This is a genomic window from Canibacter oris (assembly GCF_014197205.1).
GTDB lineage: Bacteria > Actinomycetota > Actinomycetes > Actinomycetales > Microbacteriaceae > Canibacter > Canibacter oris.
Genome location: NZ_JACIFD010000002.1, coordinates 1 through 56,545 on the forward strand (window position 1 = coordinate 1; position 56,545 = coordinate 56,545).

Genomic DNA, 56,545 nt, shown 5'->3' on the forward strand with positions numbered 1-56,545 from the left:
GGTGACGCGAGTTCAACCGCATCAGACACGGCGAAAGTGCCGCTGCTATGCGCTGGAGCCATCCGGTTTAGGCACCTGCAGCAGCGAATGCTTCGTCAAGCACACCCAGCACGTCAGCAATCAGTTCATCAGTGAATGCCAGTGATGGCAGGAAGCGTAGCACGTTGTAGTCGAGGCCAGCGTTCAGCAGCAGCACACCGTGCTCGCCTGCGTACTTGATAACCGCGTCAACGATATCTTTGCGAGGCTCCTTGGTTTCAGGGTCAAGCAGTTCTACCGCCAGCATTGCGCCCAAGCCACGCACTTCAGCGATAACTGGGTACTTCTGCTGCAGCTTACGCAGGCCAGCACCGAAGTTCTGCTCAATGCGCTTTGCCTCTTCCATTGGTTTGCCGGTGGCAATCTGTTCGAACACAGCTTCAGCAGCAGCGCAAGAAACTGGGTTACCAGCGAAGGTTCCGCCGAGGGTGCCAGGGCCCGTGCAGTCCATGATTTCCGCGCGGCCGGTAACCGCAGAGATAGGCATGCCGCCAGCAATACCCTTTGCGGTAAGGATGATGTCTGGCTCAAGACCCAGCTGCTCTGAAGCGTAAACGGTGCCGGTGCGGGCGATGCCGGACTGCACCTCATCGGCGATAAACACTACGCCGTTTTCGCGGCACCACTCTGCAATTGTTGGCAGGTAGCCTTCTGCTGGTACCACGAAGCCGCCTTCACCCTGAATTGGCTCAGCGATGAAGCAAGCCAGATCAGATGCGGTGATGGTCTTTTCGATGTATTTGATGGTGCGCTTGGCTGCCTCTTCGCCGCTCAGACCGTCGTGTAGTGGGTAGGAGTTTGGCACGCGGAAGATATCAGTTGCGCGTGGACCAAAGCCCTGTGAGTAAGGAACAGCCTTGTGAGTCATAGTTGAGGTTAGTGAGGTGCGGCCGTGGTAAGCACAGTCAAGCACGGCAACGGCGTTACGGCCGGTGTACTTGCGGGCAATCTTTACCGCGTTCTCAACTGCTTCGGCACCTGAGTTAATCAGCAGTGACTTTACCGGGCCAGAAATTGGTGCGTACTTTGCTAGCTGCTCGCACACCGCAACGTAGCTCTCGTAAGGAGAAACGGTGATCAGGGTGTGGGTGAATTTGTCAAGCTGTGCTTTTGCAGCAGCTACTACCTCAGGGTTAGAGTGGCCGATGGTGGTCACACCGATACCAGAGCCCATGTCAACAATGTGGTTGCCATCAACGTCTACCAGGATTGCGCCCTCTGCGCGTTCAATGAAAGCTGGCAGAGCACACCCGATACCGGTTGACAGTGCCGCAGCACGGCGTTCCATCAACGCCTGTGACTTCGGGCCTGGAATTGCTGTTACTACTCGTCGCTCCTGCGCGACCGCTACTTTTTCGTTCATGATTCTGATGATACTCGTCTGCAGCAAAAAATTCTAAGTCCCAGCAGCTAAAAACGCGGGTTTTAAAAGAAAAATTTTAGATTTTTTTATTCCTGTAACAATTGAAAATATTAAGCCGCAACATCGTAGAATAGTATGTATGTCTAAGCCAAGCACAAGCTATTTCACAACCCCAATTTTCTATGTAAATGATGCGCCGCACATCGGTCACGCTTACACCGAAGTTGCCGCAGATGTGCTGTCCAGGTGGCAGCGTGCAAAGCAGGTAGACACATGGTTTTTGACCGGCACCGACGAGCACGGTCAAAAAATTCTACGCACCGCAACTGCTAATGGAGTAACCCCGCAGCAGTGGGCAGACAAACTCGTTGCCGAAGCATGGTATCCGCTGCTTGACCGGATCAACATTGCGAACGATGATTTTATCCGCACAACCGACGAGCGACATGAGAACGGAGTGGCAAAGTTCCTGCAGCGCCTTTACGATGCGGGTTACATTTACGATGGTGAATTTGAAGCACTGTACTGTGTCGGCTGTGAGGAATTTAAACCAAAAGCGGAGATTACTGACGGCACCGGCGAGTATGCAGGGGAGAAAGTTTGCACAACCCACTCCAAACCGCTAGAGCTGCTGCAGGAGCGTAACTACTTCTTCAAGCTTTCAGCTTTCCGCGACAGGCTGCTGCAACTTTATACCGAGCGTCCGGATTTTATCCAGCCGGTTAGCGCCCGCAACGAAGTTGTGTCTTTTGTGCAGCAAAACCTCGATGATCTGTCGATTTCACGCACCAGTTTTGACTGGGGGGTGCCGATTCCATGGGATGATAAACATGTTACCTACGTGTGGTTTGATGCGCTGCTCAACTACATAACAGCTCTCGGTTTCGGCAGCGACGATGAGAGCAAGCTAGAGCGGTACTGGCCGGGCACCCATCTGGTAGGAAAAGATATTTTGCGGTTCCACGCGGTAATCTGGCCCGCAATGCTGATGGCAGCCGGGATGGAGGTGCCGCGGCATATTTATGGTCATGGCTGGTTACTGGTGGGCGGTGAGAAAATGTCGAAGTCGAAACTGACCGGCATTGCTCCGCAGGAAATCACCGACACCTTCGGAGTTGACGCTTTCCGCTATTACTTCATGCGAGCCATTAGCTTTGGTAAAGATGGTTCATTCAGCTGGGAAGACATCGCCGAACGGTATCAGGCGGAGCTCGCGAACGGCTTTGGTAACCTGGCCAGCCGCGTGCTCGCCATGAATGCCAAGTATTTCGACGCGGTGCAGCCCGACGCTGACGAGCTGAGCACTGCAGACACCGCAATCGTAGAGCTGGTCGCAGATGTGGTGCAGCGCGCAGACCAGAAGATGACAGAGTTTCAAATTCATGAGGCGCTCGCCGCAGTGTGGGAGATCGTCGACGGCCTGAACGGTTACATCACCGAGCAAGAACCATGGGTTTTGGCGAAGGATCCGGCACAGCAACCACGTTTGGCAACCGTGCTCGCCACCGCTACCGAGGGTTTGCGGGCGCTGGCGCAGCTGTTGCACCCGGTAATTCCGGTGGCTGCGGAGAAACTGTGGCGGGCCCTCGGCGCGGACATCGCGATAGGGAAACTGGAGCAGCAGCAGCTGTTGCAGACTGGCGAGTGGCACCAGCTGCCTGCTGGTACTCCGCAACAGAAGTTAGAGGCGCTGTTCCCGCGAGTGGAACTAGAAACCACAAAATAGAGCGCAGCTAAGGATACGATTCACGAAATGTGCGACAAAGAGCCGCTAGCCGGAGGTATTCGCGCCCGTAAAGACAGCGCGGGTAAGCGTGATACTACGCTACCGCCGCTGCCCGAGCCGCTGCCGGTGCCGGTTATTGATAACCACACTCACCTCGAAATCGCCGACGGAATGCATTCGCTGAGTCCGACACAGTCGCTGCGGCGCGCCGCGGAAGTCGGGGTCACTCGCATCGTGCAGGTCGGCACTGATTTGCGCACCAGCGAGTGGTCAGCGGAGTTTGCGGCGCGTGATAAGCGGGTTTTAGCGGCGGTGGCGATCCACCCTAATGATGCCCCCGAGGTGAAAGCAGCAGGCAAGCTAGAATTTCAGCTGGGAGAGTTGGATCGCCTGGCCGCGCTGCCGCGAGTGCGTGCGATTGGAGAAACCGGGTTAGATTATTTCCGCACGGCAGAGGCAGGCCGCGCTGCCCAGGCAGAGTCGTTTGAGGCGCACATCGCGCTTGCTAAAAAACACGGAGTGGCGCTGCAGATTCACGACCGCGATGCACACGACGACGTGGTTGCGACCCTGTTGCGAGTGGGAGCGCCTGAACGCACGGTTTTCCACTGTTTCTCAGGCGATGTCGAGCTCGCTAAAATTTGCAACGACCACGGCTGGTATATGAGCTTTGCAGGCACCGTGACATTCAAAAACGCCCCGCAGCTGCGTGAAGCTCTGGCTGTTGCTGACCGCAACCTGGTGCTCGTCGAAACTGATGCGCCATTTTTGACTCCTGATCCTTTCCGTGGCCGCCCCAACGCTCCTTATCTGCTGCCATACACGGTGCGTCGAATTGCGGCGGAGCTGGAAATGGAAGTTGCACAGCTAGCGGAGCAGGTGACTGCTAACGCCCTAGGTGTTTATGGTAGCTGGGATGCAAACGAGCAAGAGTAACCGCGGAGTGGCAGGAGTAACTATGACACCAGCGCAGCAGCAAGGGCTGAGCTCAGCAGGCTTGCTCGGCCCCGCTCAGGTGCGGGAACTAGCAGCTGAATTTGGAGTGACGCCAACTAAAAAACTCGGGCAAAATTTTGTGCACGATCCGAACACGGTGCGTAAGATTGTGCGGCAGGCGGGGGTTACCGCAGCGGATACGGTGCTGGAGGTGGGGCCGGGGCTCGGTTCGCTAACACTCGGCCTGACAGAAACCGGCGCCGCAGTCACGGCAATCGAAATAGACCCGGCGCTGGCGGCGCGACTGCTGCAAACTGTGGCAAGTTTGCAGCCCGAGGCGCGACTGCAGTTAATTGAATCTGACGCGCTGGCGGTGACTGCCACGCAGCTTACAAAGCCGTACAACACCCTGGTTGCAAATCTGCCCTACAATGTTTCCGTGCCGATTTTGATGCACTTGTTGGAACTCGTGCCGACGCTCACTAGAGTGTTGGTGATGGTGCAGCTTGAAGTGGGCGAGCGCATTGCTGCAGCGCCCGGCTCCAAGGCTTACGGTGCGCCTAGTGCAAAAGCTGCCTGGTACGGGCAATGGGAGCTGGAGGGGCACATCAGCCGCCAGGTTTTTTGGCCGGTTCCGGGCGTAGATTCGGTGCTGGTGGGCTGTAAAACCCGCACCACACCGCTCGGCTCTGAAACTGAGCGGCGCCTCACCTTTGATTTGATTAACGCAGCTTTCGGGCAGCGCCGCAAGATGCTGCGTCAATCTTTGCAAGCGGTGGATCACCCCGCCCTGCACAGTGCGATGAGTATTACTGAGGTGCTTGCCAGAGTCGGGCTCAGTGCTACTGAGCGTGCCGAAGCGCTCGACGTGCATCAGTGGCTTGCGATAGCACGTGAATTGCTAGCACCAGCAGAAACTCCAGCGCCATAACCGCTGCGATTCCGGCACTGGTGGGGAGATTGTAGAGCAGGCTGATTCCGAACCCGCTCGCGGCAGCAAGTGCCGAAAACAGCATCGCCAACGGCAACATAGTTGATAGTCGGTGTGTCAGCAGGCGAGCCGCTGCGCCCGGCAGAATCATGAAGGCGAGCACCAGCACCGCGCCGGTGGCTGCGAACACCGCGGTGATCGTAAGCGCAGTCAAAAACAATAGGATGCCGTGCAGCAGTTTTGTTTTAACGCCGGACAGTTGCGCGAACTCGCGGTCGAAAATAATCGCGCTGAGTTGGCGCCGCCACCCGATGCCGAAAATTAAGTTTACAGTGAGCAGGGCGAGCAACAGGTAGAGATGCTTGGGGCCGTAGCAACCGCTTGGCAAACACAGCTCGTCAAAGGCGATAAGGTTGAGGTCACCCAGTAAAACGGTGTGGGTGTCAAGGTGCAGGTCGCTGGCTTTAAGAGTAACTACGATTACTGCTAACGCCAACAGTGGCGGCAGTGAGAGCCCGAGGGTGCTGTGTTTTGCTACCAGTTTACTCTGCACCAATGCGTTGATTGCCCAAATAGTGAAGAGCCCGCAGAGCACCGCAGCGGCAATTAGAAGCGGGGAAGTGAGGCTCTGTGTGAGCAGAAACCCGAACACTATCCCGGGGAGCATCGCATGACTGATGGCGTCAACAGTGATTGCCCGTTTAGCGGCCACCAGATAGGTGCCCGGAACGCTGCAGCTCACTGCGGTAACCACGCACAGCAGCAAAATCATGATGACAAAGCTCATTGTCTGCCTCCTGTCCCGGCAGATGTCACGCTGGCGACGGTTAAAGTGCTAGCGGCGGCCGCATAGCGTTTACTGAGATGCCGGTGCTGCAGCGCGCGGTAAATCATGCCGCGGTTTGGCGCTGCGATGAGTGACAGCAGGAAGATACTGAAAAGCAGCAGGATAATCACCGCTCCTGTGGGTGCTGGCAGAATCGTGGTTGAGAGCACGGTGCCGGCAATAGCGGTGCCACTGCCAAGCAGAGTCGCACCCAGGGCGGTGGTGCTGAATCGGGTTGTCCACTGGCGGGCTGTGGCGGCAGGCATAATTAGGAATCCTACGATCAAAAGCAGCCCGATGGTACGCATTCCGGTTACGATCACCGCAGCCAGCAGTATGAACAGTAGACGCTCCATGCGGCGGGTTTTAACCCCCTGAGTTTTAGCGAACTCAATGTCGAAAACTGTGAGTTTCAGTTTGCGATAGTTTAGTAGCAGCATCGCGATAACAAAAGATGTAATGCTGACGCTGAAAATGGTGTCGCTGGTTGTGAGGTGAGTGGCGTTACCGAGCAGGTATTCGCTGATCCCGCCTTTACCTGGCAGTGCTGAGCTCTGGATAACCGCTAACAGCAGCATACCACAGCTGAAGTAAAGCGAGATTGTGGCGACCATGGAAACTTCAGTTCCCAGTGGGGTCTTGCGTTCAATCAGGTTGGCGGTGAAAGCACCGGCTGCTCCGGTGCCTAGTGCTAGAACCGTGAGCATGGTTAAATCGCGGCCGTTGCCCAGTAACGCCAACCCTATGAAGAAGGCTAGCATCGCGCCGGGGAAGGATGCGTGGGAGATGACATCTCCCATGGTGCCCTGCTGTTTAAAGTAGATGAAAGTGCCCACAAGCGCAGCTCCGGCACCACAAAAACTGCTTCCGAGTAGCAGGGTAATGAAGGTGTGGGTGAAGAAAATATCTGTCATTGGATGCCCTGCAGATTGATGCCATAGGTGCGTGACAGGTTGTCCTGGGTGAAGGTGGTTACGGTTGAACCCTGTGCGACGACAGAGCGATTAACCAAAACCACATCGGTGAAGTAGGAAGTGACCGTGCTCAGGTCATGGTGCACGATGATAATTGTGGTACCGGCCTGTTGCAGCTGTTTCAGGGCAGTGATAATGGCGTTTTCGCTAGGGGCATCTACTCCTGCAAAGGGCTCATCGAGAATCAGTAGCCGTGGTTGCTTTACGAGCGCTCGCGCTAAGAAAGTGCGCTGTTTTTGCCCGCCGGAGAGCCTGCCGATGGCCTGTGCAGCAAACGGCTCTGCGCCGACCAATGCGAGGGCGCGATCCACCGCCGTATGCCGCGCAGTGCGATGCTGCAATTCGGGACTGCCGACCGTGCCCATCGCGACGACATCTCGTACAGTTGCAGGGAAGTCCCAATCTACTGAGGCATGCTGTGGTACATAACCAATCTGGCTGTAGCTTTCGCTCAGCGGGCGCCCCCCGAAAGTCACTCTTCCTTGCTGCGGCTTTAGAAGACCCAAAACCGCGCGCACCAGGGTGCTTTTGCCTGCCCCGTTCGGGCCAATGATGCCGGTGAGGCTCCCGCTGCGAAAGTCAATATTGACATTGTGCAGCGCTAGAAATGAGCCGTAACTGACGCTGAGACCGGTAATTTCTAGTGCTTTTTGCATATCTTCTTATTTTAGAGCTTCAGCGATGGTCTGGGTGTTGTGTGACAGCACCTCGAGGTAGGTGTCAACTTCTGGTTCTGCTCCGAGAGTGTCAGCGTACAGTTCTTTTTCAACCACACGTACCTGCCAGCCGCGGGCAGCAACGGCCTCGCTGAGGCTGGTGATTGCCTGCGGATTTGCCTGGGTGTCTTGGAAAATCGCAGGGATTTTCTTGTCGCTGATAAGCTTGGCAAGTTCTTCAATCTCAGTGGCGCTGCGTGCGGCGGTGGTGGAAATGAAGTCGGTGGCATGTACCTCAAGGCCGTAGTACTTGCCAAAGTAGTTAAAAGCGTCGTGTCCGGTGACCAGGGTGCGTGGTGCAGGTACCTGGCTCAGTAGGGCCTGGGCTTGCTGATCCGCAGCAGCGATTTCAGCCTTATATTTTGCGGCGTTTGCCTTGTAAGTATCGGCGTTAGCAGTGTCAGTGGTGGCGAGTTTGTCAGCCATCAGGTCAACCACATCCTGCCAGATTTCAGGATCGTTCCAGATGTGTGGATCAAAGTGCATTTCCGGGGCTTCGGGGTCGCTGACAGGAATCAGTTTGCTCTCGTCAACGTGTTCGCCAACAGCAAGCTGCTTATCGCCCAGGCTCGTTAGCGGGGTAACCATCTGCGCCTCCAGGTGCAGGCCGTTCCAGAAAATCAGGTCGGATTCGCGCATGGTGTTGATGTCGCTAGTGGTTGGCTGGTAGGTGTGTGGGTCAGAGCCCGGGCCCACGAGGGTGATGATTTCTGCATCAGGCGCGATGTTATGCAGTGCGTCGGCGAGATAGCCGGTGGTTGCGAAAAGCTGCAGTTTATCGTCGGTCTGGGGTGCTGCGGGGGTTGCCGCTGTGTCTTCTTGCGGGGCGGTGGCGCATGCCGTGAGCAGGCCGGTTACAAGCGTTGCTGCGCAGAAGGTTTTCAGCATCCGTGAGAGTTTCATTCAAGCTCCTTTATAAGTTTTATTGAACTTAAAAGTTAGCCTAGCCTAATAATTTTTTTGCCGCAATAAAAAATACCCGCTTAGGCGGGTAAAATTTAGCTAATTTTTACAGCAGCTGAAAGCAGTGAAAAACTATTGGATAGCCACTAAACAAGCGAAACCCAGATGCTGTGAATCACGCCACTGCCCAGCGTTAACTTCTTACCTGCCGCATTGCGGGCGATTAAAGAGTCGGAAAACGGCGGGCCAGGGGCGAGACGCAGCTGATCGCCAATTGCGATACCAAGTTCTGCCAGGTGCACCAGTAGTTCCGGGTTGGAGTCAGCGATACGCTCCACGATAACAGTGCTATCGGGGGCTACTGTGTGCAGTGGCACTGCATCTGGCATTTCAATGGTGCCGTCTGCTGCGGGAATGGGATCACCGTGTGGATCACGGCTGGGGTTGCCAAGTTTGTCGCAGATTCGCGCAATCATCAAGTCGCTGCAGGCATGCTCTAGGTGCTCTGCCTCCTCGTGGACCTCATCCCAGCTGTAGCCCAGCTCGTTAACTAGATAGGTTTCAATCAGACGGTGCCGTCGCACCATCTCTAGCGCTGCCTGGCGGCCAGCTGCTGTTAACTCGATGGCACCGTAACGCACATTCGCAACCAGCCCCTCGGCAGCAAGTTTTTTGACTGCGTCGGTGACAGTTGGAGGGCGTACCCCGACGTGCGCAGCTAGCGCCGAGGGGGCCACCGGGTCGGTGCTCCACTCCTGTAAAGCCCAAATTGCTTTCAGATAGTTTTGGGCGCTGGTTGAAAGATGGTTGACAGACACCATTTTAGTTTAGCTCTTGAACCTGAAAACACGCGCTTGTGACCAGCCGATTTGGTAGTCGATGGCGCTTGTGTGAGATAAATTAAGTTCTGGATGTAAACACTAAAGCAGAGGTGAAATGCACAAGCGTATTGTTATTTTTGAGGTTGAGGGTGGAGCCGACAAGAACTTCACCGGACACCGCGCTGACACTATGCCGATTGCTGAGGCAATCAACGCTGCCGGGTGGCAAGCTGAAGTCATCTTCTACCGGCAGGAATGGGTCGAGCAGATTCTTGACTATGTCGTCGGAAAATTCGACGGTTATATTTCACGAGTTAACCCCGGAACCGTTCCCGGCGGTGAAGCTGGCTACTTTAATATGCTGCGAAGCCTCTCTGACAGTGGACTTATTGGTTTGCAGCATCCTGATGAGATGATTAAATTTGGCTCGAAGGATGTGCTGGTAAACCTCTCCGACACTGAGCTGGTGCCAAGCGACACCTACGCTTACTACACAATCCCTGAAATGCAACAGACTCTGCCGTTGTCACTGTCGCACGGAGAACGCGTGCTGAAGCAGAACCGCGGCTCTACTGGTTCTGGTATTTGGCGGGTGCGGTTGTTGCATGAGGAGGATCAGCAAAAGCTGGTGCCCGGCGTGGCAGTACCGTTGGATACCATGCTGCACTGCACTGAAGCATTTGACAATCACGTGGAGCATCACACTCTCGCTGATTTCATGCAGATGTGTGAGCAGTATATTGTGGGCGATAACGGTATGCTCGTGGATATGCGCTTTATGCCACGCATCAAAGAAGGCGAAATTCGGGTACTGATGGTGGGTTCGGAGCCGTTCTGCGTGGTTCACAAAAAACCGGCAGAAAATGCCGACGCTTTCTCTGCAACGCTGTTTTCCGGTGCTCAATATCAGTATCAAACCCCTGCTGAATGGCAGGAGCTGTTGCAGATGTTTCTGCCGCAGTTACCACAGTTGCGCGAAAAACTAGACGCACCGTATGTGCCTTTGGTGTGGACAGCTGACTTCATGCTTGACACTGCACCTGACGGCAGCGATAAATACGTGCTTGGGGAGATTAACTGTTCCTGTGTGGGCTTCACCTCCCAATTGGACATGGGAATCCAGGAGCAAATCGCGGCGGAAGCCATTAAACAGATTACCGCGCGCTTGGCCAACTAGCTCATGCTCGGCTAACCGAGTTGCTCGGAAATTTCGAGCCAGCGTTCCTCAAGTTGCTGCACTTCATCCCGCAGCGCTAGGGCTTCTTGGTTCGCCTGAGCCAATCGCTCATAGTCAGTGTGGGGAATCTGGGCCATGGCGTTGTCTGCCTGTGCGATCCGGGACTCTAGCTTTTCGAGTTTCCGGGTGATTGCAGTGAGCTCTTTTTCCGCAGCACGGCGTTCCGCACCACTCAACCCGGTGGCAGCCAGCTTTCCCGAGTTAGCAGCATTTTGAGAGGTGGATCCACCGTCCGCATGCTCGCCCGCTGTCGCCTGTGCTGGCGCGCTTTGTTTGGTCGCTTCGCGCTGCTGTGCGGTGCGCAGCTCGAGGTATTCGTCAACGCCGCGCGGCAGATGCCGCAGGGTGCCGTCAAGCACTGCGTACTGTTGGTCGGTGACCCGCTCCAGGAGGTAGCGGTCATGGCTCACTACCAGCAGAGTGCCTGGCCAAGAGTCAAGCAGGTCTTCCATCGCGGCCAGCATGTCGGCGTCAACGTCGTTGGTAGGCTCGTCGAGAATCAGCACGTTGGGTTGCGACAGCAAAATCAGCAAGAGTTGGAGGCGGCGCTTCTGGCCACCAGAAAGTTCTCCAACAGGAGTAGATAGTTGCTCGCGGCGGAAGCCGAGGCGTTCCAGTAGCTGAGCCGGGGAGAGCTCTTTGCCGTCTACCTCAAACACGGTTTTGGTGCGCGCTAGAACCTCTCGCACTCGATCGCGGGCGATTTCGGTAAGCTGGCTAAAACGCTGATCGAGCACCGCAATCTGCACGGTTTTGCCATGCTTTACCCGCCCGCTGGTGGGGGTGATTGTGCCCGCGATGAGATTTAGCAGGGTTGATTTTCCGGCGCCGTTGGGGCCCAAAATGCCGGTGCGCTCGCCCGGCGCGAGATCCCAGGTGATGTCACGCAGCACCTCTTTGACCGGTCCTGTCGAGCTCGTGGCTACCGCGGCGGTGTCGGTGGTGGTAGTCGTGCCCGTTGTCACGGCTGTGGCAGCAGCGGCGCTGGGTGCCACCGGAAAACTCACTCCGGCGTGGCTCAGACGCACCACATCTTTACCGAGCCGGGCCACTGCGAGCCGCTGCAGCGCCACGGTGTCACGCAGCGGTGGTACATCGGCGATGAGAGCATTTGCGGCATCAACCCGGAACTTCGGTTTCGAGGTGCGCGCTGGCGCGCCGCGCCGTAACCACGCAAGCTCCTTGCGTAGCAAATTTTGGCGTTTTTGTTCAGCCTGCGCCGCAATGCGGTTGCGCTCTAAGCGCTGTAGCACATACGCAGCGTAACCGCCCTCGAACGGCTCTACAATGCCGTCGTGCACCTCCCAGGTGGTAGTGCAAACTGTATCTAGGAACCATCGGTCGTGGGTGATTACCAGCAGCGCTCCCTGCTGCTTTTGCCACCTCCGCTGCAGATGTGAGGCGAGCCAGGAAATACCCTCTACGTCGAGGTGGTTCGTGGGCTCGTCAAGCGCCAAAATATCCCAGTCTTGCACCAGCAGCTTAGCCAGGGCGACTCGGCGCCGCTGCCCGCCCGACAGCATAGATACTGTGCCCTCCCAAGGCAGGTCTCGTACCAGGCCATCGATTATGTCGCGGGTGCGCGGATTGCCAGCCCATTGATGTTCCGGGGTGTCGCCCACGATGTTAGTGCCAACTGAGGCGGCTTCGTCGAGCTGATCTTGCTGACTTAAAACCCCGAAGGTAACACCGCCGCGGCGGGTTACTTTGCCGGAGTTTGGGGTCAGCTCCCCGGTGAGCATTGCCAGCAGAGAGGATTTACCGTCGCCGTTGCGACCAACAATGCCAATGCGGTCGCCCTCAGAGATGCCCACAGAGACTCCACTAAAAACCGTGCGGGTGGGGTATTCTAGACTGAGATTTTCTGCGCCGAGTAAGTGAGCCATAGGAGTAATTTTAGCGATATTGTAGGGGATAGCGGCGGGCAAGTAGCAGGAAATTTAACATCATCGTGGTGGCTGCTGGCGCTTTATGGCGGCAGTATATATACTAGCTATATCACACAAGGAGGATGTGGCGAATGTTCACGCTCAAACAAATGCAAGTGCTTGAAAAAGTAGCGCAAACAGGAAGTCTAAATGGGGCTGCGATTGCGCTCGGCTACGGGATGCCGACAATTTCGCATCACCTGCGGTCACTGGAGCAGGAGTGCCAGTCTAAGCTGATTGAACGCAGTAGCCGTGGCACTCGCCTCACCCTTGCTGGAGAGGTTGTGCTGCGCGAAGCAAAAGTAATGCTGGCGCGCGCTGAATCGCTTGAGAAACAGCTCGCTAAGCTGCGCGAAGCGGACAGCATTTCACTGCGCATTGGCACGTTTGCGTCAATTGGCTCCAAACTGGTGCCCTATACCATGCGCGAGCTGGCGGCACAGTACCGGGTGCGAGTGGAACTTACAGAAGCAGAAACCTCTGAGATTTTGCAGCAACTGGCGGACGGGAACATCGATGTCGGGCTGGTGTGCGATTACGATAGCGATCCATTACAGCTGGACAGCACCAAGGTGCATGCAGTTGAGCTGTTTAGCGAACCGTTCCAGGTGCTGGTGGGCGCCGGCACTGCGCTCGCGCAAAAACGTGAGGTGGACTTTGCAGAATTACTCGAAGAGCCTTGGATCATGAGCCGCGTCCCGGATGAGGTCAGCGACCGCGTGCTAATTCGCTCCTGTGCGCAGTATGGAGCAACTCCACGACGTTTGGTTGCCACCGATGATCTTGGTATGATTCACGCCCTCGTCAGCAGTGGTCAGGGTATCTCCCTGACAACCCGCGCAGCATTCGAGGGGTATAACGGGGTGCGGTTGCTGCCGATTAAACAGCGTCTTGGTAATCGGCGGGTGTGGTTTGTGCGCAACAAGCAGGAAAGCGCCGCGGCAGCGCTCAGCTGTGAAACTCTGATGAGCGACTATGTGAAGCAGCGGAAATTCCAGCAGCTATAAAATCGCACAGCAAAATCCAGAAGCTTAGATCGACGGAGAACTATGACTCAGGCAACCATCAACCTCTACGAAATTACTATCACGGAACTATTGCTGGCTTACCGTACGCGGCAGCTCAGTCCGATTACGGTGACAGCCCGGTACCTGGAGCGCATTGCTGCGTTTGATCGCGCCGGAAAACATTTAAACTCGGTGATTGTGATGAACGACGCAGCCCTTGCAGCTGCGGCGGAGTCAGAGCGGCGGTGGCGTGACGGCACTGCGCGACCGCTTGAAGGGGTGCCGTTTACGGTTAAAGATTCCTATATGGTTAAGGGTTTGACGGTTGCCAGCGGTTCACCTGCGTTCGCAGGCCTGATTGCTAACTGGGATGCATTCACGGTGCAGCAATTGCTGCAGGCCGGGGCGGTGCTGCTCGGTAAAACTAATATGCCGCCGATGGCTGACGGAGGGATGCAGCGGGGTGTTTATGGCCGCGCCGAAAATCCTTATAACACTGATTATTTAGCGGCGGCATACGCCTCCGGTTCCTCCAACGGTTCAGGTGCTGCAACTGCGGCTAACTTAGCAGTTTTTGGTATGGGCGAAGAAACCGTCTCATCCGGTCGCAGCCCTGCGTCGAACAACGGCCTGTGTGCCTACACACCGAGCTGGGGGTTGATTTCTATTCGTGGCAACTGGCCGCTGTTCCCGGCGCGCGATGTGGTTGTGCCGCACACCCGCACCATGGTTGACATGTTGCAACTACTCAATGTGCTGGTAGTTGACGATCCCGAAACCCGTGGCGATTTCTGGCGCCATCAGCAAGTAGTGGAGCTGCCACCGGCTAGCGCTGTGCGCCCGGCAGATTACACCGAGCTCAGTGATCCACACGCGCTGCAAGGCAAAGTGCTCGCTGTGCCGCGAATGTATCTCGGGAAGGATCCAAAATTTCCGATGCCGGTGCGGCCGAGTGTGTTAGCGCTATGGGAGCAAACAAAAGCCCGGCTGGAGGCGCTTGGAGCCACCGTGGTGGAGAGCGACTTCCCGGTTGTGGAGCAGTATGAGCGTGACAAGCCAGCTGGTGAGCAAATCGCCGAGCTTGGAGTGCTGCCTGAGGGTTGGATGGCAACCGAGTTTAACCACTTCCTAGCTTTTGGATGGGATGATTTCCTGCGGGCAAATAACGATCCTGAGATTCCAAACCTCGCGGTTGTCGACCCAGATGCTATTTTCCCGCTCGCGCCGGGCACTCTGCCTGACCGCTATGAAGAGGTTCCTGATTATGAGAACCGCTATCGCGCGGTTGTGAAATATGCTCAGGAGGGAATTGCGGATCCGCGCGACCGCGCCGATTTTGCAGCCGGGCTGCGCGCGCTGGTGCAGCTACGCACCGAGCTTTTCGAAAATTGGCTTGCTGCTCACGGCTACGACGCTGTGGTTTTCCCTGCGAACGCTGACATAGGCACCGAGGACGCAGAGCGGCTGCCTGCGGCAAACGATCACGCCTGGCTTAACGGGGTGCTGTTTTCAAATGGTAATTATGCGCTGCGGCACTTTGGGATTCCAACCGTGACAGTGTCAATGGGGGCAACCAGTGATATTCAAGTCCCTGTTGGTGTCACTTTCGCGGGTGCCGCCTACAGCGACAGCGACCTGCTGCGCTATGCGGCTGCGCTTGACGGCGACGGTTTCATCCGGCCAACCCCGCGGCACGCTCCGGGAGTTGCGGCTGATTTGTTGCCGGTGCAGCAGGAAGAGACGGCGGATCTAGCCGTCGTAGTCACCGCCACCCAGGCTGTGGCTGTGGCCGAAGGCCTGGAGGTTGAGATAAGCGGTGCTGTGACACTTGCGGGTCACACTGCCGGACTCGCTGAAGTGCCACTCGGGGTCACCGTGAACGAGCAGACAGTCGCGGTTAACACCGGGGAAACCGGGCATTTCATGGCGCGATTGATAGTGGCGCGCCCAGAGTTTGGTTTGAATCCGGATCCGGGGAGTCTGTTGGCGGTTGTTAGAGTTGCCGATAGTTCACTGTATCGCGGTGCGGTTAGCTGTGAAATCGCTTACGTCTGATAGTCGCTGCGGAGCTTTGAGTGGTGACATATCATGGCCGATATATGGTTAAAGGTACTTTGCATCGAGTGCTGCTTCGTGGCCGGTTTATTGTAGCTTGATGGTGGTGCCGAGCTTACTGAGGAGATTTGCGAGGCGTTGCTGTTCTGCTGCAGTGAGACCCTTTAAGGCCTGAGTTTCGGCGCTGAGCAGAGCTGTGAATGCCTGATCCACCCGCGCGATTCCAGCAGCGGTAATCTGCACGAGTACCCCGCGACCATCGTTGGGGTCTTGGGTGCGGGCAACTAGGCCGCGACCGCACAGACGGTCCAGGCGATTGGTCATGGTGCCGCTGGTAACCATGGTTTCTTGCACCAGGGTTTTGACGCTAACCTTGGTTTCGGCTCCCGCGCGGCGCAGCACAGCGAGCACATCAAACTCCCAAATTTCGAGATCTGCAGCCTCAAAAGCGGCGGCGCGGAGCTTGTTAAGGTGCTTTGTGAGTCGCGCGAGACGCGAAAAAACAGCGAGCGGAGCCATGTTTAGTTCGGGCTTAGCAGTTTGCCAGCGGCTGATGATTTCCGAAACTTCGTCGCGGTGCTCCATGCTAAATATTTTGCCAGAAATTAGCGGCGTGTATCAGTTAGAAAAAAACTGCAGTTTCTGGCAAGATAGAAGAAGTGTTTTTGACACATTCCGCCTTGGTGTAATTGGCAACACTCCTGGTTTTGGTCCAGGCATTCTAGGTTCGAGTCCTAGGGGCGGAGCTGGTAGCCCTCGCGTTACCCTCCTGGGCGTTGCCCAGGGCGCGCCAATGCAGTTTTGGATGCGTGTCAGCCAGTTCCGAAGGAGCAGCACCTATGACAAATCAGCAAGCTCAAGCTCTCGCGGTTGTCATCTTGGCTGCGGGGCAAGGCACTCGCATGAAGAGTAAACTACCGAAGGTGCTGCATGAGATTGGCGGCTTGGCGCTAATTGAGCATGTCCTCACCACCGCGTACCAGCTGCAGCCAGAGCACGTTGTAGCGGTTGTGCGACACGAAAAAGAAATGGTCTCGGAGCGGATTTTGAAATTTGCGCCGCAGACCATTTTGTGTGAACAGGATGAAATTCCAGGCACCGGGCGTGCGGTTGAGCAGGCGTTAGCCGCGTTGCCAGCAGCGTTCAACGGTGATGTGGTGGTGCTTTCTGGTGATGTGCCGCTAATTGGGGTTGAAACGCTGCAGCAGCTGTTCACCGCGCATCGTGCGGGTGCTTACCAAATGTCTATTATGTCTGCAGTGGTGCAACAGCCAACCGGGCTGGGACGGATTTTGCGCGATGGGCAGGGCGAAGTTTCTGGCATCGTAGAAGAAAAAGATGCTTCGCCTGAGCAGCGTCGTATTACTGAAATAAATGGCGGAGTTTATGTCTTCGAGCGCGCCGCGGTGACTGCAGCGCTTGCTCATATCGACACTAATAACGCGCAGGGGGAGAAGTACCTCACCGATGCTGCGGCTGAGATTCTCGCTGCCGGTGGCAAAGTTACCGCAGCAGTCACCACAGACAATTGGGCGCTCGCCGGCGTCAACGACCGGGTGCAGCTTACCGCTGCAGCAACTGAGCTGAATCGCCGCGTGCTGGAACAGCATCAACGGGCAGGAGTTACTATTGTGGCTCCAGAAACCACATTTATTGATGTCACCGTGCGCATTTCCCAGGATGTTACAATCGAGCCTGGCACTCTGCTAAGGGGTGCTACGCAGATTGCGGCTGATTGTGTGATTGGGCCCGATACAACGTTATGTGACTCGGTGGTGGGCGCAGGTGCCACGGTGCTGCGCAGCGAAGTGCACGGCGCAACCATTGGTGCTGGAGCCACAGTTGGGCCGTTTAGCTATTTGCGGCCAGAAACCAACCTCGGAGAGCATGGCAAGATTGGCGCTTTTGTGGAGGTTAAAAAGTCACAGCTCGGTGCCGGCACCAAAGTGCCACACTTAAGTTATGTAGGAGATGCGACAGTGGGTGCTGACGTCAATCTCGGGGCGGGCACAATTGTTGCCAATTATGACGGTGTGAAGAAGCATCAGACTGTTATCGGAGACAGCGTGCGCGTGGGGTCGAAGAGCGTGCTGGTGGCGCCGGTTGAGATTGGCGCCGGAGCTTATACTGGTGCTGGGGCCGTGGTGCGCAAAGATGTGCCGGCTGGTGCCCTCGCACTGTCGGTTGCGGCGCAGCGAAACTTAGCAGGGTGGGTTGCAGCAAACCGCCCCGATTCAAACTCAGCAAAAGCAGCAAACGCTACAGATGGAGAATCCCAAAAATGAGCGCTATTGAAAAGGCAACTCAGAAGAAGCTGGTTTTGATCAGCGGCCGCGCTTACCCGGAACTGGCAGAAAATGTCGGTAAAGAGCTAGGCGCTGAGGTGCTATCGACTGATACTCGCACGTTCGCAAGCGGCGAAATCTATACTCGCTTTAACGAGAGCGTGCGCGGCGCAGACGCCTTCGTGATACAGAGCCACCTTGATCCAATCAATGAGAGCCTGATGGAGCAACTGATTATGGTGGATGCTCTGAAGCGTGCTTCCGCGAAGCGCATTACCGTGGTTGCGCCTTTTTACCCATACTCTCGTCAGGATAAAAAAGGCCGTGGCCGCGAGCCAATTTCAGCTCGTTTGGTTGCAGACCTGTTTAAGGCTGCTGGTGCGCACCGAATTATGTCGGTGGATTTGCATGCTTCGCAGATTCAGGGCTTCTTCGATGGTCCGGTAGACCACCTCTTCGCGATGCCAGTGCTGTTGGAGCACTTCCGCCAGAGTTTTAAAGATCGCGATGATCTCACCATCGTGTCACCTGACATGGGTAGGGTGCGAGTTGCAGACGTGTGGAGTGACCAACTTGGTGCGCCACTAGCGATTATCCATAAGCGGCGTGATCCGAAGGTGGCAAACCAGGTTAGCGTGCACGAAATTGTCGGTGACGTGAAAGACCGCTGGTGCTTGATGGTGGACGACATGATTGACACCGGCGGTACCATTGCTAAAGCGGCGGAAGCGCTGGTAAAGAACGGTGCTCGTGGTGTGACAATCGCCGCAACCCACCCGATTTTCTCTGGTAAAGCCCCAGAGGTGCTGAATGCTCCGCACATTGATCAGGTGGTTGTGACTGACACTGTGCCGGTGAACGCAGAGAAGCGCTTTGACAAGCTCACGGTGCTGTCAATTGCACCACTCTTGGCAAAGGCAATTCGTGAGGTGTTTGAGGATGGCTCTGTTACCAGCATGTTCGAGGGCGCAGCTTAAGGTACAGAGTAGCGTAACTGTATGAGGTGAAGCGGCAGCTGCGGCTGCCGCTTCACCCTTTTACTGATACCCGTGCGGCGAGCATTCTCATTGCCGCCGCCGCGTTTGATGTGCCGCCCCGTGCACAGTAGCCTGCGCTGTTCCGCCCTGTTGCAGCGCTGAGCTGCTGCGGATGATCCCGTTAATCGAGCACCTGATTTCTAGCATCCGAGTGATTGGTCAGAAACTCGTACATCTCGGTTTCATCAACACCAGGGAAGGTGCCTGTTGGCAGAGGGGCCAAAATATTTTGGTGCATTTTGGCGCTTGCCCAGCTCTTACCCTCCCAGCGCTGCAGCAGTTCCTCGGTGGGGTGTTTGCAGCAGCTCAAATCAGGGCAGCCGGAGGCGCGCCGCACCGGTGTTTCCCGCCCGCGGAACCACTTGGCATCATCAAAACCCACGCCACAGGTAATCGAAAAACCTCCATCTGCGGTGTCGCCGGTTTGCACGGTAGACCAAAAAGTGCCAACCGGAGTGTCGGTATATTGGTAAAACTCATTGGTGCGGTTGCGACGGTGGAAAGCAACTCGACCCGGCCAGTTCTTACACACCATCTGCCCCTCAATGTTGCCGCCGGAGTCGGTTGGGAAGGGCAGTCCGTCGTTGGAGTAGCCACGAATCATGCCGCCTGCCGCATCGGTGCGATAGAAATGTGTGCGCAGCCCCAGGTGTGTGGTTGCAAGGTTAGTAAAACGGTGAGCTGCGGTCTCGTGGGTTACTCCGAAAGCGTCGCGCAGATCCTCAATCGCAAGATTGCGTGAACGCTTCGCGCTTTGTAAAAACTGTACCGCTGCTTTTTCGGGCATTAGACAGGCTGAAGCGAAGTAGTTAATCTCCAGTCGCTGCTGTAAAAACTCTTTGTAATTACCGGGTTGTTCGTGACCCAGCACGCGGTGCGCCAGCGCTTGCAGGGCGAGGGCGCGGAGCCCGTGCCCGCCGGGGATGGACGCTGGCGGAAGATAAATACGGCCGTTCTCAAAATCGGTGATACTGCGCGTATTTGGGGGTAAATCATCAACGAATATCAGCGAGAACCCCAGCTTCTGTGCCAGTACGTCAACGGTGCGGTGCGTCAGCGCCCCGCCGGTGTGCCCCACGGAACGCATTAAATCAGCGGCCAGTGCTTCGATTTCGGGCAGATAAAAATCACGCTGCCGCATCTCGGAGCGAATATCGGTGTTGGCGCGTCGCGCGCCCTCCGGGGTGGCAGCTTGCTGCTGCGCCTGACGCTGCACCTCTCGGGCGAGGCCAACTAAGGCTTCTAGCGCTTCGTCGCTAACCTTCTTGAGAGAGCGTACCTTCGGCAGCTGTAACTGCTGATAGCTGTTGCCCTGCTGCAGCTGTGCGAAGGCGATTTCCAGGGCGCTGCGTTTGCTCGGCGGCTCCAGCGTAAAAAATTCACTAACACTGACCTGCAACTCTGCGGCGAGCTGCTGCAGCAGGGTGATTTTAGGCTCGCGTTTGCCGTTTTCGAAGTTTGATAGCTGGCTGATGCTGAGCCCAACACGGCTGCTTAGCTGCTCCAGGGTTAGACCCGCTTCTTTGCGGAAATGCTTCAAGCGTTTGCCAAGCAAAAGCGAACGGCTGCTGTCTGATAGTGAACCGTTGTTATCAAGTTGGTTAAAATCTGGCATAGTTTGATTATATGTCAAAAAATCAGATTTTTTACAGGAGTGCCTGTCGTGAAATTTGAAAATAAGTAAAATAATTGAATTAAAGAGAGCCTGTAACCGGCAGGCCGCAATACCCGGGCAGGGGAGAAGTAACAATGCCTACAGCAGAATTTACACCGCTGGTGCACGCAGTAGCAGATATCGAGACCGCCGCACCAACAGCTGACACCGCAGTAATCTCATGGGTCAAAGGGATTGCAGAACTCGTAAAACCAGAAAAGATCTTTTGGTGTGACGGCAGCGAAGCTGAGTGGCAGCTGCTGACCAGTGAAATGGTTGCTGCGGGCTCGCTGATCCAACTCAATAAAAGCATCCGCCCAAACAGCTTCTTAGCGCGCTCATCTGCCGACGATGTGGCACGCGTTGAAGACCGCACCTTCATCTGCTCAACTAAAGAAGAAGACGCTGGCCCAACCAACAACTGGTGCGCACCTGAGGAGATGATTGCCAAGCTGGAGCCGCTGTTTAACGGCGCGATGCAGGGCCGCACCCTCTACGTGATTCCATTCGCGATGGGTCCAGTTGGAGGCGCTATTACCCAGTATGGCTTGCAGATTACTGACTCACCTTACGCGGTGCTTAACATGCACATTATGGCGCGTGTTACCCCGGATGTGTTGCGCGAGATTGAAGCTGGTAAGCAGTGGGTGCGCACTGTGCACTCGGTTGGCGCACCACTAGCGCCGGGCGAGGCAGACAGCACCTGGCCATGTAACTCAGAGAAATACATCTGCCACTTCCCAGAAACCCTCGAAGTGTGGTCATTCGGCTCCGGCTATGGCGGTAACGCGCTGCTGTCTAAGAAGTGCTTCGCGCTGCGGATCGCCAGCGTCATGGGCCGCAACGAAGGGTGGCTCGCCGAGCATATGTTGCTCATCAAGGTGACCAACACCGACACTAACAAGACTTACAACGTTGCAGCTGCCTTCCCTTCAGCCTGCGGCAAAACCAACCTGGCGATGTTGCACCCAACAATTCCGGGTTGGAAGGTGGAAACCCTCGGTGACGATATCGTGTGGTTGCGCCAGGGCGAAGACGGTCGCGTTTACGCTATCAACCCAGAGCACGGTTTCTTCGGGGTAGCGCCGGGTACTGGGGAGGAAACCAATCCCACCGCGATGGAAACCATGTGGGGCAATACTATCTTCACTAACGTTGCGCTGACTGATGATGGTGATGTGTGGTGGGAGGGTAAAACTGCAGAAACCCCTGCGCACCTCATCGACTGGCAAGGCAAAGACTGGACACCAGATTCTGGCCGCGTTGCAGCGCACCCGAACTCTCGCTTCACAGTTGCTGCGATTCAGGCTCCAACAATCGCTGCCGAATACACCACCGCCCCAAGCGGGGTGCCGCTGGATGCAATCCTGTTTGGTGGCCGCCGCGCCACTAATGTGCCGCTGGTAGCTAAGGCTTACGACTGGCAGCATGGCGTTTTCATTGGTGCTACCATCTCCAGTGAGAAAACCGCTGCGCAGGAGGGCAACGTCGGTGAGCTGCGCCGTGATCCGTTCGCAATGCTGCCGTTCTGCGGTTACAACATGGCAGACTACTGGTCACACTGGCTGGAAATGGGAGCCAAGCTCGGCGAGCACGCGCCACAAATTTTCCAGGTCAACTGGTTCCGCAAGGACGCTGATGGTCGTTTCCTGTGGCCAGGTTTCGGCGAAAATTCACGGGTGATTGACTGGATTCTGCGTGCTGTATCTGGCGAAGTTGCCGGGGTTGAGAAGGCCAACGGTATTGTGCCAGCACCTGGAGAGCTAAACCTTGATGGGCTGGAAATCAGTGACACAGATCTGGAACAGCTGTTTGCTGTTGACAAAGATTCTTGGCTGGCTGAGTGCGAGATGACTGAGGAATACTTCGCGCAGTTCGGCGATAAACTGCCAGCGCAGCTAGGCGCAGAGTTGCAAAACCTGCGTTCACGCCTGCAGACCGCATAGTCTGCACGCCCGCTGCACCCAACCTGCGGCGCCGGCGACCTTGTGCGCTTCGAGTTCTGCCCAACTCGGAGCGCACAACTTTTTTCGCGGCTAGCTGGAGGGATAGGTCCGTCGCCGCATGAAATTGTAACAGCCTTGCGGTATGCGAGTCTGTCGGAAGCTGCGAAAACACCCCGGAAGCTGCTAAAGTTATTTATTGTTGCTGCAGCAACAAGCCCCTATAGCCCAACTGGCAGAGGCAGTAGACTTAAAATCTATTCAGTCAGGGTTCGAATCCCTGTGGGGGCACAATGTGATGTCCCAAGACATATGTCCGTATTTGTCTTGGGACGTTTGCCTTGCCAGGACTGGTTTAGCTGGTTTAAGTTTGCGAAGCACTATCTATCGCTTGCGAGCTTTGCGTAAACAAGAGTTTTCACTGCGGCGTCGCAAAAGCATTGCAAGAGCCAATTCTAACAGTCAGATAACCGTCTCGTAGGCAGCTAAATCTCCAGAAAGTTAGCAGTGAAAAAGCAATAGACTTGAACTATGAATACAGGAACGATTGTGTTGCTAGCCGCCGTTGGGCTGGTGCTAATTCTAGGGCTCTATATCTGGCTCACCTACAACGGTTTGGTGCGCCTGCGTAATCGGGTAGATGAAGCCTGGAGCGACATCACGGTGCAGCTGAAACGCCGCGCTGATTTGATTCCGCAGCTGGTGGAGACTGTAAAGGGTTACGCGGCGCACGAGAGCGGAGTGTTTGAGGCAGTTACCCGCGCGCGGGCGGAGACCATCAGCGCGCAGAGTCCTGCAGAGGCATCAGTTGCTGAAAACCATATGCAGACCGCGCTGAAGTCAATTTTCGCGGTAGCTGAGGCCTACCCACAGTTGCAGGCAAGTAAAAACTTCCTCGATTTGCAGGCTTCGCTAGTAGACACAGAAAACAAAATTCAAGCTTCACGGCGCTTTTACAACGGCGGTGTGCGCGAATACAACACCAAGATTCAGCTTTTCCCGAATACTTTATTCGTGCGGGCAATGGGCTTTAAAGAGCGGGATTTCTTTGAGGTTGAGGATCTTGCGGCTATCTCTGAGCCACCACGTATTGATTTCGGCTCATAGCGAGTAAGGCAGAGCGATGTACAGTGCGATCCGCAAAAATAAAATCAATACCGTGCTGATCATGCTGCTTTTTGTGGTTATCATTGGGGCGCTCGGATTGCTTGCCGGGTATATTTACGATAATCCCAGCATCACCATTTTTGCTGTCGGTGGTGCCACTATCTATGCACTGATTCAGTATTTCATGGCCTCGCGAATGGCGTTGTCTATGGCTGGGGCACGCGAGATTACTGCGGCAGAAAATCCGCGGCTGTATCACACCGTGGAAAATCTGGCGATAACCACCGGCATGCCGATGCCGCGAGTTTACATTATTGACGATCCGGCCCCGAACGCTTTTGCGACGGGGCGTAACCCCGAAAACGCGGTTGTTGCAGCGACCACCGGGCTGCTTGAGATTATGTCTGACCGGGAGCTTGAGGGCGTGATGGCACACGAACTCGGACACGTTAAAAACTATGATATCCGGGTTAACATGATTGTCTACGGTTTGGTGGTTGCAATCGGAATGCTGGCGGATATGCTGATGCGGATGGCGTTCTTCGCGCGTGGTAACCGCAACAATAACCCCGCAGTGATGATTTTAGGGCTGATTGCTATGTTTGTTGCGCCGGTGATTGCGACTGTGGTGCAGCTGGCCATTTCCCGCCAGCGCGAGTATCTTGCTGATGCCACGGGCGCGCATGTCACTCGCGATGCCCCAGGCCTCGCCAGTGCGCTGCACAAGTTGCAAGAATACGGGCGGCCGCTGCAGCAGCAGAACAGCTCTATGGCCCATATGTGGATGGCGGATCCGCAACGCCCGGGTATGATGCAGAAGCTGTTTGCGACGCATCCGCCTTTGCCTGACCGGATTCGCCGGCTGTTGGAGATGCAGGATAAGTTCTAAGCAGATACAAGTGGATAGCGATTGTTCAGTCAGTGACGGGCTATCCTGTAGCGTCCGAGTTTTATTATTTGTGCACAAAAATTACGGTATCGCACGAATCTCCCTGCAAACCTCGGCTGCTGTCAAAAACGCGGTTTTTTATGGTTGCAAAAATGCGCAAAAGTACTAATGTTTAAGGTAACCAACCAAGCGGATTTTACCGCTGTTAACTACATTGGAGTGAAACAAAAGTGACTGAGTTTTATGCGTCTGGCACTCGAACCGAAACCGATTCGCTGGGCAGTGTAGAAGTTCCGGCGAGTGTGTACTGGGGTGTGCATACTGCCCGAGCTATCGAAAACTTCCCAATCTCGCGCCGTCCGATCTCTGTTTATCCTGATTTTGTAAGGGCTTTTGCATGCGTCAAGCAGGCTGCTGCTCGCGCTAACCTGGAAATCGGGGCGCTGGAAGAGCAGCGTGCAACCCTGATTGACCGCGCCTGCGAAGATGTTAAAACTGGCATGCTGCACGATCAGTTTGTTGTGGGCGTGGTGCAGGGTGGCGCTGGTACCTCAACTAACATGAACGCCAACGAGGTTATCACTAACCGCGCACTGGAGCTGGCTGGCCGCAAGAAGGGTGATTACGCCTTCATTAATCCAAACGACCACACTAACCGCAGCCAGTCAACCAACGACACCTACCCAACCGCAATCAAAATTGCTTTGGTGTTCTCAATCAAGTCACTGCTAGAAGAGCTCGCGCTTTTGGCAGACAGCTTTGAAGCTAAGGGTAAAGAGTTTGCTGGCATTTTGAAGGTTGGGCGCACCCAGCTCCAGGATGCGGTGCCGATGACCCTGGGGCAGGAGTTCAACGCATTCGCTGTGACCCTGCGCGAGGATGTTGACCGCCTCAATGAAGCAATGCGACTGCTTTACGAAGTGAACATGGGTGCAACCGCAATCGGCACCGGCATTAACGCTCCTAAGGGTTACAAAGAGGCTGTTATTAAACACCTGCGTGAGGTTACCGGTATTCCGCTAGAGACTGCAGGTGACCTGATTGAGGCAACCACAGACACCGGCGTTTTTGTGACCTTCTCAGGTGCCTTGAAGCGAGCGGGCCTGAAGCTTTCGAAGATTTCAAACGACTTACGTTTGCTGTCATCAGGCCCACAGGCTGGTCTCGGCGAGATTAACCTGCCGGCCCGCCAGGCAGGGTCTTCAATCATGCCGGGTAAGGTAAACCCGGTAATTCCAGAGTCTGTAACCCAGGTTGCTTACGCGGTTGCCGGCGCAGACGTGACAGTTTCTATGGCGGTTGAAGCAGGCCAGCTGCAGCTTAACGCTTTCGAGCCAGTAATTGCCCACTCGCTGTTCCAGTCAATCACCTGGTTGGAGCGCGCATGCTACACCCTGCGCGTAAACTGTGTTGATGGCATTACCGCAAACACCGAGAAACTCGAAGACACTGTGGCACGCTCAGTTACCGTGATTACCGCGTTGGCGCCGGTTATCGGCTATGCCGCTGCAGCGAAATTGGCTAAGGAAGCGCTCGCTACCAATGGCAATGTGCGTGAGATGGTTGTTTCTCAGGGTCTGCTGGGTGAGGCAGAACTTGATGAGCTGCTGCAGCCAGCAAAGCTGGCTGGTCTAACTCCGGACAGTGAGGATGCGCGCCAGGCGGGTAAAGTAACTCCGGCAACCGAGGTCGACTCAACGAGCGTCATGGGCGAAGCTTAACGACGATAGAGTCAGGGGCTCTCGGGTTTAGATCCGAGAGCCCCTTTTTGTTTGCTACGGCCGCCGGCTCGTCTTGGGTTTTTAGCGCACGGCTAGCAGCTGTGGCGCGATGAGACAGCGCTTGCTGTGGCGTACCGAGCGCAATCGCACTGGTGGCTATGGTTGAATGTTAGATTTCGACCGCGTGGGTGGTGAGCGCGCCAATCTTTTCAATGGTGACGGTCGCCACGGTTCCCTGTTTCAAATAAAGCGGAGGTTTTCGGCTGCGGCCGGCACCTCCGGGAGAACCGGTGGAAATCAGGGTTCCAGGCAGCAGAGTTAGAGAGCGAGAAAGTGACACAATCAGCTCCGCAACGGAGCGAATCATGTGTCCTGTGGTGTCATCCTGCACCCGTAAGCCATCAATATCGGTTGTGATGCGTAGGTTTTGTGGATCCAGAATTTCATCAGCGGTGACCACAACCGGGCCAACCGGTGTGAAACCATCGAAAGACTTGCAGCGAGACCACTGCGGCTCGGTAAACTGAATGTTGCGCGCGGTTAAATCGTTAACCACGGTGTAGCCGAAAACATAGTCGAGCGCATCAGCAAGCTGTACATTTTTTGCAGGTTTGCCTATAATCACGCCGAGTTCACCCTCATAGTCAACCTCGGTAGACTGGTCAGTTGGCAGTTCTACGGTGCCATTGTGCGGCGCCAGAGAGTTCGGGAACAGCGAAAACAACACCGGGCCCGAATCATTATCAAGTTTTAGCTCACTGGCATGCTCGCTGTAGTTAAGACCGACAGCCAGCGTAATTGGCGGAGTGGTCACAGCCGGTGCGTACCGCAGTTCGGTCAAAGGAGTAGCGATGCTGTCGGGTGCCGTTGCAAGGGCTTCGTGCAGCTGCTGCAACCCTGTTTCGCCGGCGGTGATAAGCTCCTGGAGAGTGGTGAAGCCCAGCCCCAAATCGGAAGTGAAAATAGCGCTACCGTCTAGCACCACAGCCAGGGAATAAGAATCAGAATCATTTCGAGATAATTGCGCCAACTTCACATAACAATTTTAGCGAAGAAAATTGTGTGGAGCTTGAAAGATTGTGCGTGGGTGCAGTCCTTCTCTGATGAAGCTCTTCTGCGTGGAGCTTCTGGTGAATGGCGCTCACCGGTAGTGACAGTATTCAAAGTGGGGTGTCGCACGAAAGTGTGAGAAAATTTTAAGTATGACTAATTTAGAGCGTCCAGAAGTTCCGTTTCCAGAAGGTCCAGCCCCAACCGAGCTGGTTATCGAAGATATCGTGGTGGGTGAGGGAGCCGAAGCCGTAGCTGCTTCAACCGTTGACGTGCACTACCTCGGCGTAGACTACGACAGCGGTGAAGAATTTGACTCATCCTGGTCACGCGGTGAGAGCATCAAGTTCCCGCTGCGTAACCTAATTCCAGGGTGGCAGCAGGGCATTCCGGGCATGAAGGTTGGCGGCCGGCGCAAGCTGATTGTGCCACCGCGCCTGGCTTATGGTGTCGCTCCTGGACACCCGCTTGCCAAGAGCACCCTGGTCTTTATCATCGACTTGGTAGACGTCGCCTAAGTTCGGCAGCGGTTATCACCACGCGCGGCAGTTGCTGCTGCTCGGTACAACAGTTTGCGCTGGGCAGCATCGTCTGCCTGGTTGCATGGTGTCACTGAAAATGCTGGGGCGTGGCGGGTTTTAGTATGCTAGAATTAACAAGTTGCCGTTAAACCGGCCGCGGATAAAGAGAGCTGGCACAGTGGGTGACCAGCGCCGCGCAACTACCAAGAGGAGAACAAATGTCACTTGACGCAAAAGTGAAGCAGGAAATCATTGCAGAGTACGCAACAAAACCAGGTGACACCGGTTCACCTGAGGTACAGGTTGCTATTCTCTCTCGCCGCATCAAAGACCTCACCGAGCACCTGAAGCAGCACAAGCACGACCACCACTCACGTCGCGGTCTGCTGCTGCTGGTTGGTCAGCGTCGTCGTCTGCTCGGCTACCTACAGAAGGTAGACATTGAGCGCTACCGTAGCCTTATTGAGCGCCTGGGTCTGCGTCGATAATCTGGCAAAAATTTTAAGAGGGCTAAAGCTTTTTGCTTTAGCCCTCTTGCTTTTGCGATTACGATTTATCGTGCCCGCGTAGCTGATCGCGTAGCTCCGAGATTTCCTGTAGTAGCGCGGGAACTGACTGTTTAGCCGCTGCAGAAAGTCGGGTGCGCGCTTGCTCTGCAAACTCCGCGGTAGCTGCCGCGCTGTTGTGCTGCTTGGAAGACCCTGCGGTGCCTGGAGTTTCGTCATGCTCGGCGGCGATAGTTGGTGCATTCGCAGGAGCTTCCTGGAAGCTGGCTGCGGCCTGCGCCTGCAGCAGGGAAGAGCGAATCTCATCTCCCATAGTACCGACGGAGCCTGGGTTTGACGGCAGGAACAGCACATTAGAGCGGCCGTTGCGGGCAATGTCCTGCATAGCGTCAAAGTACTGTGTCATTAACAGCAGCTGTTCGGCCGTGCCTTCGATACCGACCTTGCGGAGCATCTCATACTGCTCAGCGATGCCAAGCGCAATAGCTTTGCGCTGTGCTGCAACGCCCTCACCTTGCAAGCGCTTTGACTCCGCCTCTGCTTGGGCTTGGGTGACGCGCTTAATCTTGTCTGCCTCGGCGAGTGACTGTGCCGCAACCCGGTCACGCTGCGCGGCGTTAATTGAGTTCATTGAATCCCGTACTTTCTGGTCAGGGGAGATATCCTGTACCAGGGTGTTCACGATGTTAAAACCGAACTCCTGCATTCTAGTGGAGAGTGTTGCCTCGACTGAGCGGGCAATATCGTCTTTAGACTCGAAGGCAGCGTCCAGTTCCAATCCGGAGAGCGCGGAGCGCACAGTGTCAAAGACATAAGAGCGAATCTGTGCTTCAGGGTTTGAAAGGCGATAGTATGCATCCTGCACTGATTCTTCCCGAATCACATACTGTACCGCAACCGGCACTGTCACAAAGACGTTGTCTTTAGTTTTAGACTCGATATTCACCTCAAGCTGTTGAATGCGTAGCGAAATCGGCTTGGTGAGGCTGTCGATGAAAGGCATCTTGGTGTTGAGACCAGGTTTTGCGACGCGCAGGAACTTACCAAAGCGTTCCACTATGATATTTTCTTGGGTTTTGACGGTGAAGAAGAATGAACTTCGCAGGCCGCCAAAAAATAGAAATCCAATACCCGCCACGAGCACCAGAACCAGGCCGACAAGCAAAGCGAGAGACATTATGGTTTCAAAATCGGGGCCACTGCTGGAGTAGCTAGCGGGTTGTAGGGTGAGTGAGAAAACTGCTGGTTGAAGCACTGTGTCCTCCTATTTGACGTTGAAAAAAGTTCTGGGTGGATAGTTTGCACTATACACCCAGAACTGCGTTATAAAAGTTGTTACACTGTTAGCGCTTAACAACCGGGAAAATCCCGGTCACTGGGTTTTCTCCCTGATCGTAAACCTCAGCTGGGCTGCCGATGATGTTGCTATCAGGAGTGCCAACAACGCTGTGGTCTTTGCCAGTGTACTCGAACTGGTTCAGCACCCAGCGAATCGCCTCTAGGCGGGCGCGTTTCTTGTCGTTTGATTTTACGACAGTCCACGGTGCCTGCGGGGTGTCAGTGTAGAAAAACATAGCCTCTTTCGCCTCGGTGTATGCTTCCCACTTATCGAGGCTGGCGAGGTCGGTTGGGCTCAGCTTCCACTGCTTCACGGGATCAGTTGAGCGTGACAGGAAGCGGGCACGTTGCTCTGCTTTACCCACTGAGAACCAGAATTTAATCAGGTGGATGCCTGACTGGGTCAGCATCCGCTCAAACTCTGGGGCGGAGCGGGTGAATTCGAGGTATTCCTCCGGAGTGCAGTAGCCCATCACGCGCTCAACACCGGCACGGTTGTACCAGGAACGGTCAAACAGCACAATCTCGCCCCCGGTCGGTAGGTGCTGCACATAACGCTGGAAGAACCACTGCTTCTGTTCGCGTTCTGTTGGTTTCTCCAGCGCCACAGTACGCGCACCACGCGGATTCATATGCTCCATAAACCGCTTAATCGCACCACCCTTGCCGGCAGCATCACGGCCTTCGAAGATGATGACAACTTTTTCGTTGCTCTCCTTCACCCAGGCCTGGAACTTCAGTAGCTCAATTTGCAGTTTCCGCTTGGTTTTTTCGTACTCTTTGCGACTGATTTTCTCGCTGTAAGGGTAGCCTTGCTTCCATGCTTCCGGGTCTGGAGATGCTGACTCCGGATCAAGCAGCTGCTCCAGCTCGGAGATTTCATCAATCTCCGGAGTGACATCAACCTGACCTGGCTCCGCCATCTCGAATGTGAAATCGGTGCTGTCAGCGCCGTTGGTTCCCTGGTTTGAATCGTTGATGTTTTCGCTCATAAGCCCTCGTTTCAGTCGCTACTATTAGCAATATAATTCTACCTCAAAAAGCTCTCAGGAAAAACTCAGGGTACGCTAATTTTTAGCACTGACGTGGCCAAGTAAGGGCGAGAGCTGCGGGTGGATCAGGTTACGCCTGGCCCTTGGCATCTGGGTCTTCCGGTGAAGTGATAGTAGCCAAATCGATAATCGGAATGCTGCCTGTGGCCGCAAACACTAGCATCTGCTCAGCGTCATCGTTTTGTAGGTGCAGGGTCTCGGTGCCATCTGCCGAGCCCTGCTCAGCTGCTGTAGCCCCGTCACCGGTAGTCACGGCTGCAGGCTCCTGCTTCCGGGACGACCGCTTCTTAAGCGCGGTTACGGTGCCGCCGATGACGATAATCAAAACTGCCACCCACACTGCCAGATATAGCGGCAGCTCGGCTGGCGCTACTGCCTCGCCTAGCAATAGAGAAACCAACATTAGCAAGCCAGGTTCGAGGTAAGAGAGCAGCCCAAACAGGCTCATTGGGAGGTATTTGGCGGAGAGGATCCACACAATCAAAATGCAGGTGCCGAAGGCACTGATGGCAAGCGCTAACAGCCACATTTCGGTGCCGATGTGCTGTAGTCGGGTTGCCTGCCAGATGAACAGCGCAGCGGCAAAGGGGCTGACGAATGTGAGCTCCCAAAACATACCGCCTAAGTGTGAGGTGCCGATGGCGCGCCGAATCACGAAGTATAGCGGGTACAGCAGTGCCACCCACAGCGCCTCCCAGGCGAAGCCGCCAACCCGGATAACCTCGTAGGCAATTCCTCCCGAAGCGATGATAACGGCTAGCCAATGCCACCATGCAAGCACATCACGATATAAAAATCGCCCGATGATAACCAGCACTAGCGGCATCAGGAAATATCCGAGGGAAACTTGCAGCGCCCGCCCCGAGATTGGGCCGTAGGCGAATAGCCAAAGTTGGCTGGCGACCATAGCGCCGCACAAAAGCACCACCGGAATCCGCCACGGTGCCGCACGCAGATGCCGCCAAGTTTCAGCGATGAGGCCTAAACTTTTGGAAGCAGCGAAGAAAACTAGGAGCGCAAAAGTTCCCAATACGATTCGTAATGCCGCTATAGTTTCCGCGTTTAGCGGAGTGAGCAGCGGAGTTAAATAGTAAAGAACAGCGAAGCCGAAGGTGCTCAACAGCAACAGAGCCGTGCCACGGCCAGTGGTGTTTTGGGCCGGCGTCATTGCTGTCGCAGGGTGTGTGCGCCAATTACCTCGCCGTATTCGGTTTCACCGATTGGCTCAAAGCCCATTCGCAAGAAGAACTCCTCCGGGCCGCTTTCGCCGCGTTCCCACAGCACGGTGAGCTTTTCTACGCCGCGCGCCGCAGCCTCCTCCAGCAGGGCGTTTACAAGCTGTTTACCAACGCCTTGGCCCTGGCTATCAGCATCAACGTTAATACGCCAAAGCGCCGCGCGAAATTCTTCTTTGTTCGCGGTTGGATCAAAATTTGCGTGGATGAAACCTACAACTTTATCACCCAGTAACGCGACTCGCTGCCACGCCGACTCCACCGGAGTTACCGCAGCTGCAGCAGCATAGCTAACAGGGGTGATGAACTGCTCTTGACCCGGTTTCAGACCAAGTGAGTTTACCGCGACGATAGTAGCGGCAGATAATTCTTCGATTCTTACTTGTTCTGTCATGCCATAAGATTACTTGACTTCAAGACGCAGTGCAAAAACTGTGGTAAAAATTATGGAAAAATTAACCAAGTGTTAGAGGCCGTTGTTTTTCGTTGCCGCAAGCACGTCGAAGTAAGATACCGTAGCGGCAGCGACGAATAGCAGCGCTGCTACAGTCCAGTGCATCCCAAGCGCGATGGCAGCTGCCAGCCCGCAGGTGAGAAAAACTAGCGCAACCAATGCCCGGAGATAGCGGTCAACCTGCAGCACTGGTCTGACCGACAGGAACAACGCCCACACCAAGAGAGCTGCGAGGGTCACGCCAATCGCAACCAGTACACCTGGCAGTGGCAACTGAAAACTGCGGAAACTCCAGAGGTTGAGTGCAACCACCACCAGTACATCAAAAACGGTGCGGATGGTCGCGATGATTGGCACGGAGCGGCTGTTGTGAGACATTGGTTTCCTTAGAGTTTGCGGCGGTTAAAGATGCGAGATATTGGTGCTGCACGTAGCTGCGAACTGGGGCCGGTGCGCCGGGGCTTGCCGACGCCAGCGCGACGCCTACTTGAAGATTACAGTGCGCTGCCCGTCAAGCAGAATCCGGTTCTCAGCAAACCAGCCGACGGCGCGACGCAGTGTGCGGGCTTCCTCGTCTTGGCCGATCTGCTGTAGCTGGGTAGGGCTGGCTGCGTGATCCACCCGCATCACATCCTGCTCAATAATTGGCCCCTCATCAAGATCAGTGGTGACAAAGTGGGCAGTGGCGCCGATTAGCTTCACGCCGCGGCTGTGTGCCTGCCGGTAAGGGTTCGCGCCCTTAAACCCAGGCAAGAAAGAGTGGTGAATGTTAATTGCTTTGCCCGCAAGCTCGGCGCACAGCTCCGGGGAGAGGATCTGCATATAGCGTGCCAGCACTACGAGCTCAATATCGTGCTCCGCGACCACCTCGCGGATCCGCTGCTCGAACCGCTGTTTGTCAGCTGACGCAGTGATTGGCAGGTGTTCAAACGGTACTCCGTAAAACTCTGCGAGCTCACCCGGAACCGCGTGATTAGCCAGCACCAGTGGTACCTCAATCTGCAGTTTGCCGTTGCGCTGGCTGTACAGCAGATCATTAACACAGTGTGTTGCTTTCGAAGCCAGAATCAGGGTGCGCAGCTTCCGGTCAGAGCTGACCAGGTTCCACTCAGCGTTAAAGCGCCGCATCACCGGGCTGAGTTCAGTAGTAAAGCGGTTAGCGAAGGTTTCTGGGTGCGCGATCGCTGACGCTTCAATGCGCATAAAAAAGTTGCCTGTATCGAGTGAAGCAAACTGCTGGCTCTCTTCGATATTGCCGCCGGCTGCCACCAAAGCGCCAGTCAGAGCATGCACGATGCCGGGCTGATCCACACATTTTAAAGTAAGCACCCAAGTTTTCTTCATAATCACCTATTTTAGCTTGAAGCTGGCGGAACACTCCCTGCACAATCTCTCACAAGGGAGATTAAAAATCTAATAAACTTGATAGCGTCGCAACTGGCGTCAAGATGGGTGACCATCGGGGAGCGACACATCCACAAAGGCCGCACGCCTGGGTCGCGCAGTTAAGCGCTGCGTTCATACGGTGCAATAGGAGCAAAATGTCTAATTCATTCTTTAATGAACCTCTCGCGGTGGTTGACCCAGAGATTGCCCGGGTGCTTGACGCTGAGCTAGATCGCCAGCGTGGCACACTGGAGATGATTGCCAGTGAAAACTTTGTGCCGCAAGCCGTGCTTGACGCGGTTGGCAGTGTGCTCACCAACAAGTATGCTGAGGGCTACCCGGGGCGCCGTTATTACGGTGGCTGTGAAGCGGTCGACGTTGCTGAGGAACTGGCGCGGGAACGTGCTAAGGCACTGTTCGGTGCGAAATACGCGAACGTGCAACCGCACTCCGGTGCTTCCGCAAATGCTGCAGTGTTGAGCGCAATTGCGGAGCCTGGTGATACTATTCTGGGGCTGGATCTGGCACACGGTGGCCACCTTACCCACGGCATGCACCTTAACTTCTCAGGCAAACTCTACAAGCCTGTAGCCTACGGTGTTGATCCGGAAACCATGCTGATTGATATGGATAAGGTGCGAGAGCTTGCCAAGCAGCATCGGCCACGCGTAATTATCGCCGGCTGGTCAGCGTATCCGCGGCACCTTGACTTTGCGGCTTTCCGCGCGATTGCTGACGAAGTTGGCGCTACCCTGTGGGTAGATATGGCCCACTTTGCCGGACTGGTCGCTGCTGGCCTGCACCCGAACCCAGTGCCGTACGCAGACGTGGTTTCTTCAACCGTGCACAAGACCATCGGCGGGCCCCGTTCCGGGTTTATTCTGACCAACGACCTGGAGCTTTACAAAAAACTCAACAGCAACGTGTTCCCGGGCCAGCAGGGCGGGCCGCTGATGCACGTTATTGCTGGTAAAGCTACTGCTTTCAAGCTCGCTGCCAGCCCAGAGTTTAAAGAGCGGCAGGAGCGCACCCTGCGCGGCGCCAAACTGCTTGCTACGGCGCTTACGAGCCCAGAGTCAAAGGCAGCCGGAGTCGATGTGCTCACCGGCGGCACCGATGTGCACCTGGTGCTAGCTGATTTGCGCAACTCTGAAATGAGTGGCCAGGATGCGGAGGATGCACTGCACGCCGCCGGCATCACGGTGAACCGTAACTCTGTGCCGTTTGATCCACGCCCGCCAATGAATCCGAGCGGAGTGCGGATCGGCACTCCGGCCCTGGCGACCCGCGGTTTCGGTGACGCTGAGTTTACCGAGGTTGCTGACATTGTGGCGCAGGCGCTGCAGGGCAAAGACCCGGCACCGCTGCGTGAGCGGGTTTCCGAACTAACCGCTAAATTCCCGCTGTACCCACAGCTGCAACACCTGGTTTAACAGGCAAGAGGGGAGTGCGAGGTTAGTATGGCAGCGGAAATTCTTGATGGTATTGCCTGTGCTGCGGCGTTGAAAGCCCAGCTGCGTGAGCGGGTACAGCGGCTGCAGGAGCGCGGTGCGAGCTGTGGCTTGGCAACTGTGCTGGTGGGCTCAGATCCTGGCAGTCAGTGGTATGTTAATGGCAAACACAAAGACTGCGCTGAGGTGGGCATCGCTTCGCTGCGGCGGGAGCTGCCGGAGGATGTCACCCAGGAAGAGCTCGAGGCGGTGCTGCGGGAACTAAATGAGAACCCGGAGTGCACCGGCTACATCGTGCAATTGCCGCTGCCAAAGCACCTTGACACTGACCGGGTGCTGGAACTTATCGACCCGGCTAAAGACGCCGATGGGTTGCACCCGACAAACCTGGGGCGGTTAGCGCTTAACGTTAATAAAGAAATCACCACCCCGCTGCCGTGCACTCCGCGCGGCGTAATTGAGTTGGTGAGCCACTACGGCATTGACTGGAATGGCAAGCATGTGGTGGTGATTGGCCGCGGCGTGACGGTCGGTCGCCCGATTGGAGCGCTGCTGACACGTCGCGAGATTAACGCCACGGTTACCCTGACTCACACCGGCACTAAAAACCTGCCGGAGCTGCTGCAGCAGGCCGATGTGATTGTTGCTGCCTCCGGTGTGGCACGGCTGGTGCAGCCAGAGCACGTGCGGCCGGGCGCGGTTGTGCTTGACGTGGGAGTGAGCCGTGAAATCGACCCGGTAACCGGAAAATCAAAGGTAGTTGGTGATGTGGATCCGGCCGTCGCCGAGCGTGCCGCATGGATTTCGCCGAACCCTGGCGGGGTTGGCCCGATGACCCGCGCCCTGCTTTTGAAGAACGTGGTAGAGATGGCGGAGCGGCAGAGCCGATGAACGCACAGCTTTCCAGAGCCCGAGATCTCACTCGCTACACTCAGGATTTCCCCAAACCCGGGATTTTGTTTCGCGATGTCACACCGGTCTTAGCAGACGGTGCGGCGCTGCAAGCGGTAACCGCTGACATCGTCGACAACGCCCCTGCCTTCGACGTGGTTGCCGGAGTTGAAGCGCGCGGCTTTTTGATTGCGGGCGCCGTTGCAGCGGCAACTAAAACCGGGGCACTGGCGGTTCGCAAAGCCGGCAAACTTCCGGTGCCCAGCGCGAGCGCCAGCTACGAGCTGGAATACGGCACCGCAACCATCGAGGTGCAACAGGATATTCCGCCCGGGTCGCGAGTGCTGATCGTTGATGATGCGCTGGCAACCGGTGGCACCGCGCTCGCGGCGGCACAGGTGCTGCGTGCCATTGGAGCTGAGGTTGTGGGACTCAGCGTGCTTCACGAAATCAGCGGTCTAAACGGTCGCGCCGCGCTGGGAGAATTACCGTTGCACGTGGTCTTTCCTAACAGTGAAACATAATTCCCTAACCGTGATGCGTGACAAGCTGCCACTAGCCGATTTTCAGGCTTTCGCCGCCGCTATAGAGGCGGCTGACGGGGTTGCTGCTTTTAACGATGATTCGCTGCTTGGTTATCACCGTAAAAGCGTGCTGTGGTGTGCTGGTGCTTCCGGCGAGTGCCTTGCCGCAGCGGTGTGGCAACAAGAGGGCGGCGCCGTCACCGCAGAGCTGGCGGTGGCACCGCAGGCACGCCGCCAGGGTGTGGCGCGGCACCTGGTGAGCGCAATTGCACGGGACGCTGATCCCGCAACCACCGCACTTTTGGTATGGGCGCACGGCAATTTACCGGCGCAGCAGCGGTGCGCCGCGGCGTTGGGATTCGCCGCGGTGCGCGAGCTGCATAAAATGGTGCTGCCAGAAATTTCCGTGGCGCTCGTTGGCATGCAGGAAAGCGCTAGCAAGGGCACCGCAGCTAATGATGACAGCCTGGCCGCGCCCGCAGATAACACCAGTGCCGCAATGGGAGTTGGCTCCGAGGTCACAGTGCGCAGCTTCACCCCGGCAGACAGTGATGCATGGGTGCAGCTAAACCGCGAGGTCTTCGCGAATCACCCGGAACAAGGCAAACTGACGCTGCGTGACTTGCAAGAGCGGCTGGCGCAGCGGTGGGCTGATCCACGCAACTTCTTGCTGCTGCAAGATACCAGCGGAAAGCTGCTCGGATACAACTGGCTGAAAATCACTCCCGAAGCGGCTGAGATTTACGTTATTGGGGTCGCGCCGGAGCAGGCAGGCCACGGTTACGGCAAGCTGCTGCTGCAAGCTGGCCTGGAGCGGCTTTTGGAGCTGGGGCACAGTCGTGTCGAACTGTATGTTGATGCCGCAAACACTGCTGCGCTGCGGCTGTATCAGCGCTGCGGTTTTGAGATCGTAGAAACCCACACCCAATACCGGTTAGGCGCCACGGCGCTGCAGAGTCTTGCCGGGGTGCAGCAGCAGGCGGCCGCCGGGTAACGGCGCAGCGCTGGAGGTGAACATGTTGCAGGTGGTGACAGGGTTTACGGTAATCGGCGCCGCGATTCTGTGCGGCTACGTGCTGGGGCGCAAAAATCTGCTCGGGCAACACGCCGGTTACGTGCTCAGCCGCCTAGTGTTTTTCTTGCTGTCACCGGCGCTGTTGTTCACCGTGATGGCGCAGGCGGATCCGCGCACCCTGTTTTCACCTCTGCTGGCGGTGTCGCTGCTTGCCGCCATCGTGGTTGCTCTGCTCGGCTACCTGGTGCCTCGTTACTTTTGGGGAGCGCCCAAGTCGGAGGCCCTGATTTTGGCGGCCGCAAGCAGTCAAATCAACTCCAACAACATCGGTATCCCGCTGTCGCTCTACATTCTAGGCAGCACCGCCTATCCGGCGCCAGTGCTGCTGGCGCAGGTGTTGCTGTTTTTGCCGCTGTTGCTGACGCTTTTGGAGTTGCTGACCCGAGCGCCGGGGCAGTCGATCCGCAAAACTTTGCTGCACTCGCTGGCGAATCCGATTCTGTTGGGTTCGGGGCTGGGTATTGTGGTGTCCCTGACCGGTGCGCAGCTACCCACCCTGGTGTGGGATCCGGTGCAGCTGCTCGCGAACGCTGCTATCCCGGTGCTGCTCGTGAATTTCGGTATCTCCCTGGCCGAGCGGCGGAGCGCAGCCGCGATTGCAGACCGCAGCATGCAGCGCCAAAACCTTCTGTTTGCGGTGTTTTTGAAACTGCTAGCGATGCCGCTAATTGCCTATCTTGGCGGTGCTTTGATTTTCAGGCTTGACCCGCAGCAGCTTTATATCGTGACAATTCTCGCCGCCCTGCCCGCAGCGCAAAACACCTTCAACTATGCGCAGCGCTACGCTGTCGGATTTAACTTGGTGCGCGATGTGGTGGCGCTGACCACGCTCGGCTGTGTCCCGGTGATTGCGGGGTTGGCGTTGCTGTTCGGGTAGGGAGCCGCTGTTCGAGTATGGCGCTGCTATGGTTGGGCTGCGGCGCTGTAGCGGCAACGGCGTAGCCGCGCAGCGCTGATTTTGCGGCAAGCCCTGCTAAAACCTTGTTTTTGCAGCCGCGCCTGGTATTTTGGCTAGAGAAAGTACTAAACTCCACTGGGTTTGGTGTGAATTGGAGGATTCCCTGTGCAGAAGAACAGCAAAAAAACTCGCCTGACAGGGGCGCTCGCTGGCGTCGCTGTGGCAGCCGTGTGCTTTGGCGGTTTGCAATATATTCCAGCGCAGCCTGCTTATGCGGTGGATCTGCCAACCTGGGAAGATGTGCAGCGCGCTAAGGAAAATGAGGCCGCGGGTGCTGCGAAGGTTGCTGAAATTAAGAATCTGCTCGCCGAAGTGGAAAAAGAAATGGCGCAGCTGCAGAGCGCAGCTGAAGCCGCGGCGCAGCAGGCGCAGCAGGCGCAGCAGGAGTTTGAAGCGGCTGATTCTCGCCATCAGGCGTTAGCCGGGCAAGCAGAGAACAGTAAAAAAGAAGCAACGCTAGCAGCTGATTCTGCGGCTTCGGTGGTGGCGCAAATGTATCGCTCCGGCGGGGTGGACCGTAACCTTGAACTGTTTTTGAATTCTGATGCGGCGAGCGCTGACGCGCTTTTGTCGCGGCTGTCCCTGATGTCCAAGGCGTCTGAGCGGACGACATCCCTGTCTGAAAATGCTTACCAAGCGGCTAACACCGCAAGCGCATTGACCGCGCAAGCGGAAGAAGCCGCAGCGGAGCGGCAACGACTGTACACAGATGCCGAAACGAAGTGGCAGAGTGCCGCTAAGGCGGTTGAGGACACTCGTCTGAAACAGCAGCAGACTGAGGAAAAGCGACGTGTTCTGGAGGCGCAACTCGCGGCGCTGCAGGATGACACCGTGCAAACCGTAGCGGGCTACGAAGAGCGCCTACGAATTGAAGAAGAACAGCGCCGCCGGGAGGAAGAAGAGCGTCGTAGGCGAGCAGCTGCGGAGGCTGAAGCGGCCCGTAGGCGCGCTGAAGAAGCCGCTGCCGCAGCGCAGCAAAGCGGCGGTGGCGGTGGCGGTGGCGGCGCAGCCCCGAGCGTTCCCACCCCGCCAGCTGCCAGCGGCAGCTGGAGCAGCCCGCTCGGTGCCGGATCTTACTATGTCAGCTGCCACTACGGCTGCTACTTTAACCATCAGGGCATCGACCTCGCAGCAGGCCCCTGGACTCCTATTTACGCGGCATCCGCGGGGCAAGTCACCTGGTCCGGCTGGAATGGCGGCTACGGCAACCTGGTGATGATTGATCACGGCGGCGGGGTGCAAACTCGCTACGGGCACATGATACAGGCGCCCGCAGTGAGCTACGGCCAGTGGGTTGGCCCCGGGCAGCTTATCGGCTATGTTGGTTCAACAGGGTATTCTGATGGCCCGCACCTGCACTATGAAACCCGCGTCTGGGGCACCGCCCACAACCCTTACTACTTCATGGGCGATCGCGGCATTTGGTTGTAAGCTCTGAATTACACAGCAAGCCGCAACATTTGGCCTAACAAAAGCGGGTGGTCTGGAAAATCCAAGCCACCCGCTTTCGTTGTCAATCTGCTTAGTGCCCAGCAGCTGCGAGACGGTCAATCGCCTCCACAATCAGCTGCTCCGCATCAGCGGCGCTGCCCCAAGCATCCACCTTCACCCATTTGCCCGGCTCCAGGTCTTTGTACCGCTCGAAGAAGTGCTCAATCTCTTTGCGGGTGTACTCCGGAATGTCAGCAACATCCTGAATGTGTGCCCAGCGTGGATCCTTCGCCTGCACCGCAATGACCTTGTCGTCGCCGCCGGCCTCATCACTCATGCGCAGCACCCCAACCGGGCGCACCTTTACCCCGACGCCCGGGAACACAGGGTAGTCGAGCAGCACCAAAACATCCAACGGATCGCCGTCCTCACCGAGAGTGTTCTCGAAGAAACCGTAGTCGGTCGGGTACACAAAGTTGGTGTAGAGCACGCGGTCGAGGTAAACGCGACCGGTTTCGTGATCCACCTCATATTTATTGCGGCTGCCCTTAGGGATTTCGATAACTGCATCATATGCTGCCATAGTTGCTCCTTGTCGTTTAATTAATAACGCTGGTTTCATTCTACTAAGCCGCAACAGGGTGCGGCTGAAACCTGCGGCCAGAGCCGATAAAATTAGCTGAATGGGCGGAAATCTAGATCACACAATCGCGAAACTGCGGGTTGCGGTGCGGCGTGCCCTAGCAGATGCCGTGCAAACTGCGTCGCATCACAGTGTTGTGGTGGGATTATCAGGCGGCGCGGATTCACTCGCGCTAACCGCGGCGACCGTGTTTGAAGCGGCGAAACTTGAGCTGCAGGTTTATTGCGCGGTTGTGGATCATGCCCTCCAATCGGATTCTGCCACGGTGGCGGCGACGGCAGCTGCAACCGCCACCCGGATGGGAGCTGTCGCTCAAGTGCTGCCGGTGAACGTGCGGCACACCGGGGAGGGGCTAGAGAGCGCAGCGCGCACGCAGCGGTATCAGGCGCTGGCAGATTTTTGTGACGCTGTTGGCAGCGCGCTGCTGCTGACCGGACACACCGAGGATGACCAGGCGGAACAGGTTTTGTTGGCGCTGGCGCGGGGTTCCGGGGTGCAGGCAATAGCGGGGATTCCGCCGCGGCGTACCCTTGTCAGCTCCGGCGGGAACGAGATTACTGTGCTGCGGCCGCTGCTTCGTATCACCAGGGCTGAGACGGAGGCTGCCTGCCGCGCGGCCGGGCTGGCTTGGTGGGACGATCCACACAACCGCGAAGAACGTTTTTTAAGAGCTAAGGTAAGGCATCACGTGTTACCGGTGCTGCGCGAGCACCTGGGGGAAGCGGTGAGCGTAAATCTGGCGCGCACCGCGCAGTTGGCGCATGCTGATGCGGCGGCGCTGCAGGAGCTAACAGAGCGCAGTTTCGCAGCAGCGGCGCAGTTGCGGCGAGATTCAGCGGGACAGGTGAGCGGCGTGGTGTTTGCGGTGCCGGATGTGCAGCAGCAGCCGGAGGCGATTCGCAACCGAATGATTCGCAGGGCAGCTGCTGCGCTGGGGTGCTATTACACCATGCAGCAAACCGCGGCGGTGGCAGCTTTGATTACCTCGTGGAATGGCCAAAAACCGCTAGATTTACCGGGCAGCAGAGTTAGCAGGCTGCGCGGGGAGCTTATTTTTGAAAAAACCGGTACGATAAATTCACAGTAAGTTTAGATTCGAGAGGAAGCAATGCACGCGACAGACATCGCAAACGAACTCGCTGAGGTGCTGCACACCGAGGCCGAGCTGCAGCAGAAACTTGCCGAATTAGCGCGGCAAATTGAGGCTGATTACACCTCCGAGCCACCGCTCTTGGTGGGGGTTTTGAAGGGTGCCGTGATGGTTGTTGCGGATCTTGCCCGCGAGCTGAAGTTTCACGCAGAGATGGACTGGATGGCGGTTTCCAGCTATGGTTCTGGTACCAAATCTTCTGGTGTGGTGAAAATTCTGAAGGATCTTGACACCGACATCACTGACCGCGACGTGTTGATTGTTGAAGACATTATTGACTCCGGCTTGACCCTGTCGTGGCTGAAGGAAAACTTGCTCAGCCGCGGCGCGAAAAGCGTTAAGATTTGCACCATGCTGCGTAAACCAGAGGCGCTGAAAGTAGATATTGAAGTGGAATATGTGGGCTTCGATATTCCAAATCAGTTTGTGGTGGGTTACGGTCTTGACTACGCTGAAAAATACCGGAATCTACGGGATGTCGCGGTGCTCGCGCCGCATGTTTATTCCTAGCAAGTCGGGCAACCGCGGCAATCCCTCGCTGTGTCACACTCGCGACGGCGCTCACCAGATAAACCCGGTTTTACTGGTTTCCGCCGGTAGCTCCCGGGAACGCCTGGGGCGCAGCAACCCCACATTTAACTGATTACGCATTAACTTCATAAAAGCGCTCAAAGTTTAGCTTGTAGCTGAATATTCAGCCGGAACTAAAACTATAAAGATAGGCTGAGAGTGTTGCAAACCCCGTTGAGAAAGGCTCTTTGTGGCTGCTGTAAACTCCAAGCGGAAGAAATTTTTACGCGGACCGCTGCTGTATCTGGTGCTCGCACCGCTGATTGTGCTGCTCGGCTGGTCGCTGCTGGCGCAAGGCTCAAACCCTGAAGTGAAGACTGATCGGGGCTTGGAGTTGTTGCAGAGCGCCGAGTTGAAGAACGTCACGATTATTGACGGCGAACAGCGGGTCAACCTAGAGCTAGTTGAGCCAGACGATAAAACCGGCGCGCAAACTGTGCACTTCTACTATGTAGAGCAGCGCGGCGCAGCTGTTGTGGAAGCGGTTAATAAGGCCAAAATCGCTGACGGCTACAGCGATTCTGTGCCGCAGCCGAACCCGTTTTTCTCGATTCTGACCTTCTTGCTGCCGCTTTTGATCTTTGGGGTGCTCATCTGGTTCATGATCTCCAGCGCCGGTAATGGCCGGGGTGTGATGCAGATCGGTAAATCCCGCGCTAAACTGGCCTCTAAAGAAATGCCGCAGGTGCGTTTCAGTGACGTCGCAGGCGCAGACGAAGCCGTGGAAGAGCTGCACGAAATTAAAGATTTCCTGCAAGACGGCAAACGCTACAAGGCAGTCGGCGCAAAGATTCCGAAGGGCGTGTTGCTGTACGGCCCGCCGGGCACCGGTAAAACCCTGCTCGCTCGTGCGGTTGCGGGGGAGGCCGGGGTGCCGTTCTACTCCATTTCCGGCTCCGACTTCGTGGAGATGTTTGTTGGTGTAGGTGCTAGCCGAGTGCGCGACCTGTTTAAAGAGGCGAAAGCTAACGCTCCCGCAATTATCTTCGTGGACGAGATTGACGCAGTGGGGCAGCGTCGTGGCAATGGCTTCGGCGGCGGTCACGATGAGCGTGAACAAACCCTGAACCAGCTTTTGGTGGAGATGGACGGTTTTGAATCAGACACCCAGGTGCTGATGATTGCTGCCACTAACCGCCCCGATATGCTAGACCCGGCGCTGCTGCGCCCGGGCCGCTTCGATCGGCAGATTGGCGTTGACGCGCCTTCGCTGGTGGGTCGCCAAGCAATTTTGGAGGTGCACGCCAAGGGTAAGCCGCTCGCAAGCGATGTTGATCTTGCCGCTGTGGCGCGTAAAACCCCGGGCTTTACCGGCGCAGATTTGGCAAACGTGTTGAACGAGGCTGCGTTGCTAACAGCTCGGTCAAACGCGCAGCTGATCGATAACCGCGCGCTTGACGAAGCAATTGACCGTGTGATGGCCGGTCCCCAGCGCCGCACCCGGATTATGAAAGACCACGAGCGCCTGGTTACCGCCTACCATGAGGGCGGGCACGCGCTGGTGGCTGCTGGTCTTAACCACACAGATCCGGTCACAAAAATCACTATTTTGCCGCGCGGTCGGGCGCTGGGATACACCATGGTTGTACCGCTTGACGACAAATACTCAGTCAGCCGCAATGAGCTGCAGGATCAAATTGCCTACGCGCTGGGTGGCCGAGTTGCTGAGGAGCTGGTGTTCCACGATCCGACAACTGGCGCCGGTAACGATATTGATAAGGCAACCGACACCGCGCGACGGATGGTGGTTGACTACGGTATGAGCGCGAAGCTCGGTCCGATTAAGCTCGGCAACGCTAACACCCAGGCATTTATGGGAGATCCGACCGCCGGCGGCGCTGGCTACTCTGACAAAGTGGCGGAACAGATTGACGCTGAGGTGCGTGACATTATGGAACAGGCACACAATGAGGCCTACCAGGTGCTTACGATGAACCGCGATGTGCTCGACCGTCTAGCACACGAGCTGCTCGAAAAAGAAACTCTCGATCATAACCAGATTGCAGAAATCTTTAAAGATGTCAAGAAACTGCCGCAGCGTGAAACCTGGCTCTCCAGCGAGGCGCGGCCGGTGTCACAGATTCCTCCGATTGCGGTGCCACGCGCAACCGCAGCTACCGCAGCCGACATCGCAACACCCGCCGCAACACAGTGAATGCAGTAGATCAACCCCGAATCCGTGCAGCCGTCAGTGAAATCTTGGCGGCTCTGGGAGCGGATCCGCAAGCCCCACACCTGGCACAAACGCCAGAGCGAGTTGCCGCCGCATACGCGGAATGGTGCTCCGGGGTGGGGGTTGATCCACATCAAATTCTGTTACAGAGCATCGCAGCGGAGTGCCCCACCGGAGACCTCGTGGGGGTTAGAGACGTGGAATTCACGGCGCTGTGCGAGCATCACTTGTTGCCGTTTCACGGGAAAGCGCACATTGCGTACTTGCCGGGGGAAAAAATTGTGGGGCTGGGTGCACTGGCGAGGGTTACCCAGGCGCTTGCGGCCCGGCCGCAGTTGCAGGAGCGGCTTGGAGCGGAGCTGGCTGGGGCGATCCACACTGCCCTCAGCGCGCGTGGTACTCTGGTGGTTTTGGAGGCCCGGCACGGCTGCCTCAGCGACCGCGGTCCGAAGCAGCTCGCAGCTCGTGCTCTGACCATCTCCGCCGAGGGAGAATTACGCACCGGGCCGCTGCGAGATGCGGCGCTGGCGCTGTTGACCCGGCACGATAGGGGCGTGGAGTTGGGTATGACTGCGGATTCGGACACAACCGTGGAGCGGGCAGATGACTGAGATTTTCGGAATTCTCAATGTGACCCCCGACAGTTTTAGTGACGGGGGCAAGTTCGATACGGTTGCCGCCGCGGTGCGGCACGCCGAGCACATGCTTGCCGCGGGAGCCACGATTATTGATATCGGCGGGGAAAGCACCCGCCCAGGCTCGACGCGGGTTACTCCCGCAGAGGAGCAGCGGCGGATCCTGCAGGTGGTGCGCGAGGTGAGCCAGCTCGGGGCGGTTGTTTCGGTTGATACCCTGCATGCCAGCACCGCCGAATTAGCGCTGGCTGCGGGGGCGCAGATTATTAACGATGTCTCCGGCGGCTTGCACGATCCGGCGATGTATCAGATCGTCGCCGCTGCCGGCGCAAAATACGTGCTGGGACACTGGCGGGGGATTCCTGATCCGCAGCATCGCCGCAGCAACTACGACAATGTCACCGCGGAGGTTGCCGCGCAGCTTAACAGGCTCGCAAACGCTGCGCAGGCTGCCGGAGTCGCGCCGGAGAAGATTATTGTGGATCCGGGTCTTGGCTTTGATAAAACCGCGGCCCAGTGCTGGCAGCTGCTGCACGAACTCGGGCAGCTGCAACAGCTCGGATACCCGGTTCTCATCGGGCTGAGCCGCAAGCGGATGATTGCTGCGGCGCTGCAGGAAGTCGCGGTGGACGCCGCCGCAGCGCTTGCTACAAAAGACTTAGCCAGTGCGGTTGCAAATGTCTTGGCGGTGCAGCAGGGGGCCTGGGCGGTGCGTACACACGATGTGGCGGCAACTACGCAGGCGCTTGCGGTGTGGCACAATTTCACTGCAGCGGTGCCGCGAACTGTGCAGCCGCAAACTGGCGCGCGAACCGTGCAGCCGCAAACCGCAGTGACCACCGCTGCTGCAACCGTGACCGCCGCCGTGCCAAACGACACTATCTTCCTTAGTGGGCTAGAGGTTTACGCTCACCACGGTGTTTTTGCGGCGGAAAAAACCACCGGGCAAACCTTTCTGATTGACGCGGTGCTGGAACTAGATTTTGCGGCAGGTAACGCCGCTGATGAAATCACGCGCACCGTGAACTACGGGGAAGTGGCTGCCGCCCTGCACGCTGCGGCTGCTGCAGACCCGGTGGACTTGCTGGAAACCCTGGCGGAGCGCCTCGCCAAGGTGTGCCTCAGCTTTACCGGGGTCGCAGCAGTCACCGTCACCGTGCATAAGCCTGAGGCTCCGATTACGGTGCCGTTTGGAGATGTCGGAATTACCATCACTCGCCGCCGGCCAGCCGCAACCACAACTGCGACGGCTAAGGAGCTGCGATGATTTCCCAGTTTGCCCCAATCGTGCTGGCTTTCGGCGCTAACCTTGGCGATCGCGCCGCAACGATTGCCGCGGCGCAGCAGGAGCTAGCAGCGCACCCACAAATCACCGAGTGGCAGGCGTCACCGCTGGTGTGCAGCGCGAAAGTTACACTCACAGGGGTGGATCACGCCGGCCCTGCATACCTCAACGGGGTCGCGACCGCGGTGACCACACTGCAGCCGCTCGAACTGCTCTGTTTGCTGCAAGATTTGGAAACAAAATACGGCCGTATCCGCGATCAAAAATGGGGCGATCGCACCCTAGATATTGACATCATCTCCTACGCCGGAGTCGTACAGCGCACCCCGGAACTAACGCTGCCGCACCCTTTGGCCCATACCAGAGACTTTGTGCTGGCCCCGTGGCTGCTGCTTGATCCACACGCGGTGCTATTGCGGCACGGGCGCGTCAGTGACCTGCTGCAGCGCCTGGGCAACACCACCGCTGTGTATGATTCGGAGCAAGAGCGTGTTTAGCAGGCCCCAGCCATTGAGCTACGGTGTGTACGCCGCCCTGGCGGGAGCGGTGATGGGATTTTGCGTGCAAATTTTGGCAACCGTGCGTGGCGCGGCCCTTTTCATCCCGTCCTGGGCGCAGGGTGCGGTTGTGCTTGCCATCGCCGTTACCGTGCTGCTGCTAGCATGGCAAACCCGCAGTCAGCAACGCGCCTATGGCATGGTGCGAGACCCTTTTAGGGCGGTGCGGATCCTCATGGCGGCGCGGGCAGCAGCCTTGCTTGGCGCGCTGACCCTGGGCTTTGCCGTTGGTTTACTACTGTGGATTTTGCCGCGGTTGGCGCACGTCGCTGTCACCGTTTGGGGTCCGACCACTATTCTCGCGTTGTGCGCAGTGGTAGCCTATATTCTAGGAGTGATAGCCGAGCGGTGGTGCATGCTGCCGCCGGCAGACGACGGCACCGCAGCGGAGTCAGCCGCTAGCTAACGAGCCGCCGCCAGTTGCAAGTAACAGAACAGGAAGAACAATGGAGATCAGAGAGTTTGACGGCGGTGCGCAGATTGCCGGCTTAGGCCCGCAACAAAACTGGCCTTACGAGACCGGAAAATGGCACCGTATCAGCCCCACCTATGTGTGGGTTGACCTTGCAACCAACCTGATTTTTGCGGTGCTGTTCTTGGGGGCGGCATGGTTCGTGTTTCAGCAAGATTTTGATGCTAAAACTGGGATTGCCATTAGCCTACTAGCAATCGCGGTGCTTTCGATCGGCAGCGGTTTGCTGGCTTTCCGTCGTGCCCGCACTATCGGATACATGCTGCGCGAGGATGATTTTGTGTACAGCCGGGGCCTGCTGTTTCACCGGGTGATTGCGGTGCCTTACGGCCGGCTGCAGCTGGTAGATGTAAAACAGGGCCCGCTGCTGCGGATTTTTAACCTCGCAAGTCTGAAATTTGTGACCGCGGCCGCCGGCAGCAACGTGGAGCTGCCAGGATTGTCAAAAGAGGTTGCGGATCGGCTGCGTGATGAGCTGATTGCAATCGCCGAATCACGTCGAAGCGGGCTGTAATGCAACCGGAAACACAGCTTGAAACCACCGCGGCAGAGATTAACGCGCAGCTACCTGGTAAGCACGACGCCGAGGGCTGGTCTTATCTCAGTAAACTCTCACCGGTGCTCAACAGCGGCTTGATGATGTTTGTGGCCCTGAGCATTGTTTTCGTGAACGCCCGAGACAGAATCATCGGGTTATTCTTCCCTCCGTTCCGTAACGATTTCACTGACTACTCTGGATACGGCGGCGATACCTTCGACGTTTTCAGTGCTCTCGCGCAATTCGGTTACCTGGCGGGAATCGGGCTGGTGGTGCTGGCGGGTCTGTTGGTGTGGCTGGTGAGCTGGGTCGAGTGGCGCTTTACCCGTTACCGGGTTACCGCGGAAGCGGTGCAGCTGCGCAAAGGAATGCTTTTTAAACAGCAGAAAGTTGCGCCGCTGCGGAAAATTCAGGGCGTCGATCTGGAGCGGAAACTACTCGCAAAGATTATGGGCCTAGCTGCGGTCAGCATCACTACCGCAGGCGGTAACCTGAAACTCGAATACCTCAGCTACGCAGCAGCACAGCAGGTGCGGGAACAGCTGCTGCGGCTGGTGCACATCACCAATCAGCCAGCTGCTGCTGCGCAGCAGGCAGGGGTAGCCGAGGCAGGTGCCCCAACCGTAGGTGGCACAGGTGCGCAGGCTGATCCACAGCACTCTAACCTGCCACAGCAGCTTATCGCGCCCCAGCAGCCGCTTGCGGTGCCGCACACTGCTGCGTACGGCACCCCACCGCAGGCGCCAGTATCCACTTCCGGAACCACGCCACAGATTGGCACCACCGCTGCGCAATTGACACAGTATGCCGCCGCGCTGCTTCCCGAAACCGCTGCGCAGAGTGTTGTGAAGCTTTCGCCGGGGCGAATCTTGCTGAGCTTGCTGCTGAGCGGCACCACCGTGTTCATCGGGATACTGGTGCTGGTCGGGCTGCCTCTGCTCTTTCTGCTGCCGCATGATATTGATGACCTCTTCGCGATTGGTTTCGGCTTCATTTTCGCGCTGCTGCCAGCCGCTATTGCGCTGATCAGCATGGTCTTCAAAACTCTTAACGAGAGCTACAACTTTAACATCAGCGACAGCCCCTCCGGGGTTTTGATAACCGCGGGGCTCACAACCACCAAAACCGCAACCGTGCCGCAGCGGCGCATCAACGCAATCGAGGTTAATCAGCCACTGCTGTGGCGACTAGCAGGCTGGTACCGCGTAAAATTTGTGAGCTCCGGCGGCGGCACCGAAGCAGAAATGGCAAGCGGTAAAGGTTACCTGGCGCTGCCGGTGGGCAGCCGTGACGAGGTGCTACGGGTGCTGGAGCTGCTGCTGCAAACCGAGGTGCCTGAGGCGCTTGCAGCCGCGGTGCTCAACCCTAAAGCGAAGCTGCCTTACCGTGCTGCATTACGGGCAACCCCGCTGCTGACCATAAACGCGAAAATGGAGGGCGCCGCGCTGCTTAGCGCCGGCGGCAAGCCGGTGCTGTTGAGCAAAGGCGGGCTGGCAACCCATCGTAACTGCCTGATCCTGCTCGATCGGGCCCAGGCCGTGCAGGTTTCAGCCGGACCGCTGCACACCCTGCTGCGCCTGCACCGGGTCGAAGCGATTAAGCGCGGGATGACAACCCGCAGTGCCATTCGCGGGCTCCGCCCGGTTGCAGCTCGCGAGCTGTTCACTGAAATTAACCAGGCGCAGCTGCATAAAACTGGCGAGGCAGCGGATGCAGCATAAGCCGGGGCGGCTTACAGTTGGAGTCGTGGGTTCTGGAAAGGTGGGTCCGATTCTGGCCCTCGCACTCGCCGGTGCTGGGCACCATCTCACCTCGATTACGGCAACCGGCGAGAGCGCTCGCGAGCGGGTCGCCGCGATGTTGCCGGAACTGCCAATTCTGCCGGCAGACGAGGTGGTTAAAAGCTGCCAGCTGGTGATTTTTGCGGTGCCCGGCGACGAACTACCGCAGTTGGTGGCTGGTCTCACCAAGATAGGGGCTTGGCAACCTGGGCAGCTTGTGGCGCACACCGCGCCCGAGCACGGTTATAGTGTTTTCATGCCGGCACTGACAAGCGGTGTGATTCCGCTGGCGCTGTCACCGGTTATGGTGTTTTCCGGCACGAGCCTTGATTTAGCGCGGCTGCAGGAGAGTAGCTGCGTGGTCAGTGCCCCAGACCCGGTGCTGCCAATCGCGCAGGCGCTGGCGGTGGAAATCGGTGCCGAACCGCTGGTGCTAACCGACGAATCACGCGCCGAATACGCGCAAATCATTTCCTACATCCGCGACTTTAGCGCCAGCCTAGTGCAGCAAAGCGACCGCCGGCTGCGCGAAATCGGGGTGGCTGATCCACATAAAATCAGCGAACCCTTAATTGCCAGCAGTATTTCCGAGGCGCTGCGGGTGGCTGATCCCCTGCGCTATGAGAGCGAGTTTGACGAGCCATAAAATCTTGCGGCGCCGCACCGTTAGCGAGGCAGAAACCCGGTAAACTAAAGCTATTAACTAAAGCTATACAAAGGAGCGCTAATGAGCGAACAGTCGCAGAAACCTGAAGCTACCGAAACTTTCGAAGAGAAAGTGCACGAGCAGAAGGCGGTGCGTCTTGCCAAGCGCGACAAGCTCAACGAGAACGCTCCGCTGGGCGGCGGGGCCTACCCAGTGACGGTTCCGGTAACCACCACCATCACCGCGGTGCGTACCGCGTGGGGGCACCTCGAAGAGCAGCCAGAGAGCCAGTCAGGCGAGGTTGTGGGTGTAGCCGGGCGCGTGATTAACCTGCGCAACACCGGGCGGCTGTGCTTCGTAGCGCTGCAGGCCGGTGACGGCACCAAACTGCAGGCGATGCTGTCAGAAGCGCTGGTCGGCAAAGAGCAGCTGGCAAGCTTTAAGGAGTTGGTGGATCTCGGTGACCATTTGTTCGTGCACGGCGAGGTTATCTCTAGCAAACGCGGTGAGCTGAGCGTCATGGCTGACAGCTGGCAGGTTGCTGCAAAAGCACTCGCGCCGCTGCCGAACACTTACAAAGACCTCAACGAAGAAACTCGGGTGCGGCAGCGCTACCTCGACCTGATTGTGCGAGAGCAGGCGCGCCGTAACGTGCTGACCCGCGCCACCGCGATGCAGAGCCTGCGGGAAACCTTCGCGGCGCAGGGCTTCGTGGAGGTCGAGACCCCGATGCTGCAGACCATGCACGGCGGTGCCGCAGCACGTCCGTTTGTAACCCACTCCAACGCTTTTGACACTGAGCTCTACCTGCGCATCGCTCCGGAGCTTTACCTAAAGCGTGCCCTGGTCGGCGGTATGGAGCGGATTTTCGAGATCAACCGCAACTTCCGTAACGAGGGCGCCGACTCCACCCACAGCCCAGAGTTTGCGATGCTCGAAGCCTACCAGGCTTACACCGACTACAATGGCATTGCCGATTTAACGCAGCAGCTGGTGCAAAACGCGGCGCTCGCGGTGAACGCTGGCACTGAACGCGAGGGCACCCATGTGGTGCAGTGGGCTGATGGCACCCTGTTTGATCTCGGCGGCGACTGGGATCGCATCAGCATGTACGGCACCCTGTCAGAGGCTTGCGGCAAGCACATCACCCCGGAAACCACTGTGGCTGAGCTGCAGCAGATTGCTGACGCTGCCGGTGTAGAGGTGAAACTGCCGAACCACGGCAAACTGGTTGAGGAGCTGTGGGAGCACTTCGTGAAAGAGCACCTGACTCGCCCAACTTTCGTGATGGATTTCCCGGTCGAGACCAGCCCGCTGACTCGCCATCATCGTGAGATTCCGGGGGTTGTTGAAAAGTGGGATCTCTATGTGCGCGGCTTCGAGTTGGCAACGGGCTACTCTGAACTGACTGATCCGGTGGTGCAGCGCGAGCGGTTCATGCAGCAGGCTGCGGAGGCGGCGCGCGGCGACGATGAGGCGATGCGCGTTGACGAAGAGTTCTTGACCGCAATGGAGCACGGTATGCCACCTGCCGGCGGTATGGGAATGGGCATGGATCGATTGCTGATGGCGCTCACCGGCCTCGGGATTCGGGAAACCATTCTGTTCCCGCTGGTGAAATAGTGGCTGTCGGGCGCAGGCATGGGGTTTTCTGTGGCTGCGCCCTGTTACACTTGAAGCATGATTGAAGAGTGGTTGCCAAACGCCATCTGGTCACTTATCCCCACGATTTTTGCGGGTTTGGTGCTGTGGCTGATTATTCGATCAATTCTGCGTGCGGATCGCACCGCCCGGCGTGAATACAGCCGCATTGAGGCAGAAGAACGTGCTAAGGCTGGCCTGCCACCGAAACCAAAAACCGGGGTATGAACTATTTCGGCATTGAGCTCAGCTGGTGGCAGATTTTGCTGCCGGCAGTTGATACTGTAATCCGCATTACGGCGCTGTTTACGGTGCCTCGCAACCGTCGCCCGTCTTCGGGGATGGCGTGGCTGCTGTTTATTTTCTTCCTCCCTATTCCCGCGGCGCTGCTGTTTGCGGTGATCGGCAGACGGAATCTGCCCAAGCAGCGCAGGGAGCGACTGAAGCGTTTCCAAAAGGGCATCAGAGAGCAGCTCAATGACGAAACTCTACTGGCATTCCCGGTGCCGCAGCAGCCCCGTCGGCAGGCGGTTGAAAACGCTATTAAAATCGCTCGCACCTTGGGCGCGTTCCCGATGGTCGGGGGCAACACCGCACAACTGTGGCCGGAATATCACGAGTCTATTGCGCAGATGGCCGCGGCAATAGACCGTGCTACCCGCTTCGTGCACATGGAGTTTTATATTCTGGTGCAGGACGACACTACCGCGCCGGTTTTTGAAGCGTTAGAGCGCGCTACCAAGCGTGGCGTTAAAGTGTATGTGTTAACTGACCACATTTCCGCGGTGCGTAACCCCGGAATGCGTCGTACCCGTTTAACGCTGCAGCGAATTGGCGCGGAGTATCGTTATATGCTGCCGATTCGCCCGTGGCGCGGACAGTGGCAGCGCCCGGATTTGCGCAATCATCGCAAACTGCTCGTAATTGACGGTGAGATTGGGTTTATGGGCTCCCAAAACCTCGTGGACTCCAGCTACAATAAGCTGAGCAACCGCCGTCGCGGGTTGCACTGGAAAGACCTGATGGTGGAGCTGCAGGGGCCGGCCGTGTTGGCACTCGAAGCGGTCTTCTTGAACGACTGGTACGCAGAAACCGGGCAGGTGCTGGAACAGGTGGCGCAGCTGGAGCCGGTTTTTGCGGCAGATGCTACACTCGAGGCGCAGCTACTACCTTCCGGTCCAGGCTACGCTACGGAAAATAATCTGCAGGTCTTTGTCGCGTTGATGTATGCCGCGGTGAGTCGGATCCGCATCACCAGCCCGTATTTTATTCCCGACGGCGCGCTGATGTCGGCACTGAAGGCGGCAACCGCACGCGGGGTTAGCGTGGAATTGTTCGTGTCGGAAATTGGTGACCAGTTCGGGGTTTATCACGCGCAGCGTTCTTACTATGAGGAGTTGCTAACCGCGGGGGTCAAAATTTATCTGTTCCGGCCGCCGTACATTTTACACTCGAAGCACTTTTCCATTGATGAAGACGTTGCAGTTATCGGATCTTCTAACATGGATCAGCGCTCCTTCAACTTGAACTTCGAGATTTCCCTGATTGTTCACAGTGCCGAGTTTGCTGCGCAGCTGCACCGCGTCACTGACGATTACCGAGGTAACTCCCGGGAGCTAACGCTGCAAGAGTGGCAGCAGCAGCCACTGCCGAAGCAGCTTTTTGACAATTTGCTGCGACTCACTAGCGCACTACAGTAGGGAACTTTACTGCTGGCGTAAGCCATAGGCGAACAGCACAATTTTTTGCGGTGTCAGGCCTTAAAGTAGGGGTGGAACTAATGTATCTGCGAGCAGCGGGTACGAGGAGGAATAATGTTTGAGAGATTTACCGATCGCGCACGCCGAGTGATTGTTTTGGCGCAGGAAGAAGCGAAACTGCTCAATCACAACTATCTGGGTACAGAGCACATTCTGCTGGGTCTGATTCACGAGGGCGAGGGCTTTGCGGCCAAGGCGCTACAGGAATTGCGGATCACTCTCGACGCCGTGCGGCAGGAAGTGACCGATACGATCGGGGTCGGTTCAGACAACACTAGCGGGCACATTCCTTTTACGCCTCGCGCTAAAAAAGTTTTGGAACTCAGCCTGCGTGAGGGGCTGCAGCTTGGGCACGGCTACATTGGTACCGAGCACCTGCTCTTGGGGTTGCTGCGCGAGGGTGACGGCCTCGCGGTGAAGGTTTTGGCGCGGCTCGGTGCGGATGTGCAGACTGTACGTACAACCGTTTTGAATCTGCTGCAGGGTAGCCAGAACGGGAAAGATCCGGTTGCTGCCGGGGTGCAGGAGGGGCGCGCCTCGAAAGAAAAAGGTTCGCAGGTGCTGAATCAGTTCGGTCGCAACCTCACGGAGGCGGCGCGCGAGGGCAAACTTGACCCTGTTGTGGGGCGTGAAAAAGAGGTTGAGCGCGTGATGCAGATTCTGTCACGCCGCACCAAAAACAACCCGGTGCTGATTGGTGAGCCGGGTGTCGGTAAGACCGCGGTTATCGAGGGACTGGCGCAGGCTATTGTGTCGGGGCAGGTGCCAGAGACGCTGAAAGACAAGCAGGTTTATGTGCTTGATTTGGGGTCCCTGGTGGCTGGTAGTCGCTATCGTGGTGACTTTGAAGAGCGCCTTAAAAAGGTGACAAAGGAGATTCGCACCCGCGGTGACATTATTATCTTTATCGATGAGATTCATACCCTGGTTGGTGCAGGTGCCGCGGAAGGCTCAGTTGATGCTGCAAACATTCTGAAACCGCAGCTGGCTCGCGGTGAACTGCAGACCATCGGTGCCACTACGCTCGATGAGTACCGCAAGCACTTTGAGAAAGATGCTGCGCTGGAGCGCCGCTTCCAGTCGGTAATCGTGAATGAGCCGAGCGTGCCGCACACTATTAACATTCTGAAGGGACTGCGGGAACGCTACGAAGAGTTCCATGGTGTGAAGATCACCGATGAGGCTATCGAAGCAGCGGTGAAGATGTCAGCGCGCTATATTCAGGATCGTTTCTTGCCAGACAAAGCGATTGACCTGATTGATGAGGCTGGGGCGCGGCTGCGGTTGTCTGTGCTGTCAAGCCCACCGGAGTTGGCAGAGCTTGATGAGCAGATTGCGCTGGCGCGAGCTGAGAAAGACAAAGCGATTGAGGAGCAACGCCTTGATGACGCTGCTGCGAAGCGTGAAGAAGAGCGCGCTCTCACCGCGAAACGGCTGGAGCGTGAAAAAGAGTGGCGCAAGGGTAACGTTGAGACCGGCGGGGTGGTCGATGAGGGGCTTATCGCGGAGGTGCTGGCTAACTCTACCGGGATTCCGGTATTTAAGCTGACCGAGGAGGAAACCGCACGCCTGCGTTTCATGGAGGAGTCACTGCACCAGCGAGTGATTGGCCAGAAAGAGGCGATTGCTGCGCTCAGCCGCACGATTCGGCGCCAGCGTGCGGGGCTCAAAGACCCGAAGCGGCCGTCAGGTTCTTTCATTTTCGCGGGCCCAACCGGCGTCGGTAAAACTGAGCTGGCTAAGGCACTTGCGGAATTCCTGTTTGACGATGAAGACTCGCTGATCTCGCTTGACATGTCAGAATACGGTGAGAAGCACACCGTGTCGCGGTTGTTTGGTGCGCCTCCGGGATTTGTGGGCTTTGAAGAGGGCGGTCAGTTGACTGAACGGGTGCGCCGTAAGCCGTTTAGCGTGATTCTGTTTGACGAGATTGAAAAAGCACACCCCGATATTTTCAACTCTCTGCTGCAGATTCTTGAAGAAGGCCGGCTGACCGATGGGCAGGGTCGTGTGGTCGATTTTAAGAACACCGTTATCATCATGACCACGAACCTCGGATCTAAGGGCATTGCCGGCGGTCCCGTGGGCTTCCAGATGGGAGCTGAAACCGCAGCCGGATATGAGGCAATGCGCGGTAAAGTGAATGAGGAGCTGAAGAATCACTTCAAGCCGGAGTTTTTGAACCGCGTTGATGACACCATCGTGTTCCCACAGCTGTCGAAAGATGAGCTGCTGCAGATTGTGACGCTGTTTGTGAAGAAACTTGCCGACCGTCTGTATGAACAGGAAATGTACCTCACCATCACCGACGCGGCGAAAGAGCGTCTTGCCGATGTAGGTTATAACCCTGCTCTCGGGGCGCGGCCATTGCGCCGTGCGGTGCAGCGCCTGCTGGAGGATCCACTCTCAGAGATGATGCTGAACGGCGAGTTCGTTGCTGGCAACACCGTCGCGATTGACTTTGTGGACGGGGAGTTCACCTTCGCCACCAGCGGGGAAGCTAAAAACTTTGCCCGCACCGCGGCAACCAGTGCCGCAGCCGTGGCACAGGGCGCAAGCACTCAAGACTAGCTGGCATAGCCGGGTGATGCGAGCGGGCAGGGGTTTAACCTTTGCCCGCTCGCTTTGGGTGCGGGCCGGCTATCGCCTACAATTAAGCCGTGGATGAAATTATTGAGCAGCTCAGCGCGGTGGGAGCTGATGCCGTGCGCAGTTCTCTGGTGT

The 56,545-nt window shown here is 56.9% G+C and carries 52 protein-coding genes, 2 tRNA genes and 1 riboswitch (1 of these 55 cut by a window edge); of the genes, 37 read left to right on the top strand and 17 right to left on the bottom strand.

Annotation, left to right across the window (positions count from 1 at the left end; all coding sequences use genetic code 11):
- Positions 1-67 precede the first annotated feature (67 nt).
- Positions 68-1,402, bottom strand: coding sequence for a 4-aminobutyrate--2-oxoglutarate transaminase (gabT, locus tag F5897_RS00800; RefSeq protein WP_124824395.1), 1,335 nt, complete (start codon positions 1,400-1,402; stop codon positions 68-70).
- A 139-nt stretch (positions 1,403-1,541) separates the two neighbouring features.
- On the opposite strand from gabT, the gene metG reads away from it, so the two are divergent.
- From metG to rsmA, 3 genes are read left to right on the top strand one after another with little or no spacing between them, the layout of a single operon-like run.
- Entirely contained in the window at positions 1,542-3,128 is a 1,587-nt protein-coding gene (gene metG / locus F5897_RS00805; RefSeq protein ID WP_183304150.1) for a methionine--tRNA ligase, read from the top strand.
- Positions 3,129-3,155: 27 nt separating this feature from the next.
- A complete protein-coding gene (locus tag F5897_RS00810) occupies positions 3,156-4,064 on the top strand; it encodes a TatD family hydrolase (RefSeq protein WP_183304151.1) in 909 nt (302 codons plus the stop codon).
- Positions 4,065-4,086: 22 nt separating this feature from the next.
- Complete coding sequence (gene rsmA / locus F5897_RS00815) at positions 4,087-4,995, top strand: 16S rRNA (adenine(1518)-N(6)/adenine(1519)-N(6))-dimethyltransferase RsmA (protein WP_183304152.1); 909 nt, start codon at positions 4,087-4,089, stop codon at positions 4,993-4,995.
- Here rsmA and F5897_RS00820 read toward each other — a convergent pair.
- The 5 genes from F5897_RS00820 to F5897_RS00840 all read right to left on the bottom strand — a co-directional run bounded on the left by F5897_RS00820 (position 4,907) and on the right by F5897_RS00840 (position 9,232).
- Positions 4,907-5,782: a metal ABC transporter permease gene (locus F5897_RS00820; protein ID WP_124824391.1), complete on the bottom strand. Its 876-nt coding sequence runs from the start codon at positions 5,780-5,782 to the stop codon at positions 4,907-4,909. The genes rsmA and F5897_RS00820 overlap by 89 nt on opposite strands.
- A complete protein-coding gene (locus F5897_RS00825) occupies positions 5,779-6,735 on the bottom strand; it encodes a metal ABC transporter permease (protein WP_183304153.1) in 957 nt (318 codons plus the stop codon). Before F5897_RS00825 ends, F5897_RS00820 begins: the two co-directional genes overlap by 4 nt.
- Complete coding sequence (locus tag F5897_RS00830) at positions 6,732-7,451, bottom strand: metal ABC transporter ATP-binding protein (RefSeq protein ID WP_124824389.1); 720 nt, start codon at positions 7,449-7,451, stop codon at positions 6,732-6,734. The genes F5897_RS00825 and F5897_RS00830 overlap by 4 nt, the downstream gene beginning before the upstream one ends.
- A 6-nt stretch (positions 7,452-7,457) precedes the next feature.
- On the bottom strand, positions 7,458-8,414 hold the full coding sequence (locus tag F5897_RS00835; RefSeq protein ID WP_183304154.1) for a metal ABC transporter solute-binding protein, Zn/Mn family: 957 nt from the start codon (positions 8,412-8,414) through the stop codon (positions 7,458-7,460).
- Positions 8,415-8,560: 146 nt separating this feature from the next.
- On the bottom strand, positions 8,561-9,232 hold the full coding sequence (locus F5897_RS00840; RefSeq protein WP_183304155.1) for an iron dependent repressor, metal binding and dimerization domain protein: 672 nt from the start codon (positions 9,230-9,232) through the stop codon (positions 8,561-8,563).
- A 118-nt stretch (positions 9,233-9,350) separates the two neighbouring features.
- Here F5897_RS00840 and F5897_RS00845 point away from each other — a divergent pair, with 118 nt between their 5' ends.
- Complete coding sequence (locus tag F5897_RS00845) at positions 9,351-10,412, top strand: Cj0069 family protein (protein WP_124824387.1); 1,062 nt, start codon at positions 9,351-9,353, stop codon at positions 10,410-10,412.
- Between the two features lie 11 nt (positions 10,413-10,423).
- Here F5897_RS00845 and F5897_RS00850 read toward each other — a convergent pair whose 3' ends face one another.
- Positions 10,424-12,358: an ABC-F family ATP-binding cassette domain-containing protein gene (locus F5897_RS00850; protein WP_183304156.1), complete on the bottom strand. Its 1,935-nt coding sequence runs from the start codon at positions 12,356-12,358 to the stop codon at positions 10,424-10,426.
- A 134-nt stretch (positions 12,359-12,492) separates the two neighbouring features.
- On the opposite strand from F5897_RS00850, the gene F5897_RS00855 reads away from it, so the two are divergent.
- Both F5897_RS00855 and F5897_RS00860 read left to right on the top strand, forming a co-directional pair.
- A complete protein-coding gene (locus tag F5897_RS00855) occupies positions 12,493-13,407 on the top strand; it encodes a LysR family transcriptional regulator (protein WP_158608067.1) in 915 nt (304 codons plus the stop codon).
- A 42-nt stretch (positions 13,408-13,449) separates the two neighbouring features.
- Entirely contained in the window at positions 13,450-15,462 is a 2,013-nt protein-coding gene (locus tag F5897_RS00860; RefSeq protein WP_183304157.1) for an amidase, read from the top strand.
- A gap of 87 nt (positions 15,463-15,549) precedes the next feature.
- Here the strand turns inward: F5897_RS00860 and F5897_RS00865 are convergent, their stop codons facing one another.
- The gene (locus tag F5897_RS00865) at positions 15,550-16,047 is read right to left on the bottom strand and encodes a MarR family winged helix-turn-helix transcriptional regulator (protein ID WP_124824383.1); all 498 of its coding nucleotides are present in this window, start codon (positions 16,045-16,047) and stop codon (positions 15,550-15,552) included.
- An 89-nt stretch (positions 16,048-16,136) separates the two neighbouring features.
- Between F5897_RS00865 and F5897_RS00870 the strand changes: the two genes are divergently transcribed.
- The 3 genes from F5897_RS00870 (at position 16,137) to F5897_RS00880 (ending at position 18,724) form a co-directional block, all read left to right on the top strand.
- Positions 16,137-16,208 (top strand) — tRNA-Gln (locus tag F5897_RS00870).
- 93 nt (positions 16,209-16,301) lie between these two features.
- Entirely contained in the window at positions 16,302-17,747 is a 1,446-nt protein-coding gene (glmU, locus tag F5897_RS00875; protein WP_183304158.1) for a bifunctional UDP-N-acetylglucosamine diphosphorylase/glucosamine-1-phosphate N-acetyltransferase GlmU, read from the top strand.
- Entirely contained in the window at positions 17,744-18,724 is a 981-nt protein-coding gene (locus F5897_RS00880; protein ID WP_183304159.1) for a ribose-phosphate diphosphokinase, read from the top strand. The genes glmU and F5897_RS00880 overlap by 4 nt, the downstream gene beginning before the upstream one ends.
- A gap of 181 nt (positions 18,725-18,905) precedes the next feature.
- Here F5897_RS00880 and F5897_RS00885 read toward each other — a convergent pair whose 3' ends face one another.
- Positions 18,906-20,399 carry a helix-turn-helix domain-containing protein gene (locus F5897_RS00885; protein ID WP_124824380.1) on the bottom strand — a complete coding sequence of 498 codons (1,494 nt, stop codon included), beginning with the start codon at positions 20,397-20,399 and terminating at the stop codon, positions 18,906-18,908.
- 134 nt (positions 20,400-20,533) lie between these two features.
- On the opposite strand from F5897_RS00885, the gene F5897_RS00890 reads away from it, so the two are divergent.
- The 5 genes from F5897_RS00890 to F5897_RS00910 all read left to right on the top strand — a co-directional run bounded on the left by F5897_RS00890 (position 20,534) and on the right by F5897_RS00910 (position 26,098).
- Complete coding sequence (locus tag F5897_RS00890; protein ID WP_183304160.1) at positions 20,534-22,384, top strand: phosphoenolpyruvate carboxykinase (GTP); 1,851 nt, start codon at positions 20,534-20,536, stop codon at positions 22,382-22,384.
- 214 nt (positions 22,385-22,598) lie between these two features.
- Positions 22,599-22,672 (top strand) — tRNA-Leu (locus tag F5897_RS00895).
- Between the two features lie 240 nt (positions 22,673-22,912).
- Complete coding sequence (locus F5897_RS00900) at positions 22,913-23,488, top strand: LemA family protein (protein ID WP_124824378.1); 576 nt, start codon at positions 22,913-22,915, stop codon at positions 23,486-23,488.
- A 16-nt stretch (positions 23,489-23,504) separates the two neighbouring features.
- Positions 23,505-24,377 carry a M48 family metalloprotease gene (locus F5897_RS00905; protein WP_124824377.1) on the top strand — a complete coding sequence of 291 codons (873 nt, stop codon included), beginning with the start codon at positions 23,505-23,507 and terminating at the stop codon, positions 24,375-24,377.
- A 230-nt stretch (positions 24,378-24,607) separates the two neighbouring features.
- Positions 24,608-26,098 (top strand): aspartate ammonia-lyase, encoded by a 1,491-nt coding sequence (locus tag F5897_RS00910; protein ID WP_124824376.1) that lies wholly within the window; start codon positions 24,608-24,610, stop codon positions 26,096-26,098.
- A gap of 169 nt (positions 26,099-26,267) precedes the next feature.
- Here the strand turns inward: F5897_RS00910 and F5897_RS00915 are convergent, their stop codons facing one another.
- A complete protein-coding gene (locus F5897_RS00915; protein WP_124824375.1) occupies positions 26,268-27,134 on the bottom strand; it encodes a fumarylacetoacetate hydrolase family protein in 867 nt (288 codons plus the stop codon).
- Positions 27,135-27,300: 166 nt separating this feature from the next.
- Between F5897_RS00915 and F5897_RS00920 the strand changes: the two genes are divergently transcribed.
- Positions 27,301-27,666, top strand: a complete 366-nt coding sequence (locus F5897_RS00920; protein ID WP_124824374.1) for an FKBP-type peptidyl-prolyl cis-trans isomerase — start codon at positions 27,301-27,303, stop codon at positions 27,664-27,666.
- Positions 27,667-27,887: 221 nt separating this feature from the next.
- On the top strand, positions 27,888-28,157 hold the full coding sequence (gene rpsO, locus F5897_RS00925) for a 30S ribosomal protein S15 (protein ID WP_124824373.1): 270 nt from the start codon (positions 27,888-27,890) through the stop codon (positions 28,155-28,157).
- A 58-nt stretch (positions 28,158-28,215) separates the two neighbouring features.
- Here the strand turns inward: rpsO and F5897_RS00930 are convergent, their stop codons facing one another.
- The 6 genes from F5897_RS00930 to purU all read right to left on the bottom strand — a co-directional run bounded on the left by F5897_RS00930 (position 28,216) and on the right by purU (position 33,598).
- Positions 28,216-29,352, bottom strand: coding sequence for an SPFH domain-containing protein (locus F5897_RS00930; protein ID WP_124824605.1), 1,137 nt, complete (start codon positions 29,350-29,352; stop codon positions 28,216-28,218).
- A gap of 166 nt (positions 29,353-29,518) precedes the next feature.
- Positions 29,519-30,436 (bottom strand): polyphosphate kinase 2, encoded by a 918-nt coding sequence (ppk2, locus tag F5897_RS00935; protein WP_233574349.1) that lies wholly within the window; start codon positions 30,434-30,436, stop codon positions 29,519-29,521.
- A 199-nt stretch (positions 30,437-30,635) separates the two neighbouring features.
- Entirely contained in the window at positions 30,636-31,733 is a 1,098-nt protein-coding gene (locus tag F5897_RS00940) for an EamA family transporter (protein WP_183304162.1), read from the bottom strand.
- Positions 31,730-32,194, bottom strand: coding sequence for a GNAT family N-acetyltransferase (locus tag F5897_RS00945; protein ID WP_183304163.1), 465 nt, complete (start codon positions 32,192-32,194; stop codon positions 31,730-31,732). The genes F5897_RS00940 and F5897_RS00945 overlap by 4 nt, the downstream gene beginning before the upstream one ends.
- 72 nt (positions 32,195-32,266) lie before the next feature.
- Entirely contained in the window at positions 32,267-32,632 is a 366-nt protein-coding gene (locus F5897_RS00950; RefSeq protein WP_124824369.1) for a DUF2568 domain-containing protein, read from the bottom strand.
- 105 nt (positions 32,633-32,737) lie between these two features.
- Positions 32,738-33,598: a formyltetrahydrofolate deformylase gene (gene purU, locus F5897_RS00955; RefSeq protein ID WP_183304164.1), complete on the bottom strand. Its 861-nt coding sequence runs from the start codon at positions 33,596-33,598 to the stop codon at positions 32,738-32,740.
- Positions 33,599-33,677: 79 nt separating this feature from the next.
- Positions 33,678-33,759, top strand: a riboswitch (ZMP/ZTP riboswitch).
- Between the two features lie 36 nt (positions 33,760-33,795).
- Here purU and glyA point away from each other — a divergent pair.
- From glyA to F5897_RS00985, 6 genes are all read left to right on the top strand, one after another.
- Positions 33,796-35,073 carry a serine hydroxymethyltransferase gene (glyA, locus tag F5897_RS00960; protein WP_183304165.1) on the top strand — a complete coding sequence of 426 codons (1,278 nt, stop codon included), beginning with the start codon at positions 33,796-33,798 and terminating at the stop codon, positions 35,071-35,073.
- A gap of 27 nt (positions 35,074-35,100) precedes the next feature.
- A complete protein-coding gene (locus tag F5897_RS00965; RefSeq protein ID WP_183304166.1) occupies positions 35,101-35,982 on the top strand; it encodes a bifunctional methylenetetrahydrofolate dehydrogenase/methenyltetrahydrofolate cyclohydrolase in 882 nt (293 codons plus the stop codon).
- Positions 35,979-36,506 (top strand): adenine phosphoribosyltransferase, encoded by a 528-nt coding sequence (locus F5897_RS00970; RefSeq protein ID WP_183304167.1) that lies wholly within the window; start codon positions 35,979-35,981, stop codon positions 36,504-36,506. Before F5897_RS00965 ends, F5897_RS00970 begins: the two co-directional genes overlap by 4 nt.
- Complete coding sequence (gene mshD / locus F5897_RS00975; RefSeq protein ID WP_183304168.1) at positions 36,496-37,500, top strand: mycothiol synthase; 1,005 nt, start codon at positions 36,496-36,498, stop codon at positions 37,498-37,500. The genes F5897_RS00970 and mshD overlap by 11 nt, the downstream gene beginning before the upstream one ends.
- A gap of 22 nt (positions 37,501-37,522) precedes the next feature.
- Entirely contained in the window at positions 37,523-38,458 is a 936-nt protein-coding gene (locus tag F5897_RS00980) for an AEC family transporter (protein ID WP_183304169.1), read from the top strand.
- A 186-nt stretch (positions 38,459-38,644) separates the two neighbouring features.
- Positions 38,645-39,970 (top strand): peptidoglycan DD-metalloendopeptidase family protein, encoded by a 1,326-nt coding sequence (locus F5897_RS00985; protein ID WP_233574323.1) that lies wholly within the window; start codon positions 38,645-38,647, stop codon positions 39,968-39,970.
- A gap of 91 nt (positions 39,971-40,061) precedes the next feature.
- Here the strand turns inward: F5897_RS00985 and F5897_RS00990 are convergent, their stop codons facing one another.
- Positions 40,062-40,553: an inorganic diphosphatase gene (locus F5897_RS00990; protein WP_183304170.1), complete on the bottom strand. Its 492-nt coding sequence runs from the start codon at positions 40,551-40,553 to the stop codon at positions 40,062-40,064.
- Positions 40,554-40,653: 100 nt separating this feature from the next.
- Here F5897_RS00990 and tilS point away from each other — a divergent pair, with 100 nt between their 5' ends.
- From tilS to F5897_RS01065, 15 genes are all read left to right on the top strand, one after another.
- Positions 40,654-41,700: a tRNA lysidine(34) synthetase TilS gene (tilS, locus tag F5897_RS00995; protein WP_183304171.1), complete on the top strand. Its 1,047-nt coding sequence runs from the start codon at positions 40,654-40,656 to the stop codon at positions 41,698-41,700.
- A 21-nt stretch (positions 41,701-41,721) separates the two neighbouring features.
- Positions 41,722-42,273, top strand: a complete 552-nt coding sequence (gene hpt, locus F5897_RS01000) for a hypoxanthine phosphoribosyltransferase (protein WP_124824360.1) — start codon at positions 41,722-41,724, stop codon at positions 42,271-42,273.
- Between the two features lie 250 nt (positions 42,274-42,523).
- Positions 42,524-44,488, top strand: a complete 1,965-nt coding sequence (gene ftsH, locus F5897_RS01005; protein ID WP_183304172.1) for an ATP-dependent zinc metalloprotease FtsH — start codon at positions 42,524-42,526, stop codon at positions 44,486-44,488.
- Positions 44,485-45,117, top strand: a complete 633-nt coding sequence (gene folE / locus F5897_RS01010; protein ID WP_343048716.1) for a GTP cyclohydrolase I — start codon at positions 44,485-44,487, stop codon at positions 45,115-45,117. The genes ftsH and folE overlap by 4 nt, the downstream gene beginning before the upstream one ends.
- Positions 45,110-46,408, top strand: a complete 1,299-nt coding sequence (gene folP, locus F5897_RS01015) for a dihydropteroate synthase (protein WP_183304173.1) — start codon at positions 45,110-45,112, stop codon at positions 46,406-46,408. Before folE ends, folP begins: the two co-directional genes overlap by 8 nt.
- Positions 46,405-46,923, top strand: coding sequence for a 2-amino-4-hydroxy-6-hydroxymethyldihydropteridine diphosphokinase (gene folK / locus F5897_RS01020; protein WP_124824356.1), 519 nt, complete (start codon positions 46,405-46,407; stop codon positions 46,921-46,923). Before folP ends, folK begins: the two co-directional genes overlap by 4 nt.
- A complete protein-coding gene (locus tag F5897_RS01025; protein WP_124824355.1) occupies positions 46,898-47,389 on the top strand; it encodes a DUF3180 family protein in 492 nt (163 codons plus the stop codon). Before folK ends, F5897_RS01025 begins: the two co-directional genes overlap by 26 nt.
- A gap of 40 nt (positions 47,390-47,429) precedes the next feature.
- Positions 47,430-47,969, top strand: coding sequence for a PH domain-containing protein (locus F5897_RS01030; protein ID WP_124824354.1), 540 nt, complete (start codon positions 47,430-47,432; stop codon positions 47,967-47,969).
- Complete coding sequence (locus tag F5897_RS01035) at positions 47,969-49,714, top strand: PH domain-containing protein (RefSeq protein WP_183304175.1); 1,746 nt, start codon at positions 47,969-47,971, stop codon at positions 49,712-49,714. The genes F5897_RS01030 and F5897_RS01035 overlap by 1 nt, the downstream gene beginning before the upstream one ends.
- A gap of 25 nt (positions 49,715-49,739) precedes the next feature.
- Complete coding sequence (locus tag F5897_RS01040; protein WP_343048718.1) at positions 49,740-50,420, top strand: DUF2520 domain-containing protein; 681 nt, start codon at positions 49,740-49,742, stop codon at positions 50,418-50,420.
- Positions 50,421-50,501: 81 nt separating this feature from the next.
- Positions 50,502-52,043 carry a lysine--tRNA ligase gene (lysS, locus tag F5897_RS01045; RefSeq protein WP_124824351.1) on the top strand — a complete coding sequence of 514 codons (1,542 nt, stop codon included), beginning with the start codon at positions 50,502-50,504 and terminating at the stop codon, positions 52,041-52,043.
- 57 nt (positions 52,044-52,100) lie between these two features.
- Positions 52,101-52,289, top strand: a complete 189-nt coding sequence (locus F5897_RS01050; protein WP_124824350.1) for a hypothetical protein — start codon at positions 52,101-52,103, stop codon at positions 52,287-52,289.
- Positions 52,286-53,761, top strand: coding sequence for a cardiolipin synthase (gene cls, locus F5897_RS01055; protein WP_183304177.1), 1,476 nt, complete (start codon positions 52,286-52,288; stop codon positions 53,759-53,761). The genes F5897_RS01050 and cls overlap by 4 nt, the downstream gene beginning before the upstream one ends.
- A gap of 114 nt (positions 53,762-53,875) precedes the next feature.
- On the top strand, positions 53,876-56,392 hold the full coding sequence (locus F5897_RS01060; protein ID WP_124824348.1) for an ATP-dependent Clp protease ATP-binding subunit: 2,517 nt from the start codon (positions 53,876-53,878) through the stop codon (positions 56,390-56,392).
- Positions 56,393-56,481: 89 nt separating this feature from the next.
- On the top strand, positions 56,482-56,545 hold the beginning of the coding sequence (locus F5897_RS01065) for a class II aldolase/adducin family protein (protein WP_233574320.1). Its footprint extends 536 nt past the window's final position; the window shows 64 of its 600 coding nt (coding positions 1-64); its start codon is at positions 56,482-56,484; its stop codon lies beyond the right edge, outside the window.

What these genes read in the sequence shown, in the direction of transcription:
- gabT (WP_124824395.1), bottom strand. Translation starts at nt 1,402, where the DNA reads ATGAACGAAAAAGTAGCGGTCGCGCAGGAGCGACGAGTAGTAACAGCA.
- metG (WP_183304150.1), top strand. Translation starts at nt 1,542, where the DNA reads ATGTCTAAGCCAAGCACAAGCTATTTCACAACCCCAATTTTCTATGTA.
- F5897_RS00810 (WP_183304151.1), top strand. Translation starts at nt 3,156, where the DNA reads ATGTGCGACAAAGAGCCGCTAGCCGGAGGTATTCGCGCCCGTAAAGAC.
- rsmA (WP_183304152.1), top strand. Translation starts at nt 4,087, where the DNA reads ATGACACCAGCGCAGCAGCAAGGGCTGAGCTCAGCAGGCTTGCTCGGC.
- F5897_RS00820 (WP_124824391.1), bottom strand. Translation starts at nt 5,782, where the DNA reads ATGAGCTTTGTCATCATGATTTTGCTGCTGTGCGTGGTTACCGCAGTG.
- F5897_RS00825 (WP_183304153.1), bottom strand. Translation starts at nt 6,735, where the DNA reads ATGACAGATATTTTCTTCACCCACACCTTCATTACCCTGCTACTCGGA.
- F5897_RS00830 (WP_124824389.1), bottom strand. Translation starts at nt 7,451, where the DNA reads ATGCAAAAAGCACTAGAAATTACCGGTCTCAGCGTCAGTTACGGCTCA.
- F5897_RS00835 (WP_183304154.1), bottom strand. Translation starts at nt 8,414, where the DNA reads ATGAAACTCTCACGGATGCTGAAAACCTTCTGCGCAGCAACGCTTGTA.
- F5897_RS00845 (WP_124824387.1), top strand. Translation starts at nt 9,351, where the DNA reads ATGCACAAGCGTATTGTTATTTTTGAGGTTGAGGGTGGAGCCGACAAG.
- F5897_RS00850 (WP_183304156.1), bottom strand. Translation starts at nt 12,358, where the DNA reads ATGGCTCACTTACTCGGCGCAGAAAATCTCAGTCTAGAATACCCCACC.
- F5897_RS00855 (WP_158608067.1), top strand. Translation starts at nt 12,493, where the DNA reads ATGTTCACGCTCAAACAAATGCAAGTGCTTGAAAAAGTAGCGCAAACA.
- F5897_RS00860 (WP_183304157.1), top strand. Translation starts at nt 13,450, where the DNA reads ATGACTCAGGCAACCATCAACCTCTACGAAATTACTATCACGGAACTA.
- F5897_RS00865 (WP_124824383.1), bottom strand. Translation starts at nt 16,047, where the DNA reads ATGGAGCACCGCGACGAAGTTTCGGAAATCATCAGCCGCTGGCAAACT.
- glmU (WP_183304158.1), top strand. Translation starts at nt 16,302, where the DNA reads ATGACAAATCAGCAAGCTCAAGCTCTCGCGGTTGTCATCTTGGCTGCG.
- F5897_RS00880 (WP_183304159.1), top strand. Translation starts at nt 17,744, where the DNA reads ATGAGCGCTATTGAAAAGGCAACTCAGAAGAAGCTGGTTTTGATCAGC.
- F5897_RS00885 (WP_124824380.1), bottom strand. Translation starts at nt 20,399, where the DNA reads ATGCCAGATTTTAACCAACTTGATAACAACGGTTCACTATCAGACAGC.
- F5897_RS00890 (WP_183304160.1), top strand. Translation starts at nt 20,534, where the DNA reads ATGCCTACAGCAGAATTTACACCGCTGGTGCACGCAGTAGCAGATATC.
- F5897_RS00900 (WP_124824378.1), top strand. Translation starts at nt 22,913, where the DNA reads ATGAATACAGGAACGATTGTGTTGCTAGCCGCCGTTGGGCTGGTGCTA.
- F5897_RS00905 (WP_124824377.1), top strand. Translation starts at nt 23,505, where the DNA reads ATGTACAGTGCGATCCGCAAAAATAAAATCAATACCGTGCTGATCATG.
- F5897_RS00920 (WP_124824374.1), top strand. Translation starts at nt 27,301, where the DNA reads ATGACTAATTTAGAGCGTCCAGAAGTTCCGTTTCCAGAAGGTCCAGCC.
- rpsO (WP_124824373.1), top strand. Translation starts at nt 27,888, where the DNA reads ATGTCACTTGACGCAAAAGTGAAGCAGGAAATCATTGCAGAGTACGCA.
- F5897_RS00930 (WP_124824605.1), bottom strand. Translation starts at nt 29,352, where the DNA reads ATGTCTCTCGCTTTGCTTGTCGGCCTGGTTCTGGTGCTCGTGGCGGGT.
- ppk2 (WP_233574349.1), bottom strand. Translation starts at nt 30,436, where the DNA reads ATGGCGGAGCCAGGTCAGGTTGATGTCACTCCGGAGATTGATGAAATC.
- F5897_RS00940 (WP_183304162.1), bottom strand. Translation starts at nt 31,733, where the DNA reads ATGACGCCGGCCCAAAACACCACTGGCCGTGGCACGGCTCTGTTGCTG.
- F5897_RS00945 (WP_183304163.1), bottom strand. Translation starts at nt 32,194, where the DNA reads ATGACAGAACAAGTAAGAATCGAAGAATTATCTGCCGCTACTATCGTC.
- F5897_RS00950 (WP_124824369.1), bottom strand. Translation starts at nt 32,632, where the DNA reads ATGTCTCACAACAGCCGCTCCGTGCCAATCATCGCGACCATCCGCACC.
- purU (WP_183304164.1), bottom strand. Translation starts at nt 33,598, where the DNA reads ATGAAGAAAACTTGGGTGCTTACTTTAAAATGTGTGGATCAGCCCGGC.
- glyA (WP_183304165.1), top strand. Translation starts at nt 33,796, where the DNA reads ATGTCTAATTCATTCTTTAATGAACCTCTCGCGGTGGTTGACCCAGAG.
- F5897_RS00965 (WP_183304166.1), top strand. Translation starts at nt 35,101, where the DNA reads ATGGCAGCGGAAATTCTTGATGGTATTGCCTGTGCTGCGGCGTTGAAA.
- F5897_RS00970 (WP_183304167.1), top strand. Translation starts at nt 35,979, where the DNA reads ATGAACGCACAGCTTTCCAGAGCCCGAGATCTCACTCGCTACACTCAG.
- F5897_RS00980 (WP_183304169.1), top strand. Translation starts at nt 37,523, where the DNA reads ATGTTGCAGGTGGTGACAGGGTTTACGGTAATCGGCGCCGCGATTCTG.
- F5897_RS00990 (WP_183304170.1), bottom strand. Translation starts at nt 40,553, where the DNA reads ATGGCAGCATATGATGCAGTTATCGAAATCCCTAAGGGCAGCCGCAAT.
- tilS (WP_183304171.1), top strand. Translation starts at nt 40,654, where the DNA reads ATGGGCGGAAATCTAGATCACACAATCGCGAAACTGCGGGTTGCGGTG.
- hpt (WP_124824360.1), top strand. Translation starts at nt 41,722, where the DNA reads ATGCACGCGACAGACATCGCAAACGAACTCGCTGAGGTGCTGCACACC.
- folP (WP_183304173.1), top strand. Translation starts at nt 45,110, where the DNA reads ATGACTGAGATTTTCGGAATTCTCAATGTGACCCCCGACAGTTTTAGT.
- folK (WP_124824356.1), top strand. Translation starts at nt 46,405, where the DNA reads ATGATTTCCCAGTTTGCCCCAATCGTGCTGGCTTTCGGCGCTAACCTT.
- F5897_RS01025 (WP_124824355.1), top strand. Translation starts at nt 46,898, where the DNA reads ATGATTCGGAGCAAGAGCGTGTTTAGCAGGCCCCAGCCATTGAGCTAC.
- F5897_RS01030 (WP_124824354.1), top strand. Translation starts at nt 47,430, where the DNA reads ATGGAGATCAGAGAGTTTGACGGCGGTGCGCAGATTGCCGGCTTAGGC.
- F5897_RS01035 (WP_183304175.1), top strand. Translation starts at nt 47,969, where the DNA reads ATGCAACCGGAAACACAGCTTGAAACCACCGCGGCAGAGATTAACGCG.
- lysS (WP_124824351.1), top strand. Translation starts at nt 50,502, where the DNA reads ATGAGCGAACAGTCGCAGAAACCTGAAGCTACCGAAACTTTCGAAGAG.
- F5897_RS01050 (WP_124824350.1), top strand. Translation starts at nt 52,101, where the DNA reads ATGATTGAAGAGTGGTTGCCAAACGCCATCTGGTCACTTATCCCCACG.
- cls (WP_183304177.1), top strand. Translation starts at nt 52,286, where the DNA reads ATGAACTATTTCGGCATTGAGCTCAGCTGGTGGCAGATTTTGCTGCCG.
- F5897_RS01060 (WP_124824348.1), top strand. Translation starts at nt 53,876, where the DNA reads ATGTTTGAGAGATTTACCGATCGCGCACGCCGAGTGATTGTTTTGGCG.